The organism is Alkalibacterium sp. MB6, from assembly GCF_009935905.1.
Taxonomy (GTDB): Bacteria; Bacillota; Bacilli; order Lactobacillales; family Carnobacteriaceae_A; genus Alkalibacterium.
On the sequence record NZ_PREX01000012.1, the window covers coordinates 1 to 57,671 of the forward strand.

Genomic DNA, 57,671 nt, shown 5'->3' on the forward strand with positions numbered 1-57,671 from the left:
AAATAATTGAACTAAAAGTGGTTGGCAAAGTTCTTAACTTTTCATTGCAATTTTCTAAACATTTATCTTGCAAAACACACTTGGATCTATGTTCATGCAGATTTTGATACAAAAATAAAAAGCCCTCCCTTGGGCTTAACCCCGGAAAAGGCTTGAAATCATTGCGTTCAGAGAATCCCTCGGGCTTTCTAAACGCATTAGATTGTTAACATATTGAGTTTTTCGACTGGTGCTTTGGTGATTAAATCTAACTTGAATACCCTTATCTTCATTCAGTCAAAATAATTAAAAAGTATAGGTAAAATTAAAAGGTTCAGTGTAGATATGTTTCCTCTAACACCATGGCCGGATAGGCTCATCTTGATGTCTTGAGTATTTTTTACATTTATCCGTACGTGGAAACTTTTCTATCCTGTTTTTGATACCCCTCCCCGTATGCGGAAACATATCAATCTTTTATACACTCATGTGTTATTATCCTGGATAAATTAATAATAATCAAACTAAAAACTACTAGTCTATAACAACTTCTTTTTTTGTTACTGTATAAAAATGTGAAGCCATAGACCTTCTCACAGTCTCAAGCACAGGACTCCTGCTACTCTTTAGCACAACATCATTCAATACATTTAAGTTTTTTACTTCCTTTATTGAAAGTATTTTAAACCAAATTGAAAATTTTCTATTTGGGAGTATCTCTGTTGTGTAATATGACGGAAATCCTTCTAAAGGTTGATCATGTTGATAAGTTTCAAAAGTACATATATAAGCTTTAACAGGCTCTTTCAGCAAAATGTAATTTGTGTTTTCCGCAATCATTTTCTTTAAAGCTTTATCGGTAGGTTTATTTCCAATTTTACCAAACCAAACAAAACCATTTTTAATGAGTAAATTTTTGTGTTCTAGTATACAATCGTACCCACCAACATTCACAAACCGAATGCAAAGTATATCTTTTCCTTTTTCTATAATCAAAATAAACTCCCCTCCTTGTGTTCGATTAAATCTTACCACCCACACCTTTAAATTTATCTACAAAGGCAGCAATCTTCTGAAAGACAGTTTGCTTTTTCGTTAAATATTGAGGATTGAGAGGACTCATTTTAGGAAGGATTGCATTGAGCTCCGTTCCATTTTCACTGGCATATTCTCTTTTTAAAGAAGCTAAAATATACCGCTTTGCAGCTTCTTCATTTAGTTTTTCACTATCAATCAATTCCTCTGCCTCGCGTTTTTGCTGGGTTTGAGCAAATTCAAAAAACGCATCTATAATACTTGCTTTATCTTTGATCTTGTCTAAATCCGTTTGGTTGATGAAATCGACTACTAAGCTTTCTTTTGCACGGTTCCCGACACTAGAACGAATCATTCGCCTTACATCTTCAACTAAAGTTGCCTTGTCTTTTGTCTTTTTGTTGTTCTCAAAAATCAATTCTAGAATGTAATCCAAATTAATCTCTTGAGATTTTAGAAGGTCTACTTCAAAGACAACATCATCCCAATCAATAGATGAATGATCTTTTTCTTTTCCATCTTTTTCACGACGAAGCCAATCACGGATATCATTGTATGTAGAGCGATAATCCTGAATGACTCTTTCTTCTGGTACCTTAATTTCTTTCATAGCAGCGATATCTTCATCCGTCACGTAATGAGTCGCTTTAAATTCCTCGACTGCTTTAGCATCGTTCAAATCTAACGTTTGTAACGCTTTTAAGCTCGAAAATTCATCGTAATTTTGTAAAATGTTTTCGACACGTAGATATTCACCAAAGAGTTTTGCAAAATCCTTTTTGTCCTTCTCCGTTTCAATCCTGTCAATATCAGGGAACCGTTCTCTCAGTTCTTGCACAACATCCACATAACCTCGTCGTGCTTCACCGGTTGCAACATCTGAAAAACCTTCCATGTATTCTTTGTAGCTTTTTTCAAGTACAACGTTCTTGGTGTTTTTATCACCAAAAAGAGTAATTGCATCAATGGTTGCTTGTTCTAAATCTCTAAATGTAACGATATTGCCAAATGTTTTCGTGGAATCATAGATACGATTTGTCCTAGAAAAGGCTTGAATCAAGCCGTGGTATCTCAAGTTTTTATCAACAAATAAAGTATTTAATGTTGGCGCATCAAAACCGGTTAAAAACATACCCACAACGATTAGCAAATCAATTTCTTTACCTTTAACACGTTTAGCAAGGTCACGATAATAGTTCTGAAATTCATTGCTTTCAACACCAAAATTGGTTTTAAACATTGCATTATAATCTCTAATCGCTAAACTTAAGAACTCTTTTGCGCTGCTATCCATAGCAGAAGGTTCAAATGTTTCATCTAGGATTTCACCTATTGCATTTTGCTCCTCATTGGCAGCAAAGGAGAATATTGTAGCAATCCTAAGTGGTCTATCGTTATCCTTTTGCAAGTTATTTAAGGATTCGTAGTAAAGCTTCGCTGCGTCTACACTACTCACCGCAAACATGGCATTAAATCCTTTACCCCCTGCATTCAAACGATGTGTCTTTACTCTAAAACTATTAAGAATGTATTGTGAAATTTCTTTAATCCGCTCTGGATGCAGCAATGCTTCTTTAGTTTCAGCAGCCGATAGTTTTTTTTCATCTTTTTCGGTTTCAATAGCCTTAAATTTAGGACGTACATCATTATAATCCACTTTAAACTTTAAAACCTTTTCATCTCTGATCGCATCAGTAATGACATAGGAGTGGAGCTCGCGGCCAAAAACAGTAGCAGTGGTATCAGAACCTAAGGCGTTTTCTGGAAAAATTGGCGTGCCAGTAAAACCAAATTGATAGAACTTCTTAAACTTTTTCTTGATGTTCTTTTGGGCTTCGCCAAACTGTGACCGATGCGCTTCGTCAAAAATAAAGACCACCTGCTTGTTGTAAATAGGGAGTTCGGCATCCCCTTTAATAAGATTGTTAAGTTTTTGAATGGTTGTAACAATAATTTTGTTGTCGTCTTTTTCTATATTACGTTTCAGTCCAGCAGTGTTTTCTGAACCATTGACACTATCCGGTGAAAAACGCTGATATTCTTTCATCGTCTGATAATCAAGGTCTTTTCTATCTACAACAAAAAATACCTTATCGATAAAGTCTAGTTCCGTAGCCAAGCGAGCTGCTTTAAAACTTGTCAAGGTTTTTCCTGAGCCAGTTGTATGCCAAACATAGCCGCCACTTTCTACAGTTCTCCAATTTTTGGCATGATAAGAACTGTTTATTTTCCAAAGAATTCTTTCAGTAGCTGCTATTTGGTAAGGCCGCATAATAAGGAGATTGTCACTCGCATCAAATACGGAATAGTGTAATAACACATTTAACAGTGTCTTTTTCTGAAAGAAGGTCGCTGTAAAATCCTTTAAATCTTTAATCAGCGTATTGTCCGCTTTTGCCCAGTTCATGGTAAAATCGAAACTATTTTTGTCTCGTTTTGTGGTATTGGCAAAATAGCGGCTATCTGTGCCATTGGAGATTACGAAAATCTGCAAATATTTATAAAGAGAATTCTCTGAATTAAAACTTTCTTTGCTATACCTATGAACCTGATTGAAGGCCTCACGAATGGCAATACCGCGCTTTTTAAGCTCCACTTGAACAACGGGTAAGCCATTGACTAAAATGGTCACATCATACCTATTGGACTGAGTGCCTTTTTGCTCAAATTGAGAAATCACCTGTAATTTGTTATTAGAAATATTCTTTTTGTCCACCAAATAAATGTTTTGAATGTGTCCATCGTCAAAGACAAAGTCATAAATATAATCATTATGAAATTTACGGGTTTTATCAATATGATTGTCGCTTGGCTTGTCTAAATATTGCTCGCAAAATCTTATCCACTCATCGTCAGAAAACGTCACTTTGTTAAGGTCCTGTAGTTGCTTACGCACATTCTCAAGCATTTTCTCAGGCGTGGTTAAATCGGGCAAATACTCGTAGCCTTGACTTTCTAAGTCTTGTATAAACTCTTTTTCAAGTACTGCTTCTGTTTGATAACTTGCTGAGGTTTCATGCACTTCTGAATACTTGGTGTATTTGTCGAGTACGATAAAATTGTTGGATTCTGCAATGGGTTTGTATTCGATCATCTTTATGCCTCCTTCCAAAAGCTATAGTTACTGATCAAGTGGTCAAGTAACAGCTTAACAGTTTGTTTTTCTTGTGGTGATGGTTCTGCTGCACTTTCACTTGCTAGCGTAGAGTGACTTGTGAATTGGATAATACGATTATAATAGCTTTCTTTGTTATCTGGTAATAGCTCTGACCACTTTGGAAATCCAAGGAAACTGGCTGTTTTCTCATATAGATTTCGTAAAAGAGTAAAATGATATTTTTGTACTTGATTGTTTTCAATAGCTTCTTCTAGAGTATTCTTTAAATGTAAGTGATATGAAAAGCTTTTATTAGAATCTCCATTTTTTTCTTGTAATTCAAAAGTACCATCTTCTTGACGGTCTAGCATATAGCAGGCTTTTTTATTAATTTCATTATGGAGAACATTATAAAAAATCGGATTGTGTGTTGTAATAATAAATTTAAGCTCTGATTCACTTAACTTAATCAACTGAGCTAAGTCTACTGCCAATTGAATTAAATGATTGTCATCCAATGAAGTTACTGGATCATCAATAAAAACATATTCTAACTGATTAAGTTGATCTGTCTCTCGTTCCGTTGGTTCAGCTACATTTAGCACTTCAATAACTTGTTTTAGTAAGCTATAAAAAACACTCCAAACAAAGCAACTTTCTTCACCTTTTGAGATCTTAACATTTTGTGTAGGTGCATCATTTCCTTGTTCATACGAAAATGTAACCTCAGTAAAATTCGAATTAAATCTAGGTGTTAATGCTTTATTGGTATAATGCTGAAAATAATCAATAACGTTTTGATCCTGCCCTTGCTCACCAAATACCCATCCTGTAAAAGAATTCGAATGGATTTTAAGCTTTATATCAACATCATTTTGCAAATCATTATCCCAATAGAATAAGTCTTCTGTAAAAGCATTATAGTAAAGAATTTTTTTGCTAGCTAATCCTGTTTGTTCAATATCTGTGTCGTTTTTTGGTGCAACTAACAATCTAAATGCCTTTGAAAGTCTTGTTTTGCCAACTCCATTAAAGGCATAAATCAATTGCACTTTTTTATCATTATCCTTTAAATCCTGTGCAATGTCAGTTAATGATACACCCATATTACGCATCTACCCCCTCTTTTGGGAAAGTAAGAAGCATATTGCGGTAATACTCGTATTGTCTTTGGCGTAATTCTATCTCACGAGGTAGACCTTCTGTGATTGAAGATGTTAAAGCATCGAATTTATCTAGGATAGATACGATGCGTTCTTGTTCGGTGAGAGATTTTTCTAAGTTGTCAGCATATGGTATTGGGAATTTTAAATCTTTTACCATTGGTTTTGTTAACTGAGGTATACCATTTTTCGATACATTGTAATTACTCTCAATTGTTTTCATATAATAATAAGCATACTTTAAATTTATGTTGATTTTAGGGGTTAAAACCAGCAAACGAACGATTGGGAAAAAGGGTTTATCTCTATAACTTGTCCATCCAATAGTGCCCCGTGCAGAAATTGTTAAGCTTGGCTTCTCAATCTTGGCTTTATTTGTCCAACCGTATAATGATTTATCTTCAATCCCATTAGATAAAACAGGAACATTAAATTCTTCTGTTTCTGTTTCTGATAAGGAATCTTTTGGTACGTCCCCACCAGCGAAAATATCAAACACCTCTCCCAACGCCTTCCACTCAACTTCCCCATCTTCAAAACTCAACAGCTTATCACGATAATAGTTATATTGCTTTTTACGTGCTATAAGCTCTGCTGTAAGCTCTGCTGTAAGCTCTGCTGTAAGCTCTGTGAAAGTGTCTAAAATTCGGACGATTTCGGCTTGGATATTGAGGGGTGGGATTGGGATTGATTTATAAGAATAATTGCTAATCCATTGACGTTTATGATCTCCCTCTACCAATCCACTAGGTAAAGTATTTATCCAATGATAAATATACCTCAATAAAATTACCGATTCATTTTTTGATGTAATCATCTTCATAGCTGATGATTTAGCCTTAAAATCAAAATCAACCCATTTATTGGCTGTTGTGAAGTCGTCAAAAATAATAACTGGATTCTTTGATGCATTATAAATACCATTGGTTTCATCAGTATAACCGAGTATAAAAGTTTTACCGGCTGTTAAAACTGGGGTTTTAAAATCATCACTGTAGTTTTGTGATTTCACCAAATATTTAGTTGGTTGTTCATAATCAGCCACTTCCCCTAACGGTGTCCAAACGACTTCAACCCCATCAAGTAATTTATCCATAAAATCCATATTCATCATGATTCAATCACCTCAATAATCTCATCAATTTCAGTACGAAGCTTGTCTATCTTTGATACGGTCTTTTTTATTTCTGCATTCAGATCATTGATATCAATGACTTCTCTTGTGTCTTTAGCCTCCACGTAAGAACTCACTGAGAGGTTATAATCATTTTCAACGATTGCATCATAATCAACAGATTTCGCAACATAATCAACATCTGCTTTATCATCAAACATTTCCATGATTTTCCCGATATGTTTATCTGTTAGTATGTTATTATTCGTTTCCTTCTTGTAAAAATCCACCCCACTTGCATCAATAAATTGAGTTTTATTATCACTTTTATGCTTAGAAAGAACCAAAATATTAACCGCTATTGGAGTCCCATAAAAAAGATTAGGTGCTAGTGAAATAACTGTTTCTACAAAGTTATTATCAATCAGATACTTTCTAATTTTCTGTTCAGCTCCACCTCGGTAAAAAATACCAGGGAAACAAACGATAGCGGCTCGTCCTTTACTTGAAAGATAACTAAGAGCATGAAGCACAAAAGCAAAATCCGCTTTAGATTTTGGCGGTAATACACCTGCAGGAGCAAACCGCTCATCATTTATAAGAGTTGGGTCATCACTTCCAATCCATTTTACGGAATAGGGTGGATTAGACACAATAGCATCAAAAGGTTTCTCATCACCATAGTGAGGATCTAAAAGTGTATTGCCCAAAGCAATATTAAACTTATCATAGTTTATATTGTGTAAAAACATATTCATACGTGCAAGGTTATAGGTTGTATGATTGATCTCTTGTCCAAAAAAACCATCTTCGATAATATGCGCATCAAACTGTTTTTTTGCTTGTAAAAGTAGGGAACCTGAACCAGCTGCAGGGTCATAAATTTTGTTAATGGATGCTTGCTTGTGTATTGCTAATTGTGCAATCAGTCTAGAAACACTCTGTGGTGTAAAAAACTCACCACCGGATTTACCAGCATTGGCAGCATAATTAGAAATTAAAAACTCATAAGCATCACCAAAGAGATCGATATGATTTTCTTCGAACTCACCAAAATCAAGCCCTTCAACGCCTTTAATAACAGCTGCCAGACGACTATTTTTATCTTTCACAGTATTCCCTAATCTATTGCTTGTAGTATCAAAATCAGCGAATAACCCTTTAATATCAAGTTCTGATGGATAACCATTTGCGGAGCTTTCAATAGCAGAAAATATTGCAGCTAAATCTGTATTCAAACTTTCATTTGTATTTGCAGTTTTAGCAATCCTAGAGAACATCTGACTAGGATATATGAAATAACCTTTTGTTTTAATTGCATCATCTTTGATTTCATCCGTTATAACATCATCCTCAAGTTCTGCATAGTTGACGCTATCGTCACCACCTTCAATATAAGAAGAAAAGTTTTCACTGATAAACCGATAAAAAAGAGTCCCTAAGACATATTGTTTAAAATCCCACCCATCTACAGATCCTCTGACATCATTAGCAATTTTCCAGATCTGAGATTGTAATTTGGCACGTTGTGCTGTACTTGTCATTTGAATACCTCCAATTATTATAATTGCTCTCGGAAACAAAAAGAGTCCGAGTTTGATTTGTTTTTTCTTGATACTTGTATTGAATTTTGTAGCTGGCTCTTAAAAACAATTTTCTAAGAACTATTGTTATTGGTTGATTCTTACTTATTCATTCTCATCATCACTAATAGTTTCAAACAGATCTTCAACCTTACAATCTAGCGCTTTGGCTATTTTCATTAGTACATCCATTCTCACAGGTTCATTTTTTCCAAGTTTAGCGATGGAGTTTGAGCTAATATGAGCAGCATCCTTAAGATCGACTTTTTTCATATTTTTATCGATCAGTATTTTCCAGAGTTTATTATATTGGATTTTCATTTTCAGCATCCTTTCTACCCCATTTCCAGCCAAATAGCGCTTGTCCATCTGTGTCTAGCTTTAACACCGTATTTTCTTTAATTATTAACTGAGTTGCTGCATCAGACTTCTTATCTCTATCAAAGGAAATAAATATCTGTTTCTGTTTTTCTTTTGTATAGAGCTCTAAGATTCTACCAATGGATTCATCCGACACATTAGGGAAGAGAAGTGAGTCATGAGCCAATGCAGGTAGCACAGTACTTCTAAGTATGCTGATATCATAGATTAGCATACCTTTATAGTTTGTGCCCGTACCTGTATCTCTTGGAGTCTCAAAAGAATAGCTATTATATTCTTTAATTCCAAGAACCGGCGGATTATCATTCTCATATGAAACAAAATCGCTGATTTCACTCATTTGTTCATTTATAGTCGATTCAATAACTCTTAGTATCGTCTGTAACTGTGTTTTAAGCCTATCACTTGCTCTTTTTTTCTCATTTAGTAATGTATTGCGAGTATCAAAGGCCTCGTTTTCATCCTCTAATTTATGAATTGTACGATCAATTCTGGTGTAGGCATCAAGGAACTCTTTACTAAACGCCATTGAGGGTTGTATTTCTTCTACCATTGACTGCAGCTTTTTAACCGAATGATTCAATGGTATTAGCTCCTCTTTTAACCTCACTTTTGCAGCTTCTAACTCATCTTGAAGTATTGCCTGGATTTTATTATGAAAGCGTTCAATATCTATTAATTTTTGAAGATTCACTTCTGGAAAAAACTCACGCAAACTCATTAAATCTGCTTCTGTCGGATAAACCCCCTGACTAATATTTAGATCGATTAAATGTAATTCATTCTCTTTTTCACTTACTAGTCTACGAGCATCCTGCATTTGAACCGTTAAAGCATTTATCTGATTGGCCTTATTAACCTCATCAGTATCAACTGTTTGGTTATGAGTTCTTTCTAATTCGATTTTTTCTTGTTTCAGCGCAGCAATGGCTTTGATGTTATCTTCATATTTTTTTAACCCATCAACCGCTGCTGGAATAAACTGAAACTTACGGGCATCTCTGAATGCCTTGATTCTATTTTCTGCAAGCTTCAATTGTTCTTCAAACGCAACTACATTATCGTATTGTTTGAAAAGTGTTATGAGCACATGTATTGCGTCTTCTTGAGATTCATTTCCACCTCTCATTTGTAATGGTCGTAGCTCGTTATAATTATTCTTGCCGTAGATACGGAAGAATCGACTTATCGTTTTTCTGAATTTTAAACCTGTGTAATCCATGTGGTATTTTTCACTAAGCCATTTTGTATAGGATTCTCTACTCAGAATTTCCAATATATTTCCGTTTTCGTCTAACCTAACAAAATCTCCAGATGTAGCAGTATGCCTAACAAAATAGTAAGGTACTTCATCAAACTCAAAAATAAAATTTATACTGTGATTATCTAACTGTTTTACAGCATCACTTTTTACATATGCATCTCCACCAAATACAAAATCAATTATTAGTAACATTGTGGACTTACCTATGGAATTTGCACCTGTTCCTCCACCAAGTATTATGTTAAGCCCTTTATGAAAACGAATAGGCTCACGTGTCTTCCCATTGATCTTGAATAGTTCACAACTTATTTCTTTAAGCATCGTACGATCCTACCTTCCTCTTCATTAAATTCAATTTCCTTAAGTGCGTACAAACAATCAAGAGCACCCAATAGTTCTAAGGGACTTTTAATTGTATTCTGTAGACTTAATAAGAGTTCATGTGGAGTCTTAGGCTGATCCAATGCTCTCAATATAATTGGCAATTTTGAAAATACACTTTCGTTATATGAAAAAAGCTTATTTGGTAATAGCATCGAACACCTCGCATGATTGAATAAAATATGAAACTACAATTGAACAAAATCTAATATCCTGCTTAGTAATACTTCTGATTTTTTCAGACAAGGCACTATATATTATCTCTGGACTTTTCTTTTTTTCTGCTAATTTCCTATAGGAATCTGCGATTTGCGCTCGAAGTAATCCATCGCTTAATTGACTTTGTTGTGCCAAGTCCTTCATCGTCTTTTCAATAAATAGGTAATACTTGGTCACATGTCCTGTCACTTCATCGACAAGAAATAGATATAGCTCCTCATCAATTTTCTCAGGTACCCTCAATGCATCATAGTTAAGGGATAATAGCTGTGTTGGTTTTGCTTTACTAAGATTATAGATAACCTTGGTTATGCCTTTTTCAATAGCAACCTCATCGAGGGTTTGTCGCATACTACGAGCATCACTTTGGAGTTTTTTGATCGTAACAAGGTCTTTCTCTTCTGTTTTTGTATGTTTGAACACATAGTTCTGAAAACAATCATGGCACATGGCAATCAAATTTTCATATGATAATGATCTGCTTCCTTTGATACCGGCTACTTCATAATTATTAACTGTGTGGTACTTATCATTTACGGTTTGTAGATGTTTCCCGCATCCAGGATACGAGCAAGTGTGTCTGCAATCTTCAAGTAAACCTAGTCCATAAATACCCTTAGCTTTTCTAGAAGCCTCTTTGGCAGAAGCAATTATTCTATCATTCTCTAGTTCAGGATTAACAATAAAATCTAATGATTGCTTAAACAAATCAAACAGGACTTCTCCTACATTATCTTTATCAACATCTTCCGCAAAAGGTTGTATGTCTTCAGCTAAAGACTCGAGAACTGTATCAGTTCGGTCATTGAGTGAATCATCATGATAAATTGCTTCAATAAAATTCTCACTTGTTAATCTACCAAGCATCGATTTAGCCAATTTTTTTTGTCGGACCCTTTGTATAGAACTTCCTCAAGGATGAATCCTTGTTGGCTTGTTCAGACGAGGGGTCTTTTTTTGTTGACCAATCTTCTTCTGGTATATCACATAGCATCTGAATAAGATTTCTCATGAAATCAGGTACATCCGCATCTTTCATAAGATGTGGATGAATGGCATGGACTAACTCCGTAAACATCATGCAGTTTGGCACCTCCCCCAAAAAGTATCCAAAGTATCTCACAGTATCCCAAAGTATCTAAATTCACTATGCCCCATTTTATACAATAAAAGAGATCAATGAGACGTTAATGTATTTTAACATATGTAATATATATTTTCAATTTAAAATTGGCAATCACCAACTTCTCGTTGATCAACTAAACATCATTTAACAGCCGTGTACAGGCGTCTTCCAAGTGTTAAGTGATGAAAAACTAAATACGCATGCTCCAGCCACTTGGAAGTGCTGGTGCCAGTTTGAGATGGAGATAACTCCTGACTACGGTACCAGTCTGCCTTGTGGCTTATTAGCTATGGCATATGAGCTCTCCATCTCGGTTTTAAGCCGAAGGAGGGCTATTTATATGTCAATCAACGAAAACCAAAGTCAACCAAAGAACAAAGACTTCTACGATGGAGCATGGCATCTAACCATTGAAGATCAAGTTGTTGAAGTCACAGAGGAAGTGTATCGCGCTTACAAGCAGCCCCTGTGGGCAGAGAAAAAACGCCAAGAACGCGAGAAACGCTGCATCATTAGTGACGGCAAAGGTGGCATAAAAAGATGTATTCGGAATTGCCGTGAATGTGATCTGGAACGGGCTGAAAAAGGTTTGAAACTAATGGATCGAAATGGTAGTACCCTCTCATTGGACAAGTTCAGTGCTGATGGTTTCGACGTACCAGATTCGATAAACATTGATGAACTTGTGGAGGACAAGCTTCTTCTAGAGGAACTCTTCGCTGCCCTGGATGAACTAGACCCAGAGAATCGCCGTATTGCTGAGCTCTTTAGTATGGGCAAAACCGAGCGCGAAATATCTGAATATATCGGTTGTGCTCAAAAGACTGTAAACAACCGTAAGATTAAGATTTTTGCCCAACTAAGAGAAGTCCTAAAAGACTGGATGTAGTTCATTACTCAAAATACCCTCTGGTGTCCTATGGATATCAGAGGGCATCATCAAAACTATTTTTCAAAGTCATTACTCAAACTTCTCACTTTTGTCCTGTGAAGGTTGAGGGGAACAAAATAGCCCTCGGAACGGAGGTTAAACAATGCAGAATCAAGCAAACCAAACTGACACTCAGAGCCGGGATCCTGAAATGGATGAAGAACTGGCCGATGTTCTTACCGCCATCAGCGTAGTGTCAAAGCGCCTTGCTAAGAAGCTTACAACGCTATCGCAGCAAGAGAAAGAAAAAGGAGGAAAACCAGATGGGCAAAATGAGTGAACTCTCTCTATTAGTGAAAGAGCTGAACCAGTGTGGTGAAACGCTGATAGGGATATCTCAGTCTCTTTCCAGCATGTTCAGTAGTAGCAATGAACCAACACCTGCTAAACCAGAAAATCCTGCACCAGAAGAAAAGGCCATAACTCTTGAAGAAGTTAGAGCGGTTCTGGCTGAAAAAAGTCGAGATGGCCATACATCAAAAATTCGAGAGCTACTTCAAAAGTATGGCGCTGATAAGCTGTCAGAAATTAATGCTTCCGATTATCCAGCACTTCTAGCAGAAGCCGAGGTACTTGGAAATGGGTAAACATGCACTTCTTTCAGCCTCTTCATCTCATAGGTGGTTAAACTGTCCTCCTTCTGTCAGGCTCAGTGAGTCTTATGAAGATAAAGGAAGTAGCTATGCCGCAGAAGGTACCGATGCTCATACCTTATGTGAGTACAAATTAAAAGTTGCACTTGGACTCCTTGCCAAGGATCCAAAAGAGAATCTCACCTACTACAGTGAAGAAATGGAAGAATGTGCGAATGGCTATGCAACTTACATTCTTGAGTTGATAGAAGCTGCAAAAGAAAAATGCGCGGACCCGGTTGTTCTTATAGAGCAAAGGCTGGACTTCTCTAAGTACGTTGAAGGCGGCTTCGGGACCGGAGATTGCTTGATCATAGCTGATTCAGAGATCCACGTATGCGACTACAAGCATGGACAGGGGATTTTAGTTGAAGCTGAAGATAATCCGCAGATGAAGCTCTATGCACTGGGTGCACTTGAAATATTCGATGGAATCTATGACATCGATACTGTTTCCAATACTATCTATCAGCCTCGTAGAAACAACATATCCACCCACACAGTATCTAAAGAATCCTTATACAAGTGGGCTAATGAAGTTCTTAAACCAACTGCAGAACTGGCCTTTGCGGGTGAAGGGGACTTCAAGTGTGGTGATTGGTGTGGATTTTGCAAAGCGAAACATGAATGCCGCACCAGAGCTGAGTACAACATGGAGCTGGCCAAACACGACTTCAAGATGCCACCTCTACTCGATGATTACGAGGTCGAAGACATCCTAAGTAAAATCGATGGTCTAATCTCTTGGGCATCAGATATCAAAGATTACGCACTGCAATCAGCAGTCAGCGGAAAGCAGTGGAACGGATGGAAGCTTGTCGAAGGGCGATCCAATCGAAGGTATACCGATGAAGCTGCAGTTGCAAAAGCTGTCAGTGCAGAAGGCTTCGATCCATATGAACAAAAGCTTCTTGGCATTACTGCCATGACTTCTCTTATCGGTAAGAAGCGATTTGAGGAAGTTCTAGGAAGCTACATTGAAAAGCCTCAAGGGAAACCAACACTGGTTCCTGAGAGTGACAAACGTCCGCCAATGAATACAGCACAACACGATTTTAATGAAATTTAAGGAGGAAAATCATATGTCCAATAATGCAAACAAATCAAACAGTAACCCAATGAAAGTTATCACAGGTCCTGACACTCGCTGGTCTTACGCCAATGTCTGGGAAGCAAAGCTTAAAGGCAACGGAAAGTCTATCCCACCTCTTACCAGTATCAAAACGCCTCTCAGAGATGGAGATTTGGAAAGACCAGACGATCCAGCCTATGCCAATGCCTACTTCATCAATGCAAACTCTGCTACTGCTCCAGGCATTGTAGATGCTGACAGAAATGTTATCCTTACTCGCTCCGAAGTTTACAGTGGAGTATATGGTAGGGCAAGCATCAACTTCTATGCCTTCAATAGCAACGGAAACAGAGGGATCGCCTGCGGTCTAAACAACCTCCAGAAAATAAAAGACGGTGAGCCTCTTGGTGGAAAGTCCAGGGCTGAGGACGATTTCGCCACTGACCTTGATGAGGATTTCCTCTCTTGAGGACAATAAGCATCGATATCGAAAGCTATAGTAGTGTAGACCTCGCCAAAAGCGGGGTCTACCGCTATATAGAATCCCCTGACTTTGAGATCCTGCTCTTTGGATACTCCATAGATGGTGGCGATATCGAGGTGATCGACCTTGCTAGTGGTGAAAAACTTCCTGAAGAAATACAATCAGCCCTTACTGATCCATCCATTACTAAGTGGGCCTTTAATGCCCAGTTCGAAAGAATCTGTTTATCTAAGTGGCTAGGCTTGCCTAATGGTCAATACCTCAGTCCAGAATCCTGGCGATGCACCATGGTCTGGTCTGCTTATATGGGTCTACCCCTTTCTCTTGAAGGCAGTGGCGCTGTCCTTGGACTTGAAAAACAAAAACTATCAGAAGGAAAAGACCTGATCAGATATTTTTGCAAGCCCTGTAATCCAACAGCTACAAATGGTGGTCGGTCTCGTAATCTACCAATCCATGCTCCTGATAAATGGTTTGAATTTAAGTCCTACAACCTTCGTGATGTCGAAGCTGAAATAGCCATCCAGGAAAAACTATCAAAATTTCCCGTGCCTGAAGAAGTGTGGAATGAATACCACCTTGACCAGGAGATCAATGATCGTGGTGTTTCTTTGGATATGCCTTTTGTAAATGAGGCAATAAAGATGGATACTCGGTCTTGTTCAGAGCTGCTCCAAAAAATGAAAAGACTAACGGATCTTGATAACCCTAACTCCGTAGCACAGATGAAGAACTATTTATCGGACCAGGGACTTGAAACAGACTCATTAGGTAAAAAAGTGGTTTCAGAACTCATCCAAACTGCTCCACCAGATCTTAAAGAAGTATTGGAGCTAAGACAATCACTGGCCAAGTCCTCCGTCAAAAAATACTCTGCCATGGAAAACGCCGTGTGCGCCGATGGTCGTGCACGTGGAATGTTTCAATTCAATGGTGCTAATCGAACAGGACGATGTGCAGGAAGAATTATTCAGCTTCAGAATCTTCCACAAAATCATCTGCCCGATTTAGAACAAGCAAGAGCCCTTGTTCACTACGGCGATTTTGAAGCTTTAGAAATGCTTTATGACTCTATACCCGAGGTTCTTTCTGAACTTATCCGCACCTCCTTCATTCCTACCCCTGGTCGCAAATTCATCGTTGCAGACTTCTCTGCTATTGAAGCCAGAGTTATTGCATGGCTTGCCGGAGAAAAATGGCGTCAGCAAGTTTTCGAATCTGGTGGTGATATCTATTGTGCTTCTGCTTCTCAGATGTTTAGTGTTCCTGTTGAAAAACATGGAGTGAATGGCCACTTAAGACAAAAAGGTAAGATTGCAGAACTGGCCCTTGGTTATGGCGGCTCTGTTGGTGCTCTTAAAGCCATGGGTGCTCTGGAGATGGGTCTAAATGAAGATGAACTACAACCCCTGGTTACAGCATGGCGTACTACCAACCCAAATATTGTTAGGCTTTGGTGGGAAGTTGATAAGGCTGCCATGAAAGCAGTTAGAGAACGGACCGTAACTGAAACACATGGCATCCGGTTTTCTTACCAAAGTGGCATGCTCTTTATCACCCTCCCTTCTGGAAGAAGACTCTCCTATGTAAAACCTCGCATTGGAACAAATATGTTTGGTTCAGACTGCATCACCTATGAAGGCGTTGGTGGCACAAAAAAATGGGAACGAATCGATAGCTATGGTCCAAAGTTTGTTGAGAACATCGTCCAGGCAACCAGTCGTGATCTTCTGTGTTATTCCATGCAATCGCTCAAGGATTACAACATCGTCATTCATGTACATGATGAAATTGTCATCGAAGCTGGTATGGAAACATCGATTGAGTCTATCTGTAATCAAATGAGCCATACCCCACCTTGGGCAAAGGGGCTCTTAATGAGGGCTGATGGTTATGAAACGAATTTCTATAAAAAAGATTAGTCCTTTATTACTCACAGGGGAGTTTTCTGTCCTGTGAGTATTAGAAGGCACTTAAGCCCTCAAGAAATGGAGGTAATAAATATGTTCTATGTAAAGCAAACGATCAACGATTCCTTGGAAATCAGGGTAGAGATCCACGATGACAATGTATTCACCACCTGCCCAGATTGCTGTGTTGAAATCTGTGTGGACATCTCAGAGTTATTTAGTGATGGAGAAAGCGATCTTTATGGAACTGCGATCTTCTGTCCTGAGTGCAGCAAATCAATATTAGATGATGAAAGGCAAGGCTGATGTTATGGGAATTGATAAATTCAACGCTGAAGGTTACTACGACCCCACTGCTTATGATGCCCTAACTAAAATTGAACAAAGAGAAAAAGCTGTCAGAGCCTTTCGCCCACTTGTGTATATCTGCTCACCCTATTCCGGTGATATTGAAAGAAATACCGATTCCGCCAGACGCTATAGTAGGTTCGCGGTGGTGATGGGATATATCCCCATCGCTCCGCATCTACTTTTCACTCAGTTTCTTGATGACAGTGATCCTGATGAACGAGAACTTGGTTTGTTCTTTGGAAATGTACTGATGTCAAAATGCTCCGAGGTTTGGGTGTTTGGGAGTCACATTTCCTCCGGCATGAGAGCAGAGATCAACTGGGCAAAACGCAAGAACTACCCAATTCGCTACTTTTCATCTCAGTGTAAGGAGGTTTTGTAAATGAAGATTTCTTACGGTAACAGTCGTATGGATAAAAAGTGGAAAAACAACGAGGGTGAAATCCCTCAATACTATGTTGAGAATAACCATGAAGCGATTATTGAGCCAGCGGTCTTCGACCTGGTCCAAAGTGAGTTAGAAAAGAGAAACCCTGCAAACAAACGTCACAGCGGTGTTCATATATTCTCTGGCAAGATAAAATGTGGAGCATGTGGAAGCTGGTATGGTTCAAAGGTATGGCACTCAAATAGCAAGTACCGACGCACAGTCTGGCAATGCAACCACAAGTTCAACGGACAGGAAAAATGCTCCACTCCCCACCTCGATGAAGATACAATAAAGGAACTCTTCGTGAAGGCTGCTAATAAGCTCCTGGAAGACAAGGATGAAATCATAGCAAACTTCGAATCCATGAAGGATGTTCTTTATGACACCGGTCCCTTAGAAACCAAACAGATCGAGCTTCAAAATGAAATGGAGATTGTCACTGAGCTGATACAGCAATGCATAAACGAAAATGCCAATGTTGCCTTAGACCAAGGAGAATACCAAAGAAGATACGATGGCTTGGTACAGAGGTTTGGCACTACCAAAGAAGATTTAGAAAAAGTATCCCGGCAGATTAAGGGAAAAGTGACTAGACGCCAAACTTTAGCTGCTTTTCTCAATGAACTTAAGAAACAAGATGAATTGCTCACAGATTTTGATCCACTCCTCTGGCACAGTTTGATTGAGCACGTGACAGTCAATAGCTCCGACGATATGAATTTTGTTTTCAAGAACGGAACAGAAATAAATATCTAGCTCTTTACAGCGAAACAGCCCGCACCATGGCGAGCTGTTTTTCTTCTATTAAGGCTCCACATTTCGTTCTAAAACAAATCGGGTCTTCTTTGTGAAAAGTAGTAAGGATGACTCTCAATAAAATCTAACCCCTTGGAATCACTGAATAATTCAGGTGTTCTATCTTCCCATCTTTCATTTTCTTTCCCGTTAAAGTATTTTCCTGTTGTAACCTTTGTGACTTCAATACTTCCGCCAGAGACACTCATTTCCAACTGATGACTGTTTTTTCCATAGCCATTATATGGCTCATATGAATGACTTATCCCATCAAATTCTCCTGCTCGAAGTGCATTTAAAACTTCCTCTCTTTTCATTTAACCATCCTTTCTGCCCTTTTTACGACAATTCACTGTATGCTTATCCTTAGCAATTTAAGCTGCTATTTTTGTATAAGGATTTACCCATGTTTGATGTTCGTCTAAACAATACCCTAAATTTCTTGCAACTTCTTTATTACTTGCCGAGGGGTTCCAACCTTCAGGGAGATTTCGAATATGGCCCCTGACATTGATTTCTACAATTGGAGCATTACTTGGAATGTTCGTAGGAGTTACTTCTGATATTGTTGGAGCAACATTATTTCTAGTTTTCAAACTATTTGCTAGGCCACCCTTAGTGTGTGTTGATTTGATGGCTGCTTCTATTGTAGCCTTGTTTTTTACAACAAGCACAATCGTCATCACTGAAAGTATAGCCACTGCCCCAATTGCTATTTCCTTCTTATGTTCTTTAGCTTTTTCAATAAAGCTTTTCTTTTTATTCTCATTTATGTTTCCGTCAATAGTATGGTTTGCTCTTGATTGAATATCCATGTCTGCACCTCCACGATTTTCTACAGGTTCTTCTATAACTAAATATTATCATTATGATTTATGTTGCACAAGACTTATAAATGACATATTATATACATTAGAGGAGGTGTTTTATCCCATGGATGACTTAATGAGAAAAAAAGCGAACTACTGGAATGAAAGATTGAAAAAGTGCATGGATGCCGGAAAGTATACTCAATCCTCACTAGCAGAAGCATTAAATGCTAAATACGGAACTAGATATGGACAAAAGGCTGTTAGCGGATGGTTGAATATCGGAGCTGTCCATAAAAACGGAGAAGTTAGCTTTCCTAAGTTTGATACCCTAGTTCTTATTGCTGATTTCTTTAATGTAGATATTGGTTACCTAACTGGTGAAACTGATGAAATTTCATTTTCGTTAGAGAAAGCATGTAATTACACTGGCCTAAGTGGTGATGCTTTGAAAGCCATTATGGAAATTACACATCCCGAAAATGATATCAGCTACATGTGGGAAGATAATAGAAAGTCTTTAAATGCATTTCTTACCGCTGAGGGGTTCTCCAATTTTTTTAACAGCCTTCATGATCTTTATCTTACATCAATGATGCCGAAACGAGAGAATCGATTATTTGAAGACATGGATAGCGCAATTGATTACATGCGTGATTTGGAGTATCGAGGTAAAATTGAACGGTATGAATTGAATGAAGCTCTGGTAATGTTGATAAATGAAATCTATCCTAACCCACCACAAGCAGACCTTACGATAAAAGAGTGAATGCAATAAAATGTTATAAGGCCTCACCAATACCTAATCTGGTGAGACCTACCTGCTAATCTAAATCACACTCAATTACACCTGATAATTCTCCGCTGGAATGCTGCGATTTTACAGAGTAAGTGAGGCTTATTTTATTAGTCTTTGCTTTTACCAATAGTGATGGGCCTAACCATTTTTTCTCCTTGGGTCTTAAATCATTAATATCAAATTCAACTTCATTTCTACTGCTATTTATAGGTGATGCAATGAATTTTTGAATTTCTCTCTCGTAGTCTTCACTATCATAATTTGGTGATGTACTTCCCATCATTGAGATCGTAGTTTTTTGCATATGACTCAAGCTTTCATTAAGATCATAGGTTATGTCTGAATCATACTTAATATCACTTGTCTCAGGCATAATCAGAAGTCCTTTAATAACGCCCGTTTCGAAAATGATTCCTTCAAGACCAATTAGATCTTTATTAATCAGTTCAGAAGAAGGTACCATAATTTCTACAGAATCGTTATTAACCTTAATCGAAACTGTTATATCCCTATCTGCTTGTGCCGATGAATTATAAATTGCTAGAGGAATTAAGTGCGTGCCTTCAAAGGTTTGAACATAAGAATCTATGATGGAGATTTTTAACATTATGTAATCTAACTCTGAAATTTTTGCATGCTTATTCTTTTCATCCTTTGTCCCAATGTATTCATTAGACTGACCATACAAAAAATCAGCTTTTCGTTTTAGCTCTCCTAAATAAAAGAAATCATCACCTAAGGCAATATCAAACCAGTCTTTTGCGTTACTAATCATTCGTTCTTTAGATTCATCTTCAACTACTACTGGCGCAGGTGATCCGAACGCCTTAATTAGTTCATTATTAAATTTGGGAATTTTTACTCCATTTGGAAGTGTAATTTGTTTTTCCTCATTTATTTCAACTGTTTGAGGCTCAAATTGCAATTCCTCTGGTGGAGCAAGATTTATTTTTTCAATTTCCTCTATCAAATTTTCACATATTGAAAGCAGTCTCTTTCGTTCTTCTTTATACCCTTCTGAATTTTTAACCTCCAAGGGCATTAGTTGTTTAGATAAGCTTTTCATCTCAAAATCGTATGCACCAACAATTAGGTTTGTAAGACCATTTTTCACTCTTTTCCCATTCTCTTGTATGTTCATTACAGTAGCTGCAATAATTTCTCTTAATCTCTTTTTAACTTCGGGCTTCTCTCCGTTTTTTAGAGAATATGGGGTTAATCTCCTTTGTCTTATGTCAAAAGGTAATTCTTCAATTTCACCAAAATCTGTATTTAAAATACAGATAACATTTTCCCACCCCAGAGAACGAGCTGCATACCCTAATTCTAGGAGCACATTGGGATTAGGAGATGTTTTCCTCGCATCTGTAGGATTCCCATTTTCATCAATAGAGTAGTATTTATTGATAATACTTACATCGGCAACAAATATGTCACACTCATCAATTTTGGAAAAAATCGTTTGTGTGATATCAGGGGTGCCAAATTCTCCCATAGTATCCCTGTCAGCAATTATTTCTATTGTATTTCTCATCGCCTTTACTGCTGCATCAACACTATCTTGTATCAAATATCTAGTTTGGCTTCCTGGTAAATCAGATTGCCATGAGTAAAATATTTTTATTTCAGATGAACCCATCAAACCTTCCTCCTTTTCTTGTTTATTAATCTACTGAGCATCAATTCTATTTTTTGATTCTACAACCGGAATAGTCAACTTAAATTGAAATTTGACAAAGTAAATAAAAGCTTCTGCACACTCTTGTAACACAGAATCCAACTCGTCGCGAATTGGATGACCCACATTAATATCTAAAATATTAGGTTCCTTCACTGATACCGATGCGTAGAATGCCTTTTCGGAATAATGAATAAACCCTGAAGCAGCTTTATACACAGAATCAAACCTCTTGTCAATTTTAGACAATTTTTTTCTAAGGTAGAAGTCCGTCATCTGATTACCATCTTTAGCTTTCATTTTATTTATTTGCTTTCCATCCCCATAAACACTTCGACTAATCTCAGACTGATTCTCGGCAACATAAAGAGCGTACGTTCTCAAACAATTATCTATCTGAACTCTCAATAATATGCCTGCGCTAGTTAGATTTCTTTTTTCTAACATATCTATAAAGCCATCGATAAGCCTTATGCATTTATCTAGTATGCTAACGGTATAAAAATCATCTTCATATAAGGTTTGCCCTATGACGTTTGCAGCAAGTTGAATCCCTTCTTTTCGAAGCCTTTGTAACTCTTTCTCTACTCTTAAAAACCAATCTTGATAAGACATATTTACCACCTTCCTGCAGCTTTATCTTTAATACAGAACTATCAGCTCTAAATGTAAGGTAAAATTTATATAAAAATAACCGGCTTATCCCGGCTCTATAAAATGCATACTCCTTTTTGGCTCTGCATACCCCTATACATAGCAACAATGAGGTTCATTAAATTGTATCAATTTCTGAATGATTCTCTCGTATACAGTAAACCCTTTTTGATTTTCTTTTCCTTGAAGTACAATTTGAGTCATTAACTTTGAAACGGCTTGAGGTGTATAGAATTCCCCTGCTTTTTTACCTGAATCAGATGCAAACTGGCCAATTAGGTATTCATAGGCATCCCCTAGAACGTCTCCTTGATGAGCCATGTCTAACGTTGCCAATTCTTTCATTACAGCAGAAATCGTTTCATTTTGTTTTTGAGCAGATGCGCCTAGTTTTCTTGAATATAAATCGATATCTTCAAATAAATTTTCAAACAAATCACTGCTTTGCTCAATATTTCTAAAACCTTGTGCTAAATCTTCCAACTGAAACTTACCCTTATAGATATTGCGCATTAAAGCAGTATAGGTTAAATGCGGTTCCAGGGAATAAGAGAAGTCAAAGTTTAATTCGTATAAAAGATCATCTTTTACTTCCGGATCATTATAGGCTTTCTCATATACTTCTTGTGCTTGAATCAGTCCTTCTACGTCTTCTTCCAATAATTCTGCAGCGTGGTGTAGCATGTTATCCGATAAGTACTTGTAAAAAATGAGTCCTAGCATGTAATTTTTATATTCACTTGCATCCATTTTGGAACGCAAAATGTCCGCACTATTCCAAAGTATTTGATAAATTGATTTTGTACTTTCTTTTGCCATTTATCTTTTGCTCCTTCTACATCTTTATATGAATTTCGTATATATTTGTAATACTAAAAAATGAAATCACCTTTCCATTTTAACAGAGATTCTAGAAGTTATCGAAAATATTTTATCACTGTAGAATATGACACATATCTTTTACTTTTAAAATTAAATCAATCAGTTCGTTACTATCTTCGTACAAGCTTTCTTGAGAGTGAGCAGTATGATTCCTTAAATTTTCTAGTTTCTTAAAGAAACCTTTAAACTCTTTCTTTGAAACAAATTGTAATTCACTAAACAATTCGTCACTTTTTCTTAAAATAGTCCCTTTATCACACAGTTGAGTACTGTCAATTAGCTCTAATGCTTCATTTTTTTTATATCTTTTGTTATATAAAGTTTGCGCTGTCTCTAATCGGTCTTTAGATAAATATTTTTTCCACTTGTTTTCGGGATACATTTCTTTAATTTTGGAAGTTATTTGCATTTCTAACAGGGAAATATAGCTGAAGATCAACATTCTCATAGGCTGCTTATGGAGATCAGCCACTGTAACTATTCTAGTTATCTTGTTGTGTTCCAAAATAAACATTCTCTTCTTATTATTTTCTTTAAATACTTCTATTAATTTAATCAATGATGTAGAATCAGAGAGCAATTCGTCCGTAGAAAATTCTACATAATGGTCTTTTACTTTACCAGTAGATAAAGAATTGTTTTCAATATATCCTATAATTGCGCCATTCTCATCGGCAACTCCATATATATCGAAGTCTTTATCATTCATCATATTAGCTACTAAGTCCACGTTTTCATTAATCGAACATGTATTAATGTTTTCTGATAAAACACTTATATTTAAAAAGTTTTCGAATATTAAATTTAGACTGTTAAAATTATCATAAGTAAAATCCATTCTTAACATCCTTTACAATATATTTGATTTGCGCAAGTATAATTCGACAGTTATCTTTAGTCCAATTATCATTTCGCTGGTTTATAGGAAGGCAAACTGTATGAGAACTACGTATAAAGCTTACTATTTGCTAAATATTCTCCTCCATATCATCACCTCTCCTTACTTCACTTTCCCCAATTCATCAACGAAAGCAGGTCTTCTTTTATACTCTATTAGAAACTCGTTAATGAGTGCTGTCTTTTCTTCTTGACCGATATTCTTTCCGTAATCTTTGATGAGTTTGCATAGTTCTTTGTATTCTTTGCGGTTAGAGGCATGAGAGGCTTTGATTCTTAATAATTCGGTGTATCGTTCTTTCGTCTCTTCGGGATACTTAGGATACAAGCTATCAAAAAATGTAAGGATATAGGACGGACGACTTGTGGCGTATTCAAGCATGGCTTCAGCGTCTTCTTCGGATTGGATTAACTCAATATAAGCCTGTTGGGTTGCCCAATTTTCTTCTGCGTTTTGAAGTGCGTCTTTTACTTCTTGATACAAGGTATCGTGATCATCCGTTAAGTTTTTTAAGTCCGTATAGTAAGAAAAGTCGCCGGCTATAAGTAAGTCAAAGGCTAGCTGTTTCTGTTCTTCTACTCTACCTAACTTTTTATTCGCTTCGTATCTGTAAAGCTTCCATGTTTTCGCTCTACCGGGGTACTCTTCCTCTTGTTCAGCCTGTAACGCTTGTTCTATTAATTCTTCATATTTGCCTTCTTCAACTAGTAAGTCCATATAGTTTTCTTTTATCGATGTGTAGTCTAAATTCTTTATTAAGAAAAGTCTGAGCGTGTTTTTCGACTCATGTTTTTTTATGATTTCATATTTGAGTGTGACGTATTGTTCCGCAGCATAAGAACTCGATTCTTTTATTTTGGTATCGATGTAAGCTAGTATGTTGCTTTTCAATTTGTCATCATCTAACCAAGTCAAGAAGGCTCTTATGGCATTGACCTTCACGTCATCCCAATCATCTAACTCTTTACTGTTTACAGTTTTCAATAGCGCATCGACTATTTTATGCTTTGTTTTAGAGTTGATGTGGCGATAATCCCTTGCTTTATTTTCCATAGCATCAATCGTGTCGTCTATGAGTAAGCTGGTATATCCACCCGAGTCATCCGAGTAAGTTAAGGAGCCAACGACTTTCTTTAGTAAGAAAAACTGTAAGTGAAAGGTTTCTATTGCATCTTCAACGTTATCAATTAAACGGAGCGCTTGAGAGAGAGCTTCTATAAAATCATACATGTCATTATAGTGAATGAAGTTCCTATACCCTTTATAATCTTTGATCGTAGAGGTAATAAGCAATTTAATGTCTTTAGGGTCCTGCTTTCTATACCGCATATCCAACTCGTGTAATATGACAGGGTGCTCGATTGCCAAGTCTAAAAGAAGTGAAACGAGTTCTTCTTTTTCTAATTTCGATAAAATCGTCTCTATAGAATTGTCGTCTGTTACATCTTCTGACATATTCTTAATAGCATATAATGCGGCCACTTGGTGCTTACAAATGGGTCCACCGTCATATGGACAATTACAGTGCGACTCTAAAATGGACTTATTTTGACTTAATGTCACGTGAACCGTATAGGTTTGACTTCCGACAACGGTTAGTCTGTAGTTATTTTCAGAGAGTTCTTCTTTATGTTCCACAAGCCCTTCCAGATAATAATCAAATCCTCGTTGCAAAATAGTTGGATCGATTCGCTGTTCGAAATTATTTAGATTCATTCTCAAGCACCTCCGATGATAGTTAACTTAATTATAAAGCTTAAGAGACTTTAAAACTACATTAAAGGATAGTTCGAAAAAGTTTAGAGAAAAAAATGCTTTTAGCCTTCTTTGGGTAATATATATAATAGGAGGTTTTTATATGACTATTTTAAAAGAACGAGAAAAGTCTACAATGCAACGCGTGTTAGAGAGTTTAAACAGAAGAACCACTTTGTCAGATAGTGATTTGCAGACCTTTAGTCAATTGGAAAAAGGTTTTGAGGGCGAGCAACGCTTTGATCAGTTCGTCATTGAGTTTGTAGATGATGACTACTTGGTGATAAATGATTTGCTACTGATTATCAATGGGACAACGATTCAGATTGATTCGCTACTCATTACCGGACAAGAGATTTACATGTATGAGATTAAAAATTTTAAAGGAGAATATATGAATAGTCCGAATTACTTAAAGACGTTTTCCGGTGAAGAAATTCTCAATCCTGTGAATCAGTTGAACCGAACAGTAGTTGTCTTTCGTCAGTTACTGAAACAATGGCAGGTTCGCATGGAATTAATGTCCGCTGTCATATACGTGAACCCACAATTCACACTATATAAGGCTGAAGAGACGGACAATATTATCTTACCTACTGCTCTCCCCTATCATTTAATAGGACTGAATCGAAAGCGCCGACCATTGACTAGAGACCATCACACCTTAGCCGAACGGCTGCTCAAAGCTCACCAGTCCGAGTTTAGCTTTCAAAAAAAGCGGTCGGTATATGACTATGAATCCTTGCGTAAGGGGCTAACGTGTGTCAAGTGTGGGAGTTTTGAATTATTAGTTAACGAGAAGAATGTAAGGTGCCATACCTGTAAGGCGATAAAACCGTTAAATGAGACAGTTTTAGCTAACGTAGAAGAATTCCGAATAATATTTCCAAATGATAAGGTGACTACCGAAAAAATGGAGAATTGGTGTGGTAAACAAGTCTCAAATAAACGGATTTGGCTTATCCTTAGAAATAAATACAAAAAAGTAGGAAAAACTCGTGGTTCTCATTATTTATAATCTAATAGTTAGTCTATTCTTCCAGTTACAGATGAATTTTGTGTTGCAACTGGTAGAATTATCGAGTATTCCTCTAATTACTAATCATCTAACTGAAGTAATTGGAGTAATAGAGCGTTATTCTTCCAATTACACGCCAATTTATTGAAACAATTGGAGTAATAAAGACTTATTATTCCAGTTACTCCAAAATATTTAAAAGTAACTTGAATTATAAAGGGTAATCTGCCCTAAAAACTGTTTTCCAAACGAAAAGAGTCAGCCAAAGCTGACTCTTCCTTATTAAAGCACTTGATCTTGAAGCGGACAGCGCAAACAAGTGACTATTTCTGCCTATTTCAAGCCTTCACCCCTCAGATCGGTAGAATCTGGCTCGCCAGATTCTGACAGCTTTTTAATTAAAGAAAAAGAGTCAGCGCAGGCTGACTCTTCCTTATTTATACAAAGAAATACAAGTAGGCGGTGATAAAGATGAAGAAGCCGGTCATTGAAGTGATGATGGCATTGAAGGTCATTTCAATGTGGCTGACACGGTCTAGGAAACCACCTTTTTTAATGACTCCGTTATAAAAACCGAGACCGGCAATAATCATCAAGACGTACACCAATCCTTTTTCGAAATACTCACCCGAGAAAATTTCAACTTGAAAATCGAATAAGACATCAATCGTAAATTGGCCAAATATACCTGTTAAAAAGATGAAGATGCCCATAACAAAGACCAGTATTTCCGATATCAAGTCAGGCTTCACTTTTTTCGCTTCCTCTGTTCGGCTATCCTTGCCTAGAAGAATCGTTCCAAATTTAAGGAAATAAGTAATGGTTCCTAAATTGATTAAATTCAAAGCAAATTGAATCGTTGGTCGGTAACTGCCGTAACTAATCATGTATTTCGATATACTTCCATTAAATAGTGGTGCCCCCGTTACGCCAAGAATCCCTAATAAGATGGCTATTGCGGTTAATGGCATGGTTTTGAATAAGCCTCTAATGAACCTTATATCACGGGTGCCATATTGTTCATAGACTTGCCCTGCTGCCAGGAATAAAGTTGATTTAAAAATAGCATGGCTAAACACATGAAACAATGAGCCCCAAAAAGCAATGTCGGATCCCATGTTTAATCCAATCATAATGAGTCCAATTTGAGAGACGGTAGAATAAGCCAAAATCATTTTAATATCGTTCTGTCCAAGTGCCATAACGAAGCCGAAGACAGATGTGATGACACCGATAACTAAAAAGACTTCACGTATATTGATAACCGGTCCAAACATAGCTGTAAAACGAATGAACATGTAGACACCCGTTTTAATAAACAAGCCAGACAATAAAGCCGATACAACTGGCGGCGCACTAGGCGTTCCGTGAGCTTTCGGTAACCAACTAAAAAGTGGCACGACTGCCGTCTTCAAACTAAGTGTGGTCATCATGAGTGCGAAAGGTAAATACACTGCAGCCGGACTGTCTAATTGTGGCAAGACTTCCTGTACTGCTCTCATATCAAGCAAACCCGTTGTCCGGTAAATCATTCCAATACCAAAGAGTAAGAAGGATGTTCCAATGACGTTAACGAAAAAGTAAATCATCCCGTCGTAAATGGCTTGCTTCTCCTTGTTAATCATAATTAAGATGGATACAGTAACAGTCGATACTTCAAGCATAATGAACAAATTAAATAAATCTGTACTTAAGAATAAGGCACTGACAAGTCCTTGTAAGACAAGGAGTAAAAAGCCAAATTGTGATGTAAAGAAATCTTTTTTATAGGAATAAATGACCATCATCAAGAAAATGGTACTGGTTAAAAGAATAAACATCGACGAAATATTATCTGCCATCAGAGTAATCGCTATACTATCTGGAAGATTTGACATGTAACTATAAATGATTCCCCGAGTTCTTACTTCTAGGAATACAGCGATTGAGAGGATAAATAACAACACTTGGGAAAGAATAATAAATAAACGGGTGTCATTTTTTATAAAGATAATACTTAAAATTCCGGCTAATATAGGTCCGATAACTAATAAATACAGCAATTGATATCCCTTCTTCCATAATGAATTAATAATGTGATGCCTATGTAAATCGATTTAATTTAAAAAAAGAGTGTGTGACATGGGGTCGTTTTCGGCCTGCTGTTTACACTCTCTTTTTACACTACTATAGCTTTTATAAAACTAAAGATAAAAACGCGATTAACACAATAAGGTAGCCTACCATAGAGGTAATGATGCCATTAAAAGTCAATTCGATGTGACCTATACGGGTAATCAGACCACCGTGTTTAATGATACCGTTATAAAATGCAATGCCGGCAATGAGCATTAAGACATAGACAAATCCTTTTTGAACGTACTCCTCTACTACCACATGAACTTCAAAGTTAAACAAGAATTCTGTTAAACCTTCTGCGAACAATCCAGTCAGTAAGGAAGTGAATCCCATAGCCATTGCTGCTACTGTAGCCCATAGATCCGTTTTTGCTTTGCCTTCTTTTGGACTCGGACCAAATAGCATGGTTGCATATTTAACGAATGACATCGATGTACCTAGGTTTATAAGATTCAACATTAAGGTCACACCGTAGTCATGACTTCCGTGAGCAATCATATATTTTGAAATACTTCCGTTAAAGAATGGTGCGCCAGTAATTCCGAGAATGGCCAAGGCTGTTGCTACAGCTACCCATGGCATACGCTTGAATAACCCTCTTATACGGTAAACGTTACGTGTGCCGTATTCCTCATAAATAATTCCAGCCGTTAAGAATAATGTCGATTTGAAAATCGCATGACTGAAGATGTGGTATACAGCGCCCCAGAAAGCAATTTCCGATGCCATGTTAACGCCCATCATAATCAACCCAACTTGAGATACCGTGTGGTAAGCCAAGATTAATTTAATGTCATGTTGCCCTAAGGCCATTACAAAACCGACAACGGCTGTTAAGAATCCAATCCAGAAGAAAAACACGTGCATGTCAATAACCGGTAAAAACATTTGAGAAAAGCGGATGAATAAGTAAACCCCACTCTTAATGTAAAGACCACTTAGAACAGCAGATACGACAGGTGGCGCACTTGGTGTCCCGTGAGCTTTTGGCAACCAACTGAATAGTGGTGTGACAGCCGTTTTCAAAGAGACAGTGACCATCATTAAAGCGTAAGGCAGAAAAACGGCACTTGGGCTTTCTAATAAATGCATCGCTTCAGATAAAAAACGAATATCTAGTAAGCCGAATGTGCGGTAAAGCATTCCAATACCTAAAAGCAAAAAAGAGGTTCCGATAACGTTAACGAAGAAATAAATCATTCCATCGTAAATAGCTTGCTTTTCTTTGTTGTACATAATGAGTATGGATACAACAACAGTTGATACTTCAAGAAAAATAAAGATGTTAAACAAGTCACTTGTTAAGAACAGCCCCATCATTAGCCCTTGTAAAACGAGATACAAGAATTGGAATTTGGCTTCAAAGTACTCTGCATTCTTCGCAAAAACCAAAAAGGCCATATAGAAGACTGCTGTCATGAGTACCATAAAGATAGATAAAGAATCTGCGTAGAGGGACATGGATAACCCATCTTGGTATCCACCCACATTCCATACTTGAGGCCCATTTTCTTTAACTAAGAAAAAGATGTAAAACGAAAAAGCAATATAAGCTGCTTGAAACATGTAAATTAAAGGCGTCAATGATTTTTTCTGGAAGATAACGGTTAGAGCTCCCATTAAAATTGGTGCCAGTACGAATATACCTAACACTAATGTTCACTTCCTTGCTGATTTCTGTTACGCGACCAGTGCGTGATACCATGTTGCTGTTTATAGTGCATAAACATGGTTAAGCCAATGGCTGTTACTCCAATTCCAATTACGATGGCCGTGATCATCAGTGCAGAAGGAACGGGATCTGCAAATGCTGCTTCCCGAGACTGTCCGATTGGTGGGACAGTGTCAGGAGAATAGTTAATCGTGATATAAAATAAATAAATCCCTGCTTGCATGATAGACATGGACATGATTGTTTTGACTATCGTTTTCTTTGTCATTAAACCGTACAGGCCAATGAAAAACAAAAGAATACCGACAGTCTCGCCAGTGATTAGATTCAATGGTTTCAACTTCTTTCTCTGAATTGTCGAAAAGAATCAGTCGTTCCTTTCTTTTCTAATTTATCGATCGATAAATGTGTTGTCCGCCCCTTCGTAGAAAACAAAGCGATAGAATATAATACTTAAACCGAAAAATACTTTCAAACCAATTAAGGTATTCATAAATACCATATACACTTGGTGTGAAATCACTGTGTTATCTGGTTGGATTTGCATAAAGACATATAAAACGGGTGTCAACACAATAAATAAGAAGAGTATTTTTTCCATTTTTTCTATGATATGCAAGTCTAAGTCAAAGTTAGGATACACAAGGTATCTTGAAATTAGGGCTGTTGCCAAAATCGCTCCACCTTGGAAGCCTCCACCTGGAGAGACGTGTCCGTTTGCTATGATGTATAAACCAAGCAAGATAACAAATGGGTACACAATACCTACCATTCGTGCAACTAATTCGGAATTGTTTTTATAATACATATCGTCTTCTTCTAATTGATAGCGGTCCGAGTGTTTATTTGCCCAAGAGACGTTGATAACCTCCATAACAGAAACCATTAACATGAGTGCTTCAAACAATGTATCAAAGACTCGGTAATTCAAATAGATCGCTGCTACGGCGTTGTCTGCACCTGTTTGTGCAAGGAAGTCATCCGTAAAGAAGTCCATCAATGGCGTATTCAGTTTTTCTGAATGGTTTAAATAAACAAATAACATCACAGCTGCACCTACAACAGCTAAGACAATGCGTAAGATATGGATATAACTATTACTCTGCCTGGCCATTTAGGCTCACCTCTTTTTTAAAGACAACACGAACGTCCTTCATATCAGGAATAATCGTATTCAAGTTAGCGATAATATCCTGGAATATGCGGTCGTTGGCATCCCCATAAATATAAATTAAGTCCCCGTCACGGTGTAAGATACAGTCGTGATTTTCATCTGCCAACACCTCGAGTGCAGGGTGGTTGGTATAAGAAATTTGAGGCTCTACTTCTTCGGTACGTTCCAGAAACAATTCCATTGGTCGCACAAAAGAATCCATGATACTTCCAATATGATCATCATTGAACTGTTCGATGTTCTCATTAACATAACAAATATCGTAAACCGATACTTTTTTTAGTGCAACTAAATACATAACGGTAGACAAGCCAACCCCAATAGCTGCTTCAGCTATCGCAACGTCAGGCGCATTATAGTGTAAATAAGCCAAGGCCATCGCCAGTGAAAACACGCCTAGATAGATAATCGAACGAAGCAGGTTATCAGAAAACACAGCGAAACAGGCGATAACAACTAAGGTGATTAATATAATTGTTTCAAACATATCTCCTATCTCTCCTTCTTAATTCTGTACCCGCTTAGAAATGCCGATCGAGTGACAGCATGCGTTCCTATTGGGTTAGTAATGACAAAGAAAGCCACAGCTATAAGAACTTTGGCCGAGAAAAAATTAAAGCCTTGTTTAAGCATTAAACCAATTAACACAGTGATAAAGCCGACTGTATCTACTTTGGCACTGACTAAAACACGGGCATAATAATCTTTAAATCTAAAAATACCTATAACACCTAGCAACATAAAGACAAGACCGATAATGATAATGATATTTCCTAACCATTCAAGCACTTGACCCATTATACATCTCCTCTTCTTTCAATAAATCGGGCAATCAAAATAGTCCCAACAAACCCTAAAACTCCATAAATAATAGCAACATCAATCATATACGTTCGGTTAATCACTTGTCCGATTAAAATAGCTGCTACGATTACTTTTGATGAAAATAGTGAAAATCCTAGTAGTCGATCCCAAATCGTCGGTCCAATAAAGGCACGGGACAGCCCAAATAACGCTAAGATTGTTACTATAATCAATACAACAGTATCAAAAGTCATTGCTCTCCTTCTTTCTATCGTGATGAGCTTAACGGTTAAGCTTTACCATCGATTTTCTTTTCATAAGCGAATAAAATGTCTTCGAGTGCACCCGGCAATAAATTGGCCGTTCCATTTTCTTCATCGTACTCAGGATTAAGTGCTAATACATTCAGTTCGCTCCCCTTTTTATCAACCGTTACTGAACCGGGTGTAAGCGTGATGGCATTCGCAAGCAAATCGATAAGCAATTCATCAGTCAACTTAGTCGTTTCCTTGATGATTTGAACATCCGCTTTACCGGTAATGATACTTGGTATAACAGATATACCTGCTACAATGATTTCCCACAATAAACGACCTGTGTACTTAATCAACGTTCCCAGTCCAATGGCATACGAGTGTTCATAGTTCCCTTTCAACAAGAAACGGTCAGTAAACTCAATGACAAGAAATGAAGCAATAAACCCTGAAATTAATGTATAAAGGGATACTTCTTCAAATAAAATGATCCATACGACAGTTAGTAGTATGATCACCTCTTTATTCTCTAAAAAGTCCTTCCATATAGTTCGCAAAATTGATTTCAAAAAAAAACCTCCCTTCCGACAAGTTAAGTAACTTTTGTACTAAGTAAGTCGATTGGCGGATATTTACCGTCTTTTCGGCTGTACTTCGATTGTAGCATGTTTCAAATCTTATGCAATCCACTTATGTAAAGAAATCTACAATAGACGGCTTGTTAGACCGCTTTTTTTTCAAATTCAATGAAGAATAGCGTCATAAGCAAAACATAAATAAAGTGTATCAAAAACGGATACCTAATGAAAAGGATTTTCTTATTAAAACAGTATATTTCTTTCATAAATGAAAGAAATCCAAAAAAAGAACAACCATCCTTACTGGACCAGAATCCAGTGAGTGATGATTGCCCTATTCTAGTCTTTCTAATTCTTACATCTTCACTCCGCCGGCTGTTACGCCACCGATAATGTATTTAGATAAGAAGAGATAGATTAAAATTAACGGAATAACTGACAAGGAAATACCCAAGTACAAGCTTCCGTACTCTGTTCTGTAAGTGTCTGTCGTTAATAGCTGAACCAACATCGGAAGCGTGAAACGGCTTCTATCATTGATTAACATTAATGGCATCAAGAAGTTGTTCCATGATTGTACAAACCCAAATATGGACATTGTCGCAATTGCCGGACTCATCTCAGTCTATTACTTTTTCTTTCGATTCTTAAACTGTTTGATGGTTCTGATCATCTTTTTACCGAAGGGAATAGTTGCTTTATCCCCCTCCATTTCCGAGTAGGTGGAATAAGCCTCATTCAAGGCATCATCATTCTCGAATTCCAATTCTTTTGTTTTTAATTCTTTTCGGTTTAATGTCATATTCTTTCTAAATTTATTTTTCATTAATTTCTCTATTAAGCTTAAATCAATTTGCGAACCCTCTTTTTCTTTTGTAGCAATGATGCTTAAAACTTCAATGTAACTAAGTCCTAATGCACTCGTCACAATAGAGGCTGTGGTTCCACTGATAATACCCCCAATAATCGTCCCAGCTCCGGGGATGAATTTAAAAGCATTCGCAACGATTGACTTCCCTAGCATCGTTGCTGATCCAGTGCCTCCTACTGCTGCAATTAAGCTGACAATGGTAGCTTTGTCCAAGGAAATGCCGAAAATAGCCGTTATATGAGCTAGGAGCGTCACTTGCATCGGGACGAGAACAGATGCATCTGAAAAAGGAATCGGTGCAAATCCCACTCCAAATGTAGTGGCAACATAACGAGATGCCCAGCGTCTTGCTGACTTGGCTTTTCGCTCAATGTCGGCCTGCTGGGCGTTCATAAAAGCATCATGAGCATCCTTTGGGATAAGCTGTAAGGTTTTATCAATTAATTCTTTTAACCCAAACGCAGGAATAACATAATCATCCGTAATTTCATAAGGCTCTGCCATGACATTTTGAACTGCCGCGACAGGCAAATTAAGGTTTTCCAAATAACTATTGAACTCCTCAGCAGGTTTTCCAATAGATTGGGTCAACACTAAAATGACAGGAAGAACCGAAGAAATATCTTTAATCAATTCAATTTCTGTGTCTTCAATTCGGGATGAGTTTGCTTGAATACAGTAATACGCGGCATGCAAAGCTTCTTTCGTTTCTGCTTTGTCATCCACTAATTTAAAAATATCTTGTTTAACCTGTTTTTGGATTTTAGGGTCTAGCTCTAAGCCTCTTGTATCATAAAGGACGATTGGCATCCCTTCTTTAGAGATCTTTCTCAGATAACGAGTGACGGGTTTGCCTATTCCCGTATCCGCTAAATTTTCTCTAAACACAGAGTTAATCAGGGTACTTTTACCTACCCCTGTTTTACCTGCGATTAAAATATTAACGGGATTCATTTTACTTATTTCTGCTTCTGTTTTTTCTAATATCTCTTGAACAACATTAAAGTTGTTATCTGTTAGTTTCATAGTCAACCTCCTCGAACATGTATCTTTAGTTTAACACGAGAAGGGCTTTTTGACTAAGAAGAAGCTACAAAGCACAGACAGAATTAGTCCACTGTCAATCGAGTAAGTAAACTTCTAGTATACTTGCTCCCCATTGTGAAATAAAACAGCTTCTTAATTTCTTCAGTTGTAGCCTTTTCCATATCCTCTACTGTTTTGTAGCCAGGGAAAAAGGAAGCCCCTTCCATTGGGATTTCTACCGTTCGGTAAATGACTTGCATTTCAACAGAACGTGCCAGCTCTTTAATGTCTATCCCAATGACTCGGTCTTCTTCATGGCCGTATTCAACTAGTAAAAAAGTCTTATACTGAAGTTCTGCCTTCGCTTCTTTAATAGAGGCTTCTAATTGGTCGTCAATGTCAGTGCTGTCTTTTGGAATAACATATATCAACCCGTCAAAAGCTCTCATTTTGTCTAGCCACACATCCGAAACGTGATTGTCCTTTTTGATATATTTACTGGCGTCCAGTCTTTCCATATGCAAAGGCCTCGTGTATTGTTGCTGCTGTTTGCCAATGGTTATAATTCTCTGACCTACTCGTTTACTTTCTTTCTGGTTCTTCTTGTAATCAAAGGTAACGACACCAATGTTTAGCATAATTCTCTCCTTCAAAAAGTTTCTATATGTCTATCATAGCATACAAGTCTAAGAATAGTGATCGAACAAATAAAACACGGTAACTCTTGTATTGGTTTTTTACACCAACTGAGTGATTACCGTGTTTCTACATAAAAAAACTATTATCTATATTCTGATGGAACGTCTGATAATTCTTGAACACCTGTTACATGCCATTGACCTTCACCGTATTGTAGATTGACTCGATACACATCCGTTTGAGCCGTATTTGAAACAACCGTAAAGACTCGACCTGGCCCGTTGTTGCCAACCCACCACGTAATCATATCAGATCCATTTAGACTAGTCACTGATGTAACGGCATTCGATATCGCTACCCGGTCGGAAGAACCGCTACTGTAGTTCGGTACATAGCTTTCATCTAAAGGTGCGTTATCGTTGACTGAGGCGGTAGTTTCTTCAGATTCATCTTCAGTAGACTCTTCAGTTTCTGATTCCTCATCTGTTGTGTCTTCTTCAGTAGCCTCGTCTTCTGTTTGTTCATCTTGGTCTGATTCGTCTTCATCTTCAGTCTGTTCAGATGAATCCTCTGTTGTCTCTTCTGTTTCTTCGACTGATTCCGTATCTTGGTCATCAGCCTCTTCGTCATCCTCGTCAGAATTGACTGCGATTTCCGTTTCAGGTTCCAAATTGCCTTCGTCTATCGTGACGGCACTATCCCTGTTAGCCAAAATATAAAAAATAATACCAAGTAAAACGACAAGTAAGACAGCTATAATAATATAATACACTTTCTCTGATTGATTCTTTGGCTCTTTACCGTTAGTGGTATTCTTTCTACTGGTGCGCGTTTGTTTCATCTGTTAAACCTCCATTTTACATTTCAATGCTGACTGAGTCAGATTGCCCTAGCGAAAGTTTAACATATTTAGACCTAAAAAGGCAGATAGTAAGGTTACAAATCCACTACGCATATGTCATGTATTTAACAAAAAGAGACCCCACTCTCAGTTAGTGAGAGCGAGTTTCCTGTTTATTAATCTGGCTTAAGAACAATTTTAATACTGTTATCAGATTTTTTATCGAAAATATCATAGGCCGTTGCGGCTTGTTCTAAAGGCATGATGTGAGTAATGATGTCTGTCGGATCAATCTCTTCTTTCATTACCATATCATACAGTTTAGGCATTAAGTGTGGAACCGGACACTGCCCCATTTTCAACGTAATGTTACGTGAAAACAGATTGTTGATAGGGAAGTTAGATGCTGGAGTCAAATAAACCCCTGTCAGCATAATCGTACCAAATTTCTTAACAGCTACACCAGCCATCTCAATCGGTCTAGTGGTCCCCCGTTGTGCACTGATTTTATTGGTTACTTTCTCTATCTTACTTACTTTTCCATCCATCCCAACACAGTCTATTACAACGTCTGCTCCACCATTCGTTAAATCTTTCAGAGCTAAACTTGGCATATCCACTTCATCAAAGTTAAAGGTCTCAATACCTACTTGTTTCGCTGAATGCTCTAGTCTATGTTTCACATGGTCAACCGCAATCACGCGTTTCGCACCTTTTAATTTAGCGAATTTTTGAGCCATAATTCCAATTGGACCGGATCCTAAAACAATAACCGTGTCCCCTTCTTTAACCCCAGCATGCTCGACACTCCAATAAGCCGTTGGCAGAACATCTGAGAGGAACAACACTTTTTCATCAGGAATCGAATCGTCTTCTATTTTAAAGGAGTTTTGATCGGCATAGGGTACTCTTAAGAATTCAGCTTGGCCACCAGGATAATCTCCATTTAATTTCCCAAAGCCGAACAATCCACCATAGTCCGTTTCTGGGTTTTTATTGGAGTGGTCACACATACTCTCCATATCATGTGTACAGTAATGGCAGTCTCCGCAACTAACGTTAAATGGAACGACAATGCGGTCTCCCACTTTAAGGTTCTTAACTCCAGGACCAACCTCTTCTACAATACCCATCGGTTCATGACCGATAATGTAATCGTCTTCCAACACCAAGTTTCCGTGATGGTAAAGGTGTAAATCTGACCCGCATATCGCAGTTGAAGTGACTCGAATAATCGCATCAGTCGGTTCCTGAATAGTCGGATCCGGCATGTTTCTCACATCAATCTTTTCTTTCCCTTGAAACGTCACCGCACGCATATCTTTTTTCCCCTTTCACTAATTTTAATGATTACACGTATACGGTAACATTAACTTAATCAAAAATAAAAAGATAAGCCTTGATACACTCACTGTAGGAGTAATCAAGGCTTGTAGGTTATTTTTTTCCGGTTAGTTTTCTTAATGGTATCGTGACTAAAGGTGCAATAATAGCTGCTGCTATGGCTTCTGCTACACCATTCGTTCCGATAATAACAGCTAATGCAGCACCTAAATTGCTGACATCCACTTGAATGGCACTTGCATAATCTTCTCGGAAGAATAAGAAGATAAATAATAATACTAATATCGTATTTGTAAACGAACCAACGACTGAAGCGCTGGCTAGAGCCACCTTGTCTCTTTTAGGAAAGAAGCGTCTAAACAACTGATAACTCCATCCGGTAGTGAGGCCAATCATCATTCGTGGCAGTAAAGAGATGACAGGATTAATCCATAACCAGTAATCCAAAGGTGTCGCTGGCATCGTCACCGCTCGAACAATTCGTGCAATTCCCCAAACCGTTCCAATTATCACACCATCAGCGGTACTCATTGACAATGTAGCAATGATGACAGTTATATGTATGATGGTTGGGTTTAATGGCGGGATGGGTATATTGCCTAAAAAAGGAACAAAATTTTGTATAATAATAATCGCAGTTAAAATACCCAAAAGAGCAATGCGGTGTGCTTTCGATCGTTTCTTAGTTGTTCCCATAAGATAACCTCTCTTCTTTATTTACCTAATCTATTAACGATACTTCTGTTTAATCGTCCCAATAATACGGTCAACATATGAATTTCTTCTTCCGTCCAACCTGAGAGGATCATGTGGAACCTGGATTTTAATTGGCCTTCATAGGAGTGAAAGACATCGGATGCCTTTTCTGTTAGTTTAAAATAGGCGAAGCGCTTATCTTCTCCAGTTGTTTTCGTCACTAATTCTTTTCTTACTAGGGCATTCATTTGTCGACTGATGGTTGATTTATCTAACTGACTTTTCTGGGTAATGTCTTTCAGTGTCATTTCTTCATCGCCTATTAATTCGATTAAATTAATGGCAGATAAGGATAAACCCAGTTCCGTCAAAAGCGAATCAGTAATGCGCTTATACAAGTGTTGCAATTCCGCTGTTTTTTCCAGCATAGCATTGGTTTTTTCTTGTGTTGACATGTATTCGTCTCTCCCCTACTTATCGATTTCTTAAAGCGATTATTTGCATATGTCAACTTTAGCACGTAAACGAAAAATGAGCAATCACTTTCACCTGTTTGTCAGACGCTTTAAGTAAGTGCTATACTGTACAAGAGTTCTAAGCGAAAGGAGCACACTCATATGTCATTTGATGGTTTATTTGTCCATCTTCTTACCCATGAATTAAATGAAAACTTATTAGGCGGGCGTATTTCAAAAATACAGCAGCCTTATACCAATGAAATTATATTACGGATTCGTGCGAATAGAAAAAACACCTCTTTATTATTATCCGCACATCCTCAATATGCAAGAATACAATTGACTGACATCCCTTTTGAAAACCCTCAGTCGCCACCACAATTTTGTATGGTATTGAGAAAACATTTAGAAGGGGCTATTATCGAATCGATTACACAAAAGGAAAATGACCGAGTCTTAACCTTTACTTTTAAAAATCGAAACGAATTAGGAGACACACGCACCTTATCTTTAGTGGTTGAAGTCATGGGCCGACACAGCAATATCTTGCTCATTGATGATGAAGAAAATAAACTGGTGGATGCTATTCGCCATATTTCACCCAATCAAAACTCTTACCGAACCTTGCTGCCGGGCGCGCCTTATAAAGAAGCACCGAGTCAAGACAAGGCAAACCCCATTACCTTTGATGGTGAGTTAAATGTGCCCGATATGCCTGAAAAGGAATTAGCTAAATGGTTCCAACAAGAGTTTCAAGGTCTCGGTCGAGATTCAGCTGACGAAATCAGTTACTTGATTCAAGCGAATCCTGATCGATCACCAAAAGAAACCTTTGATCAGTTTATGAAGCCGTTTAGAGAAAAACAGGCCCAACCTACTTTGGTTCAAAAGGACCAAAAAGAAGTCTTTACGCCTATTCTTTACCACCATATTGAAGGGAATCCGATACGCTTTGACTCACTCAGTTCCCTGATGGACCGGTATTACCATAATAAAGCTGAACGTGACCGGGTTAACCAACAATCAAATGATTTAAGTCATCTGTTAAAGAATTTGCATCAAAAAAATGAAAAGAAACTGGATAAGTTAAACAAAGAGTTAAAGGAAACGGGGCGGGCTGATGAGTTTCGAATCAAAGGTGAAGTTCTGACAGCTTACTTGCATGAGGTAAAAAAAGGCGACGAGCACATTACCTTACCTAATTTTTATGAGGAAGACCAAGAATTAACAATAGAATTAAATCCTCAAAAAAGTCCGTCAGAAAACGCCCAGTACTACTTCTCCAGGTATCAAAAATTAAAGAATGCAAAAGTGCATTTAACAAAACAGATTCAAGCAACAAAAGAAGAAACAGATTACTTCGATACATTGTTGACCCAGTTATCCATTGCTTCTGTCTCTGATATTGAAGAAATACGTGAGGAATTAAGACAGGGTCACTATTTAAAGAAAAAGAAACCATCTAATAAAAATAAAAAAGTGGCCAAGTCAAAACCTGAGTCCTTCACCTCTTCTGACGGCACACGTATTTTAGTTGGTAAAAATAACACTCAAAATGATCAGTTGACGATGAAACAAGCCAGAAAATCTTATTGGTGGGCTCATACTAAAGATATTCCTGGTTCTCATGTCATTATTGAATCCAGTGAACCTACTGATCAAACGGTTGAAGAAGCTTGTATTCTAGCAGCCTACTACAGCAAATACCGTCAATCTGCTTCTGTACCGGTTGACGTTGTGCAAGTGAAAAATATCCGTAAACCAAATGGCGCTAAACCGGGTTATGTTATTTACGAAGGCCAAACCACTTACTACGTCACACCAAGTGAAGAAAAAGTGGATGCTTTACGAACAACGAACTAACACGTGTTTACCCATTCGCTAGATAAAAAGAGAGTCAGCCGAAGCTGACTCTCTCTTTTTTTAATCTGGCTTAATGATTTCCACGCCATCTTTATCATCTATTTCTTTCATAGATACTTTTACTTGCTCGTGTTTTGACGTGGGTATATTTTTACCAATGAAATCTGCTTTAATTGGAATTTCTCTGTGTCCTCTATCAGTCAAAGAAGCGACTAGAATTTTTTCTGGCCGACCTAAGTCAATGACCGCATCCATTGCTGCACGAATCGTCCGGCCCGTATAAATGACATCATCTACCAAAATCACTACTTTGCCTTTAACAGGGACAGGAAAGTCTTGGCCTTTTACTTCCGGATCGTCTACTTCTTCAGGGTAATGACGGTCGTCTCTGTATAAAGTAATATCCAATTCACCAACAGGAACAGCTTCTCCTTCAATTTCCTCAATCTTTTGAGCTAGCCGACGAGCAATGAACACGCCTCTCGTTTTAATACCAGCCAGAACTAAATTTTCAGTTCCCTTATTTCTTTCTATAATTTCATAGGAAATACGCGTTAAAGCACGATTCATCGCCGTTTCATCTAATATGGAAACAACACGTGTCATGACTATTCTCCTTCCGATTAAGACCGTAGTCTCACCCAGTTAATCATCTCTTCAAATACCTCAGGCATAGGTGCCTCAAACTCCATTAGTTCTTCCGTACTCGGGTGAATAAAGGCAAGTTTTGCTGCATGAAGGAATTGACCTTTCCCTTCTAAGGTTTTTCGTGGGCCGTATAATGGGTCGCCTGCCATCTTATGACCGATATAAGCCAAATGAACACGGATTTGGTGTGTGCGCCCAGTCTCCAGTTGAAGTTTTAATAAGGTATACTCCGCAAAACGTTCAATGACCTCAAAATGAGTCACGGCTGGTTTTCCGCCCTCAATAACCGTGTATTTTTTTCTATTTTTCGGATCTCTTCCGATAGGTGCATCGATGGTGCCTTTATCGTTTGGTATGACTCCGTGCACTAATCCAATGTACTCTCTTCTCGCTGTTTTTTCCTGCAGTTGTTCAGCTAACTTTTCGTGAGCTTTATCGTTCTTAGCAACAATGAGTAAGCCCGACGTATCTTTATCGATACGGTGAACAATGCCTGGTCGAATTTTTCCATTTATTCCTGATAAGTCTTTGACGTGATACAACAGAGCATTAACTAAAGTTCCCGTTGCGTGTCCAAGTGAGGGATGGACAACCATGCCTTGTTTTTTGTTAACAACAACGACATCTTCATCTTGATACACAATGTCAATGTCTATGTTTTCAGGCAACGCATTGATTTCAACTGGTTCAGGCACTGTGACTGTAATCGTGTCGTCATGCTGGGTTTTGTAATTAGCTTTCGATTCTTGATCATTCACAAGAACGTTGCCTTCTTTAATCCATTGCTGGATTTGAGACCTGGAATAGTCTGGTAATTGTGTGTTTAAATATTTATCCAAGCGTTCTGATTCTGTTTTAATAGTAAAGGTATAGCTTTCACTCATGTGTGTGTCCTGCTTTCTTTTTCTGGTAATTCTTCCATTCGTCGACTAGTAAGTAAACGAGCATTAATCCTACCCCAACAGATAAAGCCATATCGGCTATATTAAATATAGGGAAGTTGATGAAGTCCAATCGGATCATATCGATAACGTATTGTAGAAACAGTCGGTCGATAAAGTTTCCGATAGCCCCACCTAAGAAGAAACTTAAAGATAAAGCGAATAATGGATCGCCTTTGGCTGCCGTTTGCATGTAGTAAATAATCACACCAACGACAATTACCGTCACAATATAAAAGAAAAGCATCTGGCCTTCTAAAATACTCCATGCTGCCCCTGTGTTTTGATGATAGGTAAATGATAACACCCCAGGGATGACAGTGACTCGTTCATGCAAAGCAATGTTTTCAACTGTTAAGTATTTCGTCAGTTGGTCCACCGCTATAATAATAATTGAAATAAGATAGTAAATAAACATAGCGTCTCTCCTTTGAGAATATAGTCTCTATATATTGTACAATAATTTTAGTATAAAACCCACATAATATAGGATTTATATTTAGTGTTGTTCTCAAAAGCACTCCTAAGCTTGTTTTTTGTCTTCTTAATTAATCAAATGACTGCTTTTATTTTTAAACGTGTTAGAATTTTGTTATACTCATGAAGATACAGCGTGCTTAAACCATAAGGATACTTGCTGTGAGTTTATATAAAAGGAGATCACTAAATGATACAGAATAAATGGAAATTTCTAGCAATGAGTACATTGTCATTAGTCATGATCGGTTGTGATGATGGGGAAAACTTAGAAGATATGCAAACCTCAACGGCTGAATTAGATCGACTGACTAGTGAGTCGGTAGATGATTTAAACCAGTTAATTGTATCAGAGGGTAACCTTCAAGAACAATTCGATGCGACAATGGAATCAGACACAGACTTAGCTACTTTATCGGATGGCTCTTCTGCCGTATTTGAAAACATTGAATCAAGACGTACATTAATGACTCAGCTTGAAGAAAAAGAAGCTGAAATGCTGGCAAATCAAGACATACTTACCACATACGAAGGAGAACTGTTGGATCAACAAGAAGTCGATCAAGTCATCACCAACATTGATTCCTTTTCCGAGCATTTAACCACTTATCTTGACGCCTATGCCTCTACTTTGGATAGTCAAGAAAATTACTTTAACGGTTTAGCTAGCGATGACGCTACTTATGAAGATTTTGTCGATGGCATTACCACTATTAATGAAGAACGCGATTCACTAAGAGAACCTTTAACTGCATTAGATACTCAAATTGGTGAATTAGATGGCAGTATTAATCAATTACGTTCTTCCATTGAAGACCAACTGGCAGAAGAAGAATAAGGAGATAAAAATGCATAAAAAATTAATTTACATGACCCTTGCATCTGCTATGCTTTTAGCAGCGTGTGACACAACGAATACATCAACTGACGACGCCGTTCAAGACACCACTGAAGACACTCAAGCCGATGCCGAAGAGACTACGGATGAAACAACAGATGAAACTGCTGATTCAGAAACAGATACTAACGACGATGAATCAAACGACACAGACAGTACCGATACGACAGATGAAGAAGATGATGAAACAGTGACAGCTGAAGATCAAGAGATTGTATATGAAGTTAACCCGGCTAATTTTACGATTACACCAATTGAAGGAACAGATGCTAATGAGCAAGTTGCATTGCTTACATACGACGATGCTCCTGACACGTATGCTGTAGAAATCGCCAAAATTCTTCAAGAAAAAGATGCTCCCGCTATATTTTTTGTAAACGGCATGTATATTGAAGATGAAGAAGGACAAGAGATGCTAAAAGAAATCCACGAGATGGGCTTTGAGATTGGTAACCATACCCATACTCACCCAAGTCTCCCTTCAATAAGCGAAGAACAGCAAACGGAAGAAATTCTGAAAACAAGTGATTTAATTGAAGATGTTATTGGCGTTCGCCCTCGTTTCTTCCGTGCTCCTTTTGGACAAAATACGGATCACACAAGACAAGTCGCCCTAGATGATGGCATGACGTTAATGAACTGGACTTATGGCTATGACTGGGAAGCGGATTATATGGACGGCGATGCTTTAGCCGATATTATGGTCAATACTAACCTTTTAGCAAACGGTGCAAATTTATTAATGCATGACCGCGAATGGACCATGCAAGCTACCCCTGATATTATAGACGGATTAAGAGACAAAGGATTTGAACTAGTGGATCCGGCACTCATTCGTTCTGAATTTTCTGAAAGTGAGGATGACATTGATGACAATGATGCTTAAAAAATTTAAACAGTCGCTACTCTACTCTACTGCTTTATCAGCTGTATTCGCCTTCTCTGCTGGTACAGTATTTGCTACGGAAGATGCAGACGATAGTGAAGAGGTTGAAGAAACGGAAGAAGTTGAAGAAACCGAGGAATCAGAAGAAACAGAATCCTCTCTCAGCTTTTTAATGTTCAGCGACAGCCCTCTTTTGGCTATACCTGAAGAATTCCCTGATCAGTTTAAATATGATAGTGGGATCAACATTGAATACCCTGAAGATGGTGTGAAAGGTATTTTCGTTACTTCCCACTCTGCAGGCGGACAACGTATGGAAACCTTGACTGATTTACTAAATAACACGGAACTCAATTCTATGGTTATTGACGTAAAAGACGATTACGGCGATATTGTCGTTCCTTTAGAATCAGATAATGAAACAATCAATAAGTTTACTCGTCCAGTCGTTGATCCTGACGTCTTAATGCCTCACTTGGAAGAGAACAACATCTACCCTATTGCTCGAATTGTTGTGTTTAAAGATTCCAGATTGGCCAATGAACGTCCCGACTTATCTTTCACAAACGAAGATGGATCGGTATGGTCTAACCGACGTGGGGAAAGTTTCGTCAACCCGTATATGCAAGAAGTATGGGAATATAACGTCGAAGTAGCTATTGAAGCGGCTAAAATGGGATTCAAAGATATTCAATTTGACTACGTTCGCTACCCTGAAGGATTCGAAACACGTGATGAAGTTCTAACCTACTCTCGCGGTGAATACGGCGAAAGTGGCGAGACGAATACGAGACAACGAGTTGATGCGGTGACTGACTTTGTAGCTTACGCTCGCGAGCAGTTAAAACCTTATGATGTAGATGTTTCAGTCGATATCTTCGGCTATGCAGCAACGATGGAAGAAACTCCAGGCATTGGCCAAAACTTCTCACGTATCTCTGAAAACGTAGATGTCATTTCTTCTATGATTTACCCAAGTCACTGGGGGCCAGGAACGCTTGGTATTGCTAAGCCAGACTTGGAACCTTATAATGTTGTTTACAATTATATGGAATATGAAAATGACGTACTGGATGCTTTAGGCGAAGACGCGCCAATCTCTCGTCCTTGGTTACAAGATTTCACCGCTTCCTATTTAGGCGCAGGTAATTACATTACTTACGGTGCTGCTGAAGTAGAAGCTCAAATCAGAGCGTTAAATGAACAAGGCGTTAATGAATTCTTACTATGGAATGCAGGAAATAGATATTCTGAAGGTGCTCAGTACTCCTTCGATTAATTTAAAGCGAAAAGACATGAAGAAAGATAAATCTTAATAAAAACAGCCCTCATTAACTAGTCAATTAGTTAACTGAGGGCTGTTCTATTTATATAGTCTCATGACTTTCATTTACTTCAACCACTTCTGTTGTGTCTAATAAAATAATGTACGATTCTCGTACCGGTTTATTTAAAATAGATTCTAATGCCTTCTTATAAAGGTTTAACTGACCGCTGTACTTTTTCAGCATGACCTCTGCAGCTTGATCTTGGAATCGCTCGACTTGATCGGTCTTGTAGTCGAATAATATGATACCGTCTTCTAACTCGATATAGCCATCAACTATTCCGTGAATCAGTACGCTATCATCCACATGGTCCATATCTCTGAAAATCTCGCTAGCTTCCATCAGTAAGGAGAACGGCACTTCTCTTCTTAGGTGATTCGTATGCGAAAGAATAAAGTCCCCAAAGGGCGTGTCGAAAAATCGAACTAACTTGTCAGCATTAATCAAGGACCCCAAATCGTCGCTGAGAACTTTTTCTTTAACTAACTCGTCAACTTTTTGTGAAATAATCTGATGATCAGGCTTCACATTTAAATCCAAAGCTTGTAAAACCAAGTGAGTCGCTTGCCCAACTTCAGCTGGTGACGGTTTTAAATCTTCCGATACAAATGACGGGCGACTTAATTCATCTTCCACATAGCGGTGGGATTGGCGCGGATTAGTGACATCAATTTTAATCATTTGGCCGTCTTGAGGTTCTTCAAATAATCGTTTGATTTCTGAAACTGACTGGTAACTGGTCGTTTGAGTAGCTAACTGATACGCATAAGGCTTATTTATCATGGCGACAGCATCTGAAACGGCCTTACTAACCTCTTTGTCTGCATCTTCTTTCAGCTTCCCCTTCTTCAATTGCTCATACCATTCTTCTTTATCATCCGCATCTCTGCTGGTCAGCGCTTCTTCCAGCTGCTGTTGTTCATAAAAATTCACAGTGAAGCCTGTTTCGTAGTTATGAATACGAGAAGGAATAGCCGGTAAATGTCGCAACTCATCCATCGATTGATGCCTAATGAGACTCATCCCTATCCAGTCCATGTAACTGGACGCACTTAGTCTTAAATCTGGTGCTAATACAGTGTCTGTGTGACCAGCTGCGAGTTCCCATTTTTCCAATGCTTTGTCTTTATTTTTATATGAACCCACTAAAAACAACTTCTGTTCCGCTCGGGTCAGTGCAACATAAAGCACTCGCATCGATTCAGAAAGCAATTTATTCTTCTTTCGGTACTTTAATACAAGTTCAGGCAAAGTAGGTTTAACTTCTCTTGTTTCTAAGTCCGTATACTGTGAACCTACACCATACTCCTCATCAAAAACAAAAGCACCACTGGCATCGGATAAGTTAAAGCGTTTAGTCATATCCATGACAAATACCACTGGAAATTCCAATCCTTTACTGGCATGAATGGTCATCACCCGTACAGCATCTTCTCCGTCTGCAACAGCAGAAGGTTCTGCTAAGTCTTTATCTTTTTTCTGCATCTGTTCAATAAAACGAATAAACTGGAACAAGCCTTTAAAGGAGGTTTTTTCGTAAGCAGCTGCTCGTTCATATAAAGCGTGAAGATTGGCTTTACGTTGACGTCCAGAACTCATACCACCAACGTAGTGTAGAAAACCTGTTTCTTCATAAATAATCCAGATCAACTCAACTAAGGTTTTACGTCTCGCCTGCTTTCGCCACTTATCTAAAGAGTCCAGAAATAGACGAATGCGTTGCTGCAACTGAATGTTTATATTGTCTTTCCAGTCTGTTTTTTCAGCAAAGGCACGTAAAGCTTCATAGAAAGATGATTCTTTATTCATTAATCTAATGCGGGTCAAGTCCACTTCGTTAAGACCAACCATCGGCGAGCGCAAGACGGCAACCAAGGGAATATCTTGGTACGGATTATCAATTGTTTTTAACAGTGACATCATTATCGTGATTTCGGTTGTTCTAAAATAGTTCTGCGTGTCTTTGACAGCTGTAGGAATGCCCAATTGTCCAAACACATCTTGTATATCGATATTGTTTTTCTTTGTTGGGGTCAAGAGTACAATATCTTTGTAGCGGATGGGACGCATCTCACCCTTATCTTTATCGAAAATAAGAAAGCCGTTTGATACCAAGTCTACTATTTTATTGGCAACCATAAATAATTCGCCTTTTGTTTTCGTATCGATTTCAAAAGATACATTAACGTCGTCTAGTTCCTCGTCATCTTCACTGGCTTTATCGTCTTGATGGGATTCGTAAATTAAGATGTCTGTATCAAAGTGAGTTGATTCAGGGAAGGCTTTAAAGCCATTAATTAATTGGGCAGCTTCATCGTAATTCAGATCCCCTACTTTTTTATCCATCAATTGTTCAAATATAAAGTTGACGAAAGATAAGACAGTTGGACGTGAACGGAAATTTTCCGCTAAAACAATTCGTTTGCCGCCTTTACCTGAAGCATAATTATCATATTTTTCTAAGAAAAGCTTTGGATCGGCTAAGCGGAAAGAATAAATAGACTGTTTGACGTCACCAACCATGAACTGATTACCCGCATGAGTCGCATCTTTGGTTAACCATTTTAATATTGTCCCCTGCAACAAGTTGATATCTTGGTACTCGTCAACCATGACCTCTTTGAACTGCTGCCTGTAATACATCGATGCTTCTGTCGGCTTCCAACCGTCGTCGTGTTTATTGACTAGTATATCTAAGGTTAAATGCTCTAAATCATTAAAATCCAGAACTTTTCGAGCCGTTTTATAAGCCTGGTAACGCTCATAAAAGAGTGATCCGACTCTGGCCATTTCTTCTATTAATAAATGAACCTCTTTCATTAACGTGACTTGTTCTTCTGCGGTAAACAAAAAATAATCTTGTTTTAAAGCAAGGATACTATCTTTGGCGTGGTCACGAAACACTTTCATTTCTTTGCCAGCTTCTTTCACTTCGTCAGGGGTCGTTTTTTTATTTGGCACATACCACCTGGCGTATTCAAAGTGATTAATGAGTTCATGAGCCACATCAAATTGGTTAGACACTATAGCCTCTTTTAACTGGGTTACTAAAGCGAGTTCCTTGGATAGAATCGTATTGGTTTTATCGAGTTCCGGTTCTCCCTCGCCGATAGATAGAGCTGTTTGCAATAACTCATGGGCCGTTTCAAAGGATTCAATCAATCGTGGTCGAATAAATTCCTCAAAAAGAGGGCTCGATGCTAAATTATCACCTGGTACATCGTATATATGGGTCAAGTTAGCTAGCCATTTCAACGGTTCTGGGTGAGCTCTTGAAAAATCATATAGTTTAAAAATTAGATCAGTCAAGCCATCATCATTTTTGTCGTTGGAATACATTTCCGCTAGTTCTTGAAAACGAGTGTCTTCTTCACCATAGAGTTCTTCACGTAAGTCATCCCAAACTTCTTCTTTCATCAGCGTTGTCTCAGTGTCGTCAGTTAGCAGACGAAAGACGGGGTCGAAATCAATCAAATAGTAGTAGCGTCTAATCACTTTTAAACAGAATGAGTGGAGAGTGGATATATCAGCTTGTCCAAGCATTGGCAGTTGTCTGCCTAAATGCCTTCTCTGTTCAAATGAACTAGCGTTAGCCAGCTCTTTTTGGATAGCGAGTTGGATACGTTCTTTCATTTCACGGGCCGCTGCATTGGTAAAGGTTACAACCAGTAACTCATCAATAGTGACAGATGCCTTTATTTTTTCAATCACTCGTTGAACCAATACCGTTGTTTTTCCTGATCCGGCAGAAGCCGACACAAGAATATTCTCTCCTTCATCAGTGACTGCCTGCCATTGTTCATCCGTAAACCGGCTGCCTGCTGGTTTGTCTGGTCTTACTTTCATGTGCTCTCCTCCTCTCCTGTTTCATCTTCTTCATAGCGTTCTTTTAATTTTTCAATCAGTTCTTTTTGATTTTTGACCGTTTCCATCCGCCTATATTTATTTTGACCTTTTGGAAGCAAGACATCAAACTGAGCAATTGACTGGTATTCGCCACCCACAGAAGGTGTGAACTGCCTCTTTTCAAAATAAGGAGCTAACTGATTCTCCCCTGCAATAATTAAGTTACCAGCTTCTTGAATTTTATTCCGGTGATGTTTGAGTAGTAATTCCAAATCTTCCATAAAAATTAAAGAGCCGGACGGGTTCCCCTTAACTAGTTTTTTAATAGGATAAACAAGCGAATCATGACGCGGTTCGACTGCTTGGAGCAGTTCTTCTACTAATTCATCTTCATTTACAACCAATCCGTTCATACGAAAAGCCTTAATCGTTTCTTCCAGTAAGTCTTTACCTATTAATTTGTTTGCTTGTAGTATCGGGTTTTTCACTTGAGCAAAAAAAGCACCCGCTGGTTTAGCTTGTTTACCGAATAATTCAGTTGAAAAGTGTACAGCCGTGTCTAAATACGTTAAGAGTTGAAGCATTAAGCCGTGATACATATCTTTTACACTTAACGTCTTATGACTCGACTTGTAATCCACTACACTAATGTATAGTGCGTTATCGACTTCAATTGTATCTAAACGGTCGATTTTACCACGAACATATAGATTGCCACCATTTTTTAAAGGAAATTCCAATCCAGGTATCCCCTTTTTACTAGCCAATCTTCCGAAGAGAACTTCTGATTTTTGTGGTGTCATCGTCGTCTGTTTAGATTGGTGCATCATACCCCACATCATTTTACGAATCGTTTTACTTAGTTGTTGCCTGATGAATTGCATTCTGTTCGACGATGATAGCAATTTGTATTTGTTTTGCTCGTGCATTCCTGACAGGACTTGATCTGTAATGCTGTGTAGTTCAGCTTCTGACATTGTCTTTATTGACAAGTTTTGATTAACAATCGTTCTGAATATACTATCTAAAGCTTCATGGAAAAAGTTACCCGTTTCAGCAGGCGTTAATTCCTGAACCGCTCGCTCGCGAAGTCTCAAGCCATATCTTAAAAAGTGACTATACGGGTCCAAGTAAAAGCTTTCTAATTGAGATACAGAAAGGTACAAATCCTTTCCATATAATTTTTCAGATAGTTCAGCTGGTAGTTTTTTAGGTATATTCATAGAGTCTAAACTTTTAAGAATACGTCTTTCCACTTCATCTATTTGACTGTGAAGCGACTGAAACAGTTTAATCCAAAATAAATCGGGCTGTTTTTCATGATCAATACCTTCCCTTAAAACAGTAACCAGTTGTCCAAGCGTGTGTTTTCTCGATCCGATAAAGGAGAATTGGTCATGTAAATTCGTTGTTTGTAAGGTACTGGCTTCTGTTTGTTTGTGTTTAATTGGAATAGATAGATGCCTGGCCAATTGAGAGATATATGGGCTTATCCGCCCATCACCTTCGCCATCTTTTTTCAAAGGGTAGCTAAACACAAGTTTCTGAGATGCATTCATAAAAGCTAGATAGGCTGTAAAGGGTTCGCTAGCCAGACGACTAGTAGTTGTAGGAGCCAAGAACTTATCCTCTGGCAAAAAGAGTGATAGTTGGTTACGGTCTTCGTCAGTCAAAATCGATTCATTCTCAACGTTCAGCGGAAGATGTTGGTCAGTCATTCCAAGAATAAACACCACTTTTTTCGTGTTGATTCTAGCCTTATCGAAATTAGTGAACATGACTTGGTCGATACTTGGAGGCACAATACTGTAGGTAGCCTGATCGAATCCTGTTTCCAAAACAGACAGAAATGAATCACTATCCCATTCCTCATCCCCTAAAACATCTACAAATTCATCAAGGAGTTGAATAAAGGTATTCCACACTTGTTCATGTTTGCGTGCATCTTCCAAGTCCCCGTCCAAGAGGGCTTGATCTCTCCAATACAACACTTGCTTGTGAATGCCATTCCGTTCAATAAATTGGAATAAGTAGCGAGCTGCATCACGATTTGTTTTAGCAGAGTCCAATCGTTTGAAAAAGGGAATGAGCTGTTTTCGAATAGACTCTTTCGCTTCATTGGCTATTTCTTGCATTCGTTTGTCCTCGTCTAACTGATCATCCAATTCTTCAAGATGGAATCGAGCATAAATCCATTCATCATCTCTTAACCAATCAGACCCTTCATACCCGTAAGCCAGCATCACATTTTCAAGCAAGTCAATCTTATCTCGCCAATCCTTTATATGGCTGTCATAGAAACGGACGCGTTCACTTTGTTCTTTTGGCGACGCCTCATAATCAAGACTTGGGATAAATAACTCGGTTCGTAACAAGCGCATGATATCTTGGTATCGCCAATGACGTTTGTATATGCCAAGTAAGCTCTGGATGAACTCGACTAAAGCATGTCCCGACATTTTATCTTCTTGATCGACAAAGACTTCAATATCATTTTCATCAAATGTCGATTCAATGAGTGTCTTATACTCTTCCATCATTCGAGAGACAACCAATATGTCTTTGTAACGGTAGTTGTTCTGGGCAACCAATCTTTTTATTGCTGTTGCTGTATGCAACACTTCGGCGTGACGGCTTTCTGCTTCAATTATTTCAATACATTTAGTCATATCGAAAGAGTCATCAATCACACGCTGAGGACTCATTTCAAAGCTGTTGACCCAGTATTGTTCTAATTCATTTATTTCATCACAATGTTCAGTACTTAACTCATTCAGTACATGGTCATGAAGAATAGGTAGGTTTCTTTCTCTCACTTGCTGGTAAAGTCTATAATAGGTCATGCCTGTTTCGTAAAACAAATCCGTTAATTCCGGAGGTTCAGTTGCATACTTTTTATCTAGTACCAAAGAGACATGAACATCCTTGGCATGAGCAACCAACTCCACTAGTAAGGCTTGCTCTTGGGCTGAGAAACTGTGGAAATTATCAATGACAAAACGGGTTTGACTTAAGTCTCGAGTTTTTACTTCTTCAATTAATGCCTCGATCACATCTTCTTTTTCGAGATACTTCCCTTCAAGCTGATATAAAAACTCATCATACAACATGGTTAAATCTGTTAATTTATCTGCTAAATCTTGTCTACTTTGACCAGTTTCATTTGATCTACCTAAAACATCTTTTAAATCTTCAGGCAAGACCCTTCCATTTCTCATTTCCATAAATAAAGCAGTGGTTTTTTCTACAAAGCCCTGTAATCTACTTTGGCCTCTGAAAATACCCAGTTCTTCTTCTTTTTCTCTTAGTATTCGACGAACCAACATCGATAGTCCCGTTTCAGTTAACTGAGACCGACTGAAAACAGCTGTATCTTGAAGGTAATACCAGGCCAATCGACTAAAACTGTATACTTGTAAATTAATCATTCCTGCATACTGGTTATCACTAGTCAGATCTGACTCTTTAATAAAGTTTAATATATTCATTTCTGATTCGAATTTAATGTGATCCGGAACGAGATAGAAAACTTGACTTGTTTCGTCTTCTTTTACCCACTCTAACATGTTTTGGTAGACAACCGTTTTTTTATTGGTATGTAATCGACCAAGTATAAATTGTAGACTCATTTGATGCACTCCTTTCTAAAAAAAGTGATTAGACAAATACAGGAAAGAAGAGACCTTCTTCTATCCTGTATCGGGCGTTTATTGTGTTGCTGCTAACTTGATTATTTCAATAATCACATCTGTCGCTTTTTCCATGCTTTCCACAGATACAAATTCATACCGACCGTGGAAGTTTTCTCCACCGGCAAATATATTAGGAGTCGGAACGCCCATGAAGGAGATTTTAGAGCCGTCTGTTCCTCCACGAATAGGTTTAATATCAGGAGTCATACCCAATGTGGTCATTGCTTCTTTGGCTAAGTCAACCGGTCTCATGTCTTTTTCGATGACTTCACGCATATTGTAATACTGATCAGTCATAGTCAAGGTCACTCGTGCTTCTTCAAACCGACTGTTTATTTTGTCTGCAATATCTGTCATTGTTTGCTTACGTTTTTCAAAGGTTTCACGATCATGATCTCTAATAATGTAACTCATAGTGGCTTCTTCAACCGTTCCAGCCAACCCGAGTAAGTGGTAGAATCCTTCACGACCTTCTGTTTGCTCGGGTACTTCATTTGAAGGAAGAGCGTTATCGAACTCTATAGCTAAGGTTAATGCATTGACCATCTTATCTTTAGCCGTTCCAGGATGAACATTTTTCCCTTGAATCATAATGTGTGCACCAGCGGCATTGAAACTTTCATATTCCAATTCACCCACTGGTCCTCCGTCAACCGTATACGCAAAATCTGCGCCAAAGTGGTCAACATCGAAGCGGTCTGCCCCTACTCCAATTTCTTCATCCGGTCCGAAAGCGACTCGTATTTTCCCATGTTTGATGTCTGGGTTAGCCAACAAGTATTCCATCGCACTGAAAATCTCCACTATTCCCGATTTATCATCCGAACCTAAAAGGGTCGTACCATCTGTAGTGATTAAGGTTTGCCCCTTATAATTCTTTAAATTAGGAAAGTCCTTTGGTGACAAACGAATACCCAATTCATTATTTAATACAATGTCTTCCCCATCATAGTTTTCATGTATTTGAGGAGAGACGTTTTCAGAGTTGAAGTCAGCCGTATCCATGTGTGCAATGAAGCCAATAACAGGTACATCGTCATCAATTGTCGCAGGCAATGTAGCCGTTACGAAGCCGTTATCCTCATTGTATTCTACCTCGCTCATGCCAATTGCGTTTAAGTCTTCCACTAGTTTGTGAGCGAAATCCACTTGGGATTGAGTAGATGGAACAGTTGTTGATGTAGCATCTGATTGGGTGTTAATCTTAACGTATTCTAAAAAACGTGCTAGTTGTGTCTCGTACATATTAGTCATCCTTTAGTTTTTATAGTATGAAAAAACATCTTTCTGTTCAGTTGTTTCAATAATATCTATGGACCAATTGTTTTTTGTCTTTATCTCTTCCAGATACTGCTTAAGGTGAGGGACGCTTAGAGCCTCCATGTAATGCCCAGCATCAATGAAACTTAATCCATCTCTAAGCATATCCTGGGCCCCATGATAAGAGACATCCCCCGTAATGAATAATGTCGCTCCTTTAGCTAAAGCATCTTTGTAGTACTTTTCTCCGGAACCTCCAAAAATGGCCACTCGTTCATGTTTAAAAGCCGGATCTTTCGTACCGAATCTCATCCCCTCCACGTTCACTAATGGGCTGAGTATGTCGATCATTTCTTTAATCGTTTTTGCTTCATTTATTTGACCAACTCTGCCGAAACCAAAGGCGTCTTTTTGATGCTCCAGAGTATACAAATCAAAAACAGGCTCCTCGTAAGGGTGAGAGCGGTAAATCGCATCTAACGCTTTGGATACATCTTTATCTTTCACCATCATCTCAATACGCTGTTCATCCATTTGCTTTTCTTTGCCTATTTCTCCCTCTGTAGGGGTTGAACCTTCTTGAGGGGTGAATCGGCCGTGACCTTCCATCGTATACGAGACATGCTTGTAGTCACCAACTTCTCCTGCACCTGTTTCATGAAGAGCGATTCTAACTTTTTCAGCTGAATCGTGTGGGACATAAACAGCTATTTTCTTATAACCTGTGTGAGTGTTGACCGAAACAATCTCTCGCGTGTCTTTTTCTAAGCCAATTGCATCTGCCAACCATTCATTCAAGCCGTTTTCAGCCGCATCCAGATTGGTGTGTGCAGAAAAGACGGCAATATCTGATTTCACTAATTCAATATAGTCTCGACGTCTAGCATCCTCACCATTTAAGGTCTTTAATGAACCAAAGATAGCAGGATGATGGGTGACAATTAAATCGACCCCTTTATTCTTTGCCTCTTGAATGGTATCTTGGTCAACATCTAAAGCGACTAAAATCGTTTTGACCTCTTTCGCTTTCGTTCCAAAAGACAAACCGATTGGATCCCAGCTTTCTGCCAATTGAGGCGGAGCCAATTGCTCCATGTGGTAAATGATATCTTTAACAGTTACGGCTGTCACGATAAGACCTCCTTGATGTAGTCACTATACTCACGTAGTTCAGTCAGTTTCTCTTTATCAGTTGACTGTGCTTTTTCCATTTGATTAATGATTCGTTGAGTATTGTTAAGGACTGATGTCCATTTTTCTTTGAAAACTGCTGATTTTTCGCTTAATAGTTTGGGTCCAAAAAGCAATTCTTGATTGGAATAGTTCATAGCCTCTTTTGAAGGAACAGCTTTTATGATTTCATAAAGCTTCCCATTTTCTTTGATCATTGTTTCATCTGTCACACGATAGTGATGGGTCATTAAATAGTCTCGAACGGTTACTTCATAGACATTGGGTTGAAGAATCAAGGTTTCACTGCCATTAATTTGTCCATTTTCTAGACCGTCCTCCAATATGCTACGAATTAATGCCCCGCCCATTCCGGCTATAGTAATGGTATCGATGTTGTCTTCACTCGTCACAACAGCTAAACCATCCCCTAAGCGGACAATCACTTTATCTTCTAAGCCCCGTTGGCGGACTTCTTTTTGTGCATTCTCATAAGGCCCTCTCACAACTTCACCCGCTACAGCAAAGGAGATGCGGTTAGTTTCTGCTAGGTGACACGGTAAATAAGCATGATCCGATCCGATATCCGCTAATCGTGATCCTGTTTCAACATAATCTACAACTGCTTGCAGACGTTTGGATAATTTTAATGAATTCATCATACACCTCTCTAATCAGTTCTCCTACATTTTACCAGTTTTTAGTGCAAAATGGAAAGAGAGACTGGATTAGCCAAGAAAAGATCTGGACAAAAATAAACACACGACTAATCATTTTTATATGACTAATCGTGTGACAGACTATGATTATCGAGGGTTCTCGTGAGTGTTGTCATTGACCGGGTCAGCACGGTCAAATTGACGCCCGCCTGTTAAGGGATCATCCGCTCGTGTCACTGCATTGGGTTCAGCCAAATGTCTTCTATCAACATTCTGGTCAGAACTTGAATCACGGTCCACATTCTGATCATCTTGTTGCGGATTTTGCACAACAATAACCAAGTTCCCCTTTTTAATATCATCCCTGTATGGATATAAAATATCTTCGGATTCTTTCGAGTTGGCATCTGATGACTCGTAGGAATCACGAGTAAAGGCATCCTTAATTTTGTCCCAGGCGGAGCGGTCTTCTTTTGTTGAAGACTGGTCAGTATAATCAGGATCACTAGCTGATATAGTCGTTGCTTTATTTGAATCTACTGATCCTTTTGCACTCTGTTCATTACCATAGACGATAATATCTTGTTTCGGGTAGCCTTCTTCTTTAAGTCGGCTAATAACTTGGATGGCTTCTTCCTTACTTGAGTAACTGCCTATCACTTTCTGATTGTCATTTCCCATTAGCATACCCTCCTATAAATATAAACGTGCTTAAAACGTTAACTGACTTTATTATAATCAGTTACGCAAGCTATCTCTACTTATACACCTTATACGCTTTTAAATGGCTAGGCTACCATCAGGAAGCGAGTTGCGTAGAGAAGGCCTCTCTAAGCAACTCAGCCGTCAAATATAGTCTGAACTGCTTAGACTAGCTTTCTCTACGCAGTTCGTGTATCAATTAAAGGGTAACTTGCTCAGAGAGCCGTCCTCTGAGCAGTTCGAGTACAGAATGAACAGTTGAAAAAAAATAACCCTCTAAAGGAGGGCAAGCCATCACTTTAGAGGGTTAAATTCAGTATGATTATTCTTTATCTTCGTCAGATCCGCCAATAACTTCTGGTTCAGGCATTTCGTCAGTTGATTCA

At 38.1% G+C, this 57,671-nt stretch carries 55 protein-coding genes and 1 pseudogene (1 of these 56 running past the window's edge); 14 read left to right on the forward strand and 42 right to left on the reverse strand.

Annotated features, from left to right (window positions below; all coding sequences use genetic code 11):
- Positions 1–513: 513 nt before the first annotated feature.
- The 10 genes from C3945_RS05955 to C3945_RS05995 form a co-directional block, all read right to left on the reverse strand.
- Positions 514–975 carry a hypothetical protein gene (locus tag C3945_RS05955; protein WP_161878783.1) on the reverse strand — a complete coding sequence of 154 codons (462 nt, stop codon included), beginning with the start codon at positions 973–975 and terminating at the stop codon, positions 514–516.
- A gap of 25 nt (positions 976–1,000) precedes the next feature.
- A complete protein-coding gene (locus C3945_RS05960; protein WP_161878784.1) occupies positions 1,001–4,108 on the reverse strand; it encodes a type I restriction endonuclease subunit R in 3,108 nt (1,035 codons plus the stop codon).
- Positions 4,109–4,110: 2 nt separating this feature from the next.
- Positions 4,111–5,217, reverse strand: coding sequence for an anticodon nuclease (locus tag C3945_RS05965; protein WP_161878843.1), 1,107 nt, complete (start codon positions 5,215–5,217; stop codon positions 4,111–4,113).
- 1 nt (position 5,218) lies between these two features.
- A complete protein-coding gene (locus C3945_RS05970; protein WP_161878785.1) occupies positions 5,219–6,388 on the reverse strand; it encodes a restriction endonuclease subunit S in 1,170 nt (389 codons plus the stop codon).
- A complete protein-coding gene (locus C3945_RS05975) occupies positions 6,385–7,932 on the reverse strand; it encodes a type I restriction-modification system subunit M (RefSeq protein ID WP_161878786.1) in 1,548 nt (515 codons plus the stop codon). Before C3945_RS05975 ends, C3945_RS05970 begins: the two co-directional genes overlap by 4 nt.
- Positions 7,933–8,076: 144 nt before the next feature.
- Complete coding sequence (locus C3945_RS05980) at positions 8,077–8,292, reverse strand: helix-turn-helix domain-containing protein (protein ID WP_161878787.1); 216 nt, start codon at positions 8,290–8,292, stop codon at positions 8,077–8,079.
- A complete protein-coding gene (locus tag C3945_RS05985; protein ID WP_161878788.1) occupies positions 8,276–9,937 on the reverse strand; it encodes a DUF2326 domain-containing protein in 1,662 nt (553 codons plus the stop codon). The genes C3945_RS05980 and C3945_RS05985 overlap by 17 nt, the downstream gene beginning before the upstream one ends.
- Complete coding sequence (locus C3945_RS12130; RefSeq protein WP_442862163.1) at positions 9,922–10,152, reverse strand: ABC-three component system middle component 7; 231 nt, start codon at positions 10,150–10,152, stop codon at positions 9,922–9,924. The genes C3945_RS05985 and C3945_RS12130 overlap by 16 nt, the downstream gene beginning before the upstream one ends.
- The gene (locus tag C3945_RS05990; protein WP_161878789.1) at positions 10,136–11,095 is read right to left on the reverse strand and encodes an ABC-three component system protein; all 960 of its coding nucleotides are present in this window, start codon (positions 11,093–11,095) and stop codon (positions 10,136–10,138) included. The genes C3945_RS12130 and C3945_RS05990 overlap by 17 nt, the downstream gene beginning before the upstream one ends.
- Positions 11,088–11,297 (reverse strand): hypothetical protein, encoded by a 210-nt coding sequence (locus C3945_RS05995; protein WP_161878790.1) that lies wholly within the window; start codon positions 11,295–11,297, stop codon positions 11,088–11,090. Before C3945_RS05995 ends, C3945_RS05990 begins: the two co-directional genes overlap by 8 nt.
- Positions 11,298–11,682: 385 nt before the next feature.
- On the opposite strand from C3945_RS05995, the gene C3945_RS06000 reads away from it, so the two are divergent.
- The 8 genes from C3945_RS06000 (at position 11,683) to C3945_RS06030 (ending at position 17,908) form a co-directional block, all read left to right on the forward strand.
- On the forward strand, positions 11,683–12,231 hold the full coding sequence (locus C3945_RS06000) for a helix-turn-helix transcriptional regulator (RefSeq protein WP_161878791.1): 549 nt from the start codon (positions 11,683–11,685) through the stop codon (positions 12,229–12,231).
- A gap of 145 nt (positions 12,232–12,376) precedes the next feature.
- The gene (locus C3945_RS11835; RefSeq protein ID WP_202623308.1) at positions 12,377–12,553 is read left to right on the forward strand and encodes a hypothetical protein; all 177 of its coding nucleotides are present in this window, start codon (positions 12,377–12,379) and stop codon (positions 12,551–12,553) included.
- The gene (locus tag C3945_RS06005) at positions 12,537–12,860 is read left to right on the forward strand and encodes a DNA ligase (protein ID WP_161878792.1); all 324 of its coding nucleotides are present in this window, start codon (positions 12,537–12,539) and stop codon (positions 12,858–12,860) included. The genes C3945_RS11835 and C3945_RS06005 overlap by 17 nt, the downstream gene beginning before the upstream one ends.
- Positions 12,853–13,974 (forward strand): DUF2800 domain-containing protein, encoded by a 1,122-nt coding sequence (locus C3945_RS06010; protein ID WP_161878844.1) that lies wholly within the window; start codon positions 12,853–12,855, stop codon positions 13,972–13,974. The genes C3945_RS06005 and C3945_RS06010 overlap by 8 nt, the downstream gene beginning before the upstream one ends.
- A gap of 49 nt (positions 13,975–14,023) precedes the next feature.
- On the forward strand, positions 14,024–14,446 hold the full coding sequence (locus C3945_RS06015; RefSeq protein WP_442862165.1) for a DUF2815 family protein: 423 nt from the start codon (positions 14,024–14,026) through the stop codon (positions 14,444–14,446).
- Complete coding sequence (locus C3945_RS06020) at positions 14,443–16,383, forward strand: DNA polymerase (RefSeq protein WP_161878794.1); 1,941 nt, start codon at positions 14,443–14,445, stop codon at positions 16,381–16,383. Before C3945_RS06015 ends, C3945_RS06020 begins: the two co-directional genes overlap by 4 nt.
- Before the next feature lie 274 nt (positions 16,384–16,657).
- On the forward strand, positions 16,658–17,104 hold the full coding sequence (locus C3945_RS06025; RefSeq protein WP_442862164.1) for a DUF7768 domain-containing protein: 447 nt from the start codon (positions 16,658–16,660) through the stop codon (positions 17,102–17,104).
- Complete coding sequence (locus tag C3945_RS06030) at positions 17,105–17,908, forward strand: recombinase zinc beta ribbon domain-containing protein (RefSeq protein WP_237585494.1); 804 nt, start codon at positions 17,105–17,107, stop codon at positions 17,906–17,908.
- A gap of 68 nt (positions 17,909–17,976) precedes the next feature.
- Here the strand turns inward: C3945_RS06030 and C3945_RS06035 are convergent, their stop codons facing one another.
- Both C3945_RS06035 and C3945_RS06040 read right to left on the reverse strand, forming a co-directional pair.
- Positions 17,977–18,264: a hypothetical protein gene (locus tag C3945_RS06035; protein ID WP_161878795.1), complete on the reverse strand. Its 288-nt coding sequence runs from the start codon at positions 18,262–18,264 to the stop codon at positions 17,977–17,979.
- 57 nt (positions 18,265–18,321) lie between these two features.
- Positions 18,322–18,762 carry a hypothetical protein gene (locus C3945_RS06040; RefSeq protein ID WP_161878796.1) on the reverse strand — a complete coding sequence of 147 codons (441 nt, stop codon included), beginning with the start codon at positions 18,760–18,762 and terminating at the stop codon, positions 18,322–18,324.
- A 118-nt stretch (positions 18,763–18,880) separates the two neighbouring features.
- Here C3945_RS06040 and C3945_RS06045 point away from each other — a divergent pair, with 118 nt between their 5' ends.
- The gene (locus C3945_RS06045) at positions 18,881–19,525 is read left to right on the forward strand and encodes a helix-turn-helix domain-containing protein (protein WP_161878797.1); all 645 of its coding nucleotides are present in this window, start codon (positions 18,881–18,883) and stop codon (positions 19,523–19,525) included.
- 55 nt (positions 19,526–19,580) lie between these two features.
- Here the strand turns inward: C3945_RS06045 and C3945_RS06050 are convergent, their stop codons facing one another.
- The 5 genes and pseudogenes from C3945_RS06050 to C3945_RS06070 form a co-directional block, all read right to left on the reverse strand.
- Positions 19,581–21,194: a hypothetical protein gene (locus C3945_RS06050; protein ID WP_161878798.1), complete on the reverse strand. Its 1,614-nt coding sequence runs from the start codon at positions 21,192–21,194 to the stop codon at positions 19,581–19,583.
- 30 nt (positions 21,195–21,224) lie between these two features.
- The gene (locus C3945_RS06055; protein WP_161878799.1) at positions 21,225–21,848 is read right to left on the reverse strand and encodes a hypothetical protein; all 624 of its coding nucleotides are present in this window, start codon (positions 21,846–21,848) and stop codon (positions 21,225–21,227) included.
- Between the two features lie 186 nt (positions 21,849–22,034).
- Positions 22,035–22,706 (reverse strand): annotated as a pseudogene (locus C3945_RS06060) (type I restriction-modification system subunit M N-terminal domain-containing protein); the annotation flags it as partial.
- A gap of 115 nt (positions 22,707–22,821) precedes the next feature.
- Positions 22,822–23,607: a hypothetical protein gene (locus C3945_RS06065; RefSeq protein WP_161878801.1), complete on the reverse strand. Its 786-nt coding sequence runs from the start codon at positions 23,605–23,607 to the stop codon at positions 22,822–22,824.
- 162 nt (positions 23,608–23,769) lie between these two features.
- The gene (locus C3945_RS06070; protein WP_161878802.1) at positions 23,770–25,383 is read right to left on the reverse strand and encodes an SWIM zinc finger family protein; all 1,614 of its coding nucleotides are present in this window, start codon (positions 25,381–25,383) and stop codon (positions 23,770–23,772) included.
- 142 nt (positions 25,384–25,525) lie between these two features.
- On the opposite strand from C3945_RS06070, the gene C3945_RS06075 reads away from it, so the two are divergent.
- The gene (locus C3945_RS06075; RefSeq protein WP_161878803.1) at positions 25,526–26,440 is read left to right on the forward strand and encodes a nuclease-related domain-containing protein; all 915 of its coding nucleotides are present in this window, start codon (positions 25,526–25,528) and stop codon (positions 26,438–26,440) included.
- A 437-nt stretch (positions 26,441–26,877) separates the two neighbouring features.
- Here C3945_RS06075 and C3945_RS06080 read toward each other — a convergent pair whose 3' ends face one another.
- From C3945_RS06080 to C3945_RS06150, 15 genes are all read right to left on the reverse strand, one after another.
- On the reverse strand, positions 26,878–28,482 hold the full coding sequence (locus tag C3945_RS06080; RefSeq protein WP_161878804.1) for a complex I subunit 5 family protein: 1,605 nt from the start codon (positions 28,480–28,482) through the stop codon (positions 26,878–26,880).
- 133 nt (positions 28,483–28,615) lie between these two features.
- Complete coding sequence (locus C3945_RS06085) at positions 28,616–30,211, reverse strand: complex I subunit 5 family protein (RefSeq protein WP_237585495.1); 1,596 nt, start codon at positions 30,209–30,211, stop codon at positions 28,616–28,618.
- Positions 30,211–30,561, reverse strand: a complete 351-nt coding sequence (locus C3945_RS06090; protein ID WP_237585496.1) for a sodium:proton antiporter — start codon at positions 30,559–30,561, stop codon at positions 30,211–30,213. Before C3945_RS06090 ends, C3945_RS06085 begins: the two co-directional genes overlap by 1 nt.
- A gap of 60 nt (positions 30,562–30,621) precedes the next feature.
- On the reverse strand, positions 30,622–31,344 hold the full coding sequence (locus C3945_RS06095; RefSeq protein WP_161878805.1) for an MnhB domain-containing protein: 723 nt from the start codon (positions 31,342–31,344) through the stop codon (positions 30,622–30,624).
- Complete coding sequence (locus tag C3945_RS06100) at positions 31,328–31,891, reverse strand: Na(+)/H(+) antiporter subunit B (RefSeq protein ID WP_161878806.1); 564 nt, start codon at positions 31,889–31,891, stop codon at positions 31,328–31,330. Before C3945_RS06100 ends, C3945_RS06095 begins: the two co-directional genes overlap by 17 nt.
- Before the next feature lie 5 nt (positions 31,892–31,896).
- A complete protein-coding gene (mnhG, locus tag C3945_RS06105; protein WP_161878807.1) occupies positions 31,897–32,202 on the reverse strand; it encodes a monovalent cation/H(+) antiporter subunit G in 306 nt (101 codons plus the stop codon).
- A complete protein-coding gene (locus tag C3945_RS06110; protein ID WP_161878808.1) occupies positions 32,202–32,462 on the reverse strand; it encodes a monovalent cation/H+ antiporter complex subunit F in 261 nt (86 codons plus the stop codon). The genes mnhG and C3945_RS06110 overlap by 1 nt, the downstream gene beginning before the upstream one ends.
- A gap of 35 nt (positions 32,463–32,497) precedes the next feature.
- Positions 32,498–33,031 carry a Na+/H+ antiporter subunit E gene (locus C3945_RS06115; protein WP_161878809.1) on the reverse strand — a complete coding sequence of 178 codons (534 nt, stop codon included), beginning with the start codon at positions 33,029–33,031 and terminating at the stop codon, positions 32,498–32,500.
- 364 nt (positions 33,032–33,395) lie between these two features.
- Positions 33,396–33,659, reverse strand: a complete 264-nt coding sequence (locus tag C3945_RS06120) for a hypothetical protein (RefSeq protein ID WP_237585497.1) — start codon at positions 33,657–33,659, stop codon at positions 33,396–33,398.
- 9 nt (positions 33,660–33,668) lie between these two features.
- On the reverse strand, positions 33,669–34,937 hold the full coding sequence (locus C3945_RS06125) for a YcjF family protein (protein ID WP_161878810.1): 1,269 nt from the start codon (positions 34,935–34,937) through the stop codon (positions 33,669–33,671).
- Positions 34,938–35,020: 83 nt separating this feature from the next.
- Positions 35,021–35,575, reverse strand: a complete 555-nt coding sequence (locus tag C3945_RS06130) for a hypothetical protein (RefSeq protein WP_161878811.1) — start codon at positions 35,573–35,575, stop codon at positions 35,021–35,023.
- A gap of 143 nt (positions 35,576–35,718) precedes the next feature.
- Entirely contained in the window at positions 35,719–36,417 is a 699-nt protein-coding gene (locus tag C3945_RS06135; RefSeq protein ID WP_161878812.1) for a DUF1510 family protein, read from the reverse strand.
- Between the two features lie 176 nt (positions 36,418–36,593).
- Positions 36,594–37,736, reverse strand: a complete 1,143-nt coding sequence (locus C3945_RS06140; RefSeq protein WP_161878813.1) for a zinc-dependent alcohol dehydrogenase — start codon at positions 37,734–37,736, stop codon at positions 36,594–36,596.
- 118 nt (positions 37,737–37,854) lie between these two features.
- Positions 37,855–38,457: an ECF transporter S component gene (locus C3945_RS06145; RefSeq protein ID WP_161878814.1), complete on the reverse strand. Its 603-nt coding sequence runs from the start codon at positions 38,455–38,457 to the stop codon at positions 37,855–37,857.
- A gap of 17 nt (positions 38,458–38,474) precedes the next feature.
- Entirely contained in the window at positions 38,475–38,912 is a 438-nt protein-coding gene (locus tag C3945_RS06150) for a MarR family winged helix-turn-helix transcriptional regulator (RefSeq protein ID WP_161878815.1), read from the reverse strand.
- Positions 38,913–39,074: 162 nt separating this feature from the next.
- Between C3945_RS06150 and C3945_RS06155 the strand changes: the two genes are divergently transcribed.
- Positions 39,075–40,778 carry an NFACT RNA binding domain-containing protein gene (locus C3945_RS06155; protein ID WP_161878816.1) on the forward strand — a complete coding sequence of 568 codons (1,704 nt, stop codon included), beginning with the start codon at positions 39,075–39,077 and terminating at the stop codon, positions 40,776–40,778.
- Positions 40,779–40,838: 60 nt separating this feature from the next.
- Here the strand turns inward: C3945_RS06155 and pyrR are convergent, their stop codons facing one another.
- Genes pyrR through lspA form a run of 3 tightly spaced genes read right to left on the reverse strand, consistent with a single transcriptional unit; the run spans position 40,839 to position 42,785 of the window.
- On the reverse strand, positions 40,839–41,384 hold the full coding sequence (gene pyrR / locus C3945_RS06160; protein ID WP_161878817.1) for a bifunctional pyr operon transcriptional regulator/uracil phosphoribosyltransferase PyrR: 546 nt from the start codon (positions 41,382–41,384) through the stop codon (positions 40,839–40,841).
- A gap of 17 nt (positions 41,385–41,401) precedes the next feature.
- Positions 41,402–42,310, reverse strand: a complete 909-nt coding sequence (locus C3945_RS06165) for an RluA family pseudouridine synthase (protein ID WP_161878818.1) — start codon at positions 42,308–42,310, stop codon at positions 41,402–41,404.
- Positions 42,303–42,785 (reverse strand): signal peptidase II, encoded by a 483-nt coding sequence (gene lspA / locus C3945_RS06170; protein ID WP_161878819.1) that lies wholly within the window; start codon positions 42,783–42,785, stop codon positions 42,303–42,305. Before lspA ends, C3945_RS06165 begins: the two co-directional genes overlap by 8 nt.
- Positions 42,786–43,034: 249 nt before the next feature.
- Between lspA and C3945_RS06175 the strand changes: the two genes are divergently transcribed.
- From C3945_RS06175 to C3945_RS06185, 3 genes are read left to right on the forward strand one after another with little or no spacing between them, the layout of a single operon-like run.
- A complete protein-coding gene (locus C3945_RS06175) occupies positions 43,035–43,682 on the forward strand; it encodes a YkyA family protein (protein ID WP_161878820.1) in 648 nt (215 codons plus the stop codon).
- A gap of 10 nt (positions 43,683–43,692) precedes the next feature.
- Positions 43,693–44,628 carry a polysaccharide deacetylase family protein gene (locus C3945_RS06180; RefSeq protein WP_161878821.1) on the forward strand — a complete coding sequence of 312 codons (936 nt, stop codon included), beginning with the start codon at positions 43,693–43,695 and terminating at the stop codon, positions 44,626–44,628.
- Positions 44,612–45,907 (forward strand): putative glycoside hydrolase, encoded by a 1,296-nt coding sequence (locus C3945_RS06185; protein ID WP_237585498.1) that lies wholly within the window; start codon positions 44,612–44,614, stop codon positions 45,905–45,907. Before C3945_RS06180 ends, C3945_RS06185 begins: the two co-directional genes overlap by 17 nt.
- 88 nt (positions 45,908–45,995) lie before the next feature.
- On the opposite strand, the gene addA is transcribed toward C3945_RS06185, so the two are convergent.
- The 7 genes from addA to C3945_RS06220 all read right to left on the reverse strand — a co-directional run.
- Positions 45,996–49,802 carry a helicase-exonuclease AddAB subunit AddA gene (gene addA / locus C3945_RS06190; protein ID WP_161878822.1) on the reverse strand — a complete coding sequence of 1,269 codons (3,807 nt, stop codon included), beginning with the start codon at positions 49,800–49,802 and terminating at the stop codon, positions 45,996–45,998.
- Positions 49,799–53,431 (reverse strand): PD-(D/E)XK nuclease family protein, encoded by a 3,633-nt coding sequence (locus tag C3945_RS06195; protein ID WP_161878823.1) that lies wholly within the window; start codon positions 53,429–53,431, stop codon positions 49,799–49,801. The genes addA and C3945_RS06195 overlap by 4 nt, the downstream gene beginning before the upstream one ends.
- Before the next feature lie 78 nt (positions 53,432–53,509).
- Positions 53,510–54,739 carry a peptidase T gene (gene pepT, locus C3945_RS06200; RefSeq protein WP_161878824.1) on the reverse strand — a complete coding sequence of 410 codons (1,230 nt, stop codon included), beginning with the start codon at positions 54,737–54,739 and terminating at the stop codon, positions 53,510–53,512.
- 12 nt (positions 54,740–54,751) lie between these two features.
- Positions 54,752–55,885 (reverse strand): Nif3-like dinuclear metal center hexameric protein, encoded by a 1,134-nt coding sequence (locus C3945_RS06205; RefSeq protein WP_161878825.1) that lies wholly within the window; start codon positions 55,883–55,885, stop codon positions 54,752–54,754.
- On the reverse strand, positions 55,882–56,583 hold the full coding sequence (locus C3945_RS06210) for a tRNA (adenine(22)-N(1))-methyltransferase (protein WP_161878826.1): 702 nt from the start codon (positions 56,581–56,583) through the stop codon (positions 55,882–55,884). Before C3945_RS06210 ends, C3945_RS06205 begins: the two co-directional genes overlap by 4 nt.
- Positions 56,584–56,730: 147 nt before the next feature.
- The gene (locus C3945_RS06215) at positions 56,731–57,264 is read right to left on the reverse strand and encodes a general stress protein (RefSeq protein WP_161878827.1); all 534 of its coding nucleotides are present in this window, start codon (positions 57,262–57,264) and stop codon (positions 56,731–56,733) included.
- 343 nt (positions 57,265–57,607) lie between these two features.
- On the reverse strand, positions 57,608–57,671 hold the end of the coding sequence (locus C3945_RS06220) for a 50S ribosomal protein L25 (protein ID WP_161878828.1). It continues 551 nt past the right edge of the window; 64 of the gene's 615 nt are visible here — the last part of the coding sequence; its start codon lies off the right edge, out of view; it ends in the stop codon at positions 57,608–57,610.

Excerpts from the sequence above, each read along its gene's own strand:
- C3945_RS06055 (WP_161878799.1), bottom strand. The coding sequence starts at position 21,848 with ATGTCTTATCAAGATTGGTTTTTAAGAGTAGAGAAAGAGTTACAAAGG.
- C3945_RS06075 (WP_161878803.1), top strand. The coding sequence starts at position 25,526 with ATGACTATTTTAAAAGAACGAGAAAAGTCTACAATGCAACGCGTGTTA.
- C3945_RS06215 (WP_161878827.1), bottom strand. The coding sequence starts at position 57,264 with ATGGGAAATGACAATCAGAAAGTGATAGGCAGTTACTCAAGTAAGGAA.
- C3945_RS06100 (WP_161878806.1), bottom strand. The coding sequence starts at position 31,891 with ATGTTTGAAACAATTATATTAATCACCTTAGTTGTTATCGCCTGTTTC.
- C3945_RS06135 (WP_161878812.1), bottom strand. The coding sequence starts at position 36,417 with ATGAAACAAACGCGCACCAGTAGAAAGAATACCACTAACGGTAAAGAG.
- addA (WP_161878822.1), bottom strand. The coding sequence starts at position 49,802 with ATGAAAGTAAGACCAGACAAACCAGCAGGCAGCCGGTTTACGGATGAA.
- C3945_RS06175 (WP_161878820.1), top strand. The coding sequence starts at position 43,035 with ATGATACAGAATAAATGGAAATTTCTAGCAATGAGTACATTGTCATTA.
- C3945_RS06210 (WP_161878826.1), bottom strand. The coding sequence starts at position 56,583 with ATGAATTCATTAAAATTATCCAAACGTCTGCAAGCAGTTGTAGATTAT.
- C3945_RS06145 (WP_161878814.1), bottom strand. The coding sequence starts at position 38,457 with ATGGGAACAACTAAGAAACGATCGAAAGCACACCGCATTGCTCTTTTG.
- C3945_RS05965 (WP_161878843.1), bottom strand. The coding sequence starts at position 5,217 with ATGGGTGTATCATTAACTGACATTGCACAGGATTTAAAGGATAATGAT.
- C3945_RS06030 (WP_237585494.1), top strand. The coding sequence starts at position 17,105 with ATGAAGATTTCTTACGGTAACAGTCGTATGGATAAAAAGTGGAAAAAC.
- C3945_RS05960 (WP_161878784.1), bottom strand. The coding sequence starts at position 4,108 with ATGATCGAATACAAACCCATTGCAGAATCCAACAATTTTATCGTACTC.
- pyrR (WP_161878817.1), bottom strand. The coding sequence starts at position 41,384 with ATGACACGTGTTGTTTCCATATTAGATGAAACGGCGATGAATCGTGCT.
- C3945_RS06070 (WP_161878802.1), bottom strand. The coding sequence starts at position 25,383 with ATGAATCTAAATAATTTCGAACAGCGAATCGATCCAACTATTTTGCAA.
- C3945_RS05970 (WP_161878785.1), bottom strand. The coding sequence starts at position 6,388 with ATGATGAATATGGATTTTATGGATAAATTACTTGATGGGGTTGAAGTC.
- C3945_RS06120 (WP_237585497.1), bottom strand. The coding sequence starts at position 33,659 with ATGAGTCCGGCAATTGCGACAATGTCCATATTTGGGTTTGTACAATCA.
- C3945_RS06025 (WP_442862164.1), top strand. The coding sequence starts at position 16,658 with ATGATGAAAGGCAAGGCTGATGTTATGGGAATTGATAAATTCAACGCT.
- C3945_RS06010 (WP_161878844.1), top strand. The coding sequence starts at position 12,853 with ATGGGTAAACATGCACTTCTTTCAGCCTCTTCATCTCATAGGTGGTTA.
- C3945_RS06180 (WP_161878821.1), top strand. The coding sequence starts at position 43,693 with ATGCATAAAAAATTAATTTACATGACCCTTGCATCTGCTATGCTTTTA.
- C3945_RS06185 (WP_237585498.1), top strand. The coding sequence starts at position 44,612 with ATGACAATGATGCTTAAAAAATTTAAACAGTCGCTACTCTACTCTACT.
- C3945_RS06065 (WP_161878801.1), bottom strand. The coding sequence starts at position 23,607 with ATGGATTTTACTTATGATAATTTTAACAGTCTAAATTTAATATTCGAA.
- pepT (WP_161878824.1), bottom strand. The coding sequence starts at position 54,739 with ATGTACGAGACACAACTAGCACGTTTTTTAGAATACGTTAAGATTAAC.
- C3945_RS06155 (WP_161878816.1), top strand. The coding sequence starts at position 39,075 with ATGTCATTTGATGGTTTATTTGTCCATCTTCTTACCCATGAATTAAAT.
- C3945_RS06195 (WP_161878823.1), bottom strand. The coding sequence starts at position 53,431 with ATGAGTCTACAATTTATACTTGGTCGATTACATACCAATAAAAAAACG.
- C3945_RS06045 (WP_161878797.1), top strand. The coding sequence starts at position 18,881 with ATGGATGACTTAATGAGAAAAAAAGCGAACTACTGGAATGAAAGATTG.
- C3945_RS06035 (WP_161878795.1), bottom strand. The coding sequence starts at position 18,264 with ATGAAAAGAGAGGAAGTTTTAAATGCACTTCGAGCAGGAGAATTTGAT.
- C3945_RS06040 (WP_161878796.1), bottom strand. The coding sequence starts at position 18,762 with ATGGATATTCAATCAAGAGCAAACCATACTATTGACGGAAACATAAAT.
- C3945_RS06150 (WP_161878815.1), bottom strand. The coding sequence starts at position 38,912 with ATGTCAACACAAGAAAAAACCAATGCTATGCTGGAAAAAACAGCGGAA.
- C3945_RS05995 (WP_161878790.1), bottom strand. The coding sequence starts at position 11,297 with ATGATGTTTACGGAGTTAGTCCATGCCATTCATCCACATCTTATGAAA.
- C3945_RS06110 (WP_161878808.1), bottom strand. The coding sequence starts at position 32,462 with ATGACTTTTGATACTGTTGTATTGATTATAGTAACAATCTTAGCGTTA.
- C3945_RS05975 (WP_161878786.1), bottom strand. The coding sequence starts at position 7,932 with ATGACAAGTACAGCACAACGTGCCAAATTACAATCTCAGATCTGGAAA.
- C3945_RS06140 (WP_161878813.1), bottom strand. The coding sequence starts at position 37,736 with ATGCGTGCGGTGACGTTTCAAGGGAAAGAAAAGATTGATGTGAGAAAC.
- C3945_RS05985 (WP_161878788.1), bottom strand. The coding sequence starts at position 9,937 with ATGCTTAAAGAAATAAGTTGTGAACTATTCAAGATCAATGGGAAGACA.
- C3945_RS06130 (WP_161878811.1), bottom strand. The coding sequence starts at position 35,575 with ATGCTAAACATTGGTGTCGTTACCTTTGATTACAAGAAGAACCAGAAA.
- lspA (WP_161878819.1), bottom strand. The coding sequence starts at position 42,785 with ATGTTTATTTACTATCTTATTTCAATTATTATTATAGCGGTGGACCAA.
- C3945_RS11835 (WP_202623308.1), top strand. The coding sequence starts at position 12,377 with ATGCAGAATCAAGCAAACCAAACTGACACTCAGAGCCGGGATCCTGAA.
- C3945_RS12130 (WP_442862163.1), bottom strand. The coding sequence starts at position 10,152 with ATGCTATTACCAAATAAGCTTTTTTCATATAACGAAAGTGTATTTTCA.
- C3945_RS06005 (WP_161878792.1), top strand. The coding sequence starts at position 12,537 with ATGGGCAAAATGAGTGAACTCTCTCTATTAGTGAAAGAGCTGAACCAG.
- C3945_RS06050 (WP_161878798.1), bottom strand. The coding sequence starts at position 21,194 with ATGGGTTCATCTGAAATAAAAATATTTTACTCATGGCAATCTGATTTA.
- mnhG (WP_161878807.1), bottom strand. The coding sequence starts at position 32,202 with ATGGGTCAAGTGCTTGAATGGTTAGGAAATATCATTATCATTATCGGT.
- C3945_RS06000 (WP_161878791.1), top strand. The coding sequence starts at position 11,683 with ATGTCAATCAACGAAAACCAAAGTCAACCAAAGAACAAAGACTTCTAC.
- C3945_RS06165 (WP_161878818.1), bottom strand. The coding sequence starts at position 42,310 with ATGAGTGAAAGCTATACCTTTACTATTAAAACAGAATCAGAACGCTTG.
- C3945_RS05980 (WP_161878787.1), bottom strand. The coding sequence starts at position 8,292 with ATGAAAATCCAATATAATAAACTCTGGAAAATACTGATCGATAAAAAT.
- C3945_RS06095 (WP_161878805.1), bottom strand. The coding sequence starts at position 31,344 with ATGGCCAGGCAGAGTAATAGTTATATCCATATCTTACGCATTGTCTTA.
- C3945_RS06125 (WP_161878810.1), bottom strand. The coding sequence starts at position 34,937 with ATGAAACTAACAGATAACAACTTTAATGTTGTTCAAGAGATATTAGAA.
- C3945_RS06015 (WP_442862165.1), top strand. The coding sequence starts at position 14,024 with ATGAAAGTTATCACAGGTCCTGACACTCGCTGGTCTTACGCCAATGTC.